Below are 54,667 nucleotides of genomic sequence, written 5' to 3'. Positions count from 1 at the left end.
AAGATCCGCTGCGATGCCTGCCCGGTCATGTGCTATATATCAGACGGCCGCACCGGCGCTTGTGATCGCTACGGCAATGTCGGCGGCAGGATCGTGCGGATGGATCCGCTGACCATCCTCGACCATGCGGCCGAGACCGGCGCTGTGGTTGTGCCTTTTGTCGCCGAGGGCGAAGAATGGGACGGCGAACTGGTCAACACCGGCCGCCGTTTCGTCACCGCGATCGGCGCCGGCACCACCTATCCCGACTACAAGCCTGCGCCTTTCATCGTCAGCCAGGAGGTCGAAGGCGTCGATCTCGTCACCGTCGTCACCGAGGGCATCTTCTCCTACTGCGGCGTCAAGGTGAAGATCGACACCGACCGCCACCTTGGTCCCGAGACTGCCACGGTCCGCGCGGCGGGTGAGGCAATCGGCCATGTCACGACAGGCGAATATGGCTCGCAGATGCTGTCGCTGGGCGGCGTGCATCATCTGACCGGCGGCTCCAAGGCCGAGGGTCGCGCCACCTGCGATGCGCTGCTTAATCTATGCAACCGCAAGCCGGTCGAGCTCACCATCGACGGCGGTGCCACGGTCATCGTCGAAGCCGGCAAGCCCCCGGTCATCGACGGCCAGCTCGAACATCGCATGCGGGTCGGCTGCGGCTCGGCCACCATCGGCATGTTCGCCACCCAGTGGCGCGACCTGGTCGACGAGGTGGTGGTGGTCGACGACCACATCACCGGCGTCGTGTCCGAGCATCAGGCAGGCAAGGTGCTCGGCTGGCAGGACACCGGAATCAAGATCATCGGCCGCCGTTCGACGCCGGGCCGCTATTTCAAGGTGTCCGAGCCCGGCCTCGGCTGGGGCGGCACCAGCATTTCCGACCCGCTGTCGATCCTCGGCGAATGGAACGCTAAGAAGGGCGCCCGCCCCGGCCTGTCGCTGCTGATGGTCTCGACCACCGGCGAGCAGTTCGCCTATTACGAGCTCGATGATGAATTGAAGCCGGTACAAAAGCCCTTCCCGGAGCGGCTGCAGAAATCCGTCGGCCTGATCGAGGACAATTGCGAGCCGGCGCTGTGCACCGTGCTGTTCGTCGGCGGTGCCGGCGGCTCGCTGCGCGCCGGTGTCACCGAGAACCCGGTCAATCTGACCCGCTCGGTGCAGGGCCTGACGACTTATGTCACCGTTGGCGGCGCGCCGGTCTATGTTTGGCCGGGCGGCGGCATCACGCTGATGGTCGATGTCACCCGGGTGCCGGAAGGTGCCTTCGGCTATGTGCCGACGCCGGCGCTGGTGGCGCCGATCGAGTTCACCCTGCGCCGCGACGACTATGTCAGGCTCGGTGGCTACGAAGCCGAGATCCGCAGCGTTGATGACATTCTCGCCAAAGGCGGCGAGTATCTCAACCCGCGCCGCGGCACAGGTGCGCCGGCCAGCAATCCATGGCCGCCACTGGCGCAGTTGCGGCGTGCCGCGAGCAACGGGTCCGGGTGATGAACGGCCCGCAGGCACATTGGCTTGAGGACGGCAGGCGGCTGCATCTCAATCATGGCCCGATCGACCTGATCATCGAGGCTTTTGGCGATGCGGACGAATGCCGCGCCGCCTACAGCCAGGCGGTGGCGCGGTTCCAGACAATCCTGCAGGAGATCGTCGACGACCTCCCAGAACTGCGCCGTCCGGCTTCGTCGCGGCCACGTGCTTTCGCTGGGCCGACGGCGCGGCGCATGGAAGCGGCGGTTGTTCCGTTAGCGAAACAATTCATCACGCCGATGGCTGCAGTCGCCGGTTCGGTAGCCGACGAAATGCTTGGCGCGTTGCTGGCCGGGCGCCGGCTCGATCGCGCCTATGTCAACAATGGCGGTGACAGCGCGATCCATCTCGGCAACGGCCGGTCCATGACCCTCGCCATTGCCGGGACAGGTCATGGACTGGCGGACCGTATCACGATCCGCGCCGAAGACGGGATCCGCGGCGTCGCGACGAGCGGCTGGCGCGGCCGTTCCTTTTCGCTGGGCATCGCCGACGCAGTCACCGTGCTGGCGCGGACGGGTGCTGAAGCCGATGCCGCCGCGACCTTGATCGCCAATGCCGTCGATCTGCCCGGTCATCCCGCCATCGAGCGCGTGCCGGCGCGCGATCTGGCGCCCGACAGTGACCTTGGCGATCGTCTGGTCACCCAGGGCGTCGGCGTGCTTTCATCAGGCGAAATAGCCGCTGCGCTGGACAGCGGGCTTGCTGTCGTCGCAGATTTTCGGCGACACGGCCTGATTGCCGCCTCAGCGCTTTTCCTTGCCGGTCAGGCACGGATCGCCGGTCCCATGCCCCTCGCTGCGCCCAATGAGAAATCAAGGAAGGAAATTGCCCATGCCTGAGTTTGCGATCCGCAAGGTTGCGGTGCTGACCGAAGAGATCTTTCACGAGGGCGGACCGGTGGCGAAGGTGCCGCGCCGCCGCGCCGCTGCGATGGCTGTGGTGAAGAACCCGTTCGCGGGCCGCTACGTGGAAGACCTGCAGAGCGCGATGGACGATCTGAAGCCGCTCGGCCTGCTGCTCGCCGACAAGCTCATCGCCGCATTGGGCGGCGACGTAAAGCAGATCGACGGCTATGGCAAAGGCGCCATCGTCGGTATCGCCGGCGAGCTCGAGCATGGCGCGCTGTGGCATGTGCCGGGTGGCTACGCCATGCGCGAGCGGCTCGGCGACGCCAAGGCGATCGTGCCATCGGCAAAGAAGGTCGGCGCCTTCGGTTCAAAGCTCGACGTGCCGCTCGGCCATATCAACGCCGCCTATGTGCGCAGCCATTTCGATGCCATGGAGGTCGGCATCAGCGACGGGCCTCGTCCCGACGAGATCCTGTTCTGCCTCGCCATGACCTGCGGCCCGCGCGTGCATGATCGCATGGGCGGCCTCGCGGCCAAGGACATCAAGGCATGGGACGGACTGCGGTGAGCGCCGAAGACATCAAGCTCAAGCTGGTCGAGGCGGAGGAGCCTGACGAAAACGATTACCGCCTGCAGGAGCAGGTCGGCTTCATCCTGCGCAAGGCGCACCAGCGCCATGTCTCGATCTTCGCGGCACATATCGCCGACCTGACACCGCCGCAATTTGCCGCCCTGGCCAAATTGCACGACGTCGGCGAGACCTCTCAGAACCAGCTTGGCAGCCTGATCGCCATGGATGCGGCGACGGTGAAAGGTGTCATCGACCGGCTCAAGGCGCGCGGCCTGGTCGAGCTTTCCAAGCATGAGGTCGACAAAAGGCGCCTGCTGGTCAATCTGACCGCTGAGGGCCGGGATGCCATCGAGCGGCTGATCCCGATCGCCCGCGATATCACGCAGGAAACGCTGGCGCCGCTTTCCGCCAAGGAGGCCGCCATTTTCATGAGGCTTTTGGCCAAGCTGGCCTGAGCGGTGCCCTCGCTGGCTCCCAGAGGCTGAGCGAACTTGGTCGGTCTACGCCGCCCCTCATTGTCCTGCCGGACATTTCTCCCCGTATAGTGACGGGGAGAAAGACGCCGTCATCGACGGTTTCGCCAATCAACAGCGTTGCAAAAAGGGTGCCGGGCGCCGCGGCCAGTTCCTTCTCCCCGTCGCTATACGGGAGAAGGTGCCGGCAGGCGGTTGAGGGGCAGAGCTATGCTATGTCCCTCAGGTCACTGTCTCCGGTGCCTCAGAGGCCGTTGTCCTTCAGGACCTGGGCGGCATTTTCCTTGGTGATCTTCTCCGTCGGCAAGGTGATGGTCTTTTCGACCTTTTCGCCGTTCAGGAACTTGATCGCCTGCCGCAGTCCCTCGGCGCCGGGCGTCACATAGGTGAAGGTCGCCGTCAGCTCGCCATTGTTGACCAGCGTCACGCCTTCATTGGGCAGGCCGTCGATGCCGATGAACTTGATGTCCTTCTCGCGTCCGGCATCCTTGGCGGCAAGATAGGCGCCGTACGCCATCGGGTCGTTGTGACCGTAGACGAGGTCGATCTTCTCGTTGTTGCGCAGCGCCGTGGCCATGATGTTGTAGGCCTGATCCTGTTTCCAGTCGCCCGACTGCTGGTCGAGTAGGTACTTGATGCCCGGCTCCTTGTCGGTGAATTCATGGAAGCCGTCATGGCGGTCATGTGCTGGCTGGGTGCCCATGCCGCCCCAGATCTCGACGACATTGCCTGATGCCTTGCCCTTGCCGCCGAGCAGCTCGACGGCGTACTCACCGGCAGCCCGGCCGATCAGCTTGTTGTCGCCGCCGACGAACTGCGTGTAGTCCTTGGTTTCGACATTGCGGTCGAGCACGAAGACCGGGATCTTGGCATCGATCGCCTGCTGCACGACGCCGGTCAAGCCGGCGGATTCCTTCGGTGACACCAGCAGCGCGTCGACTTCCTGACGGATCAGGTTCTCGACATCGGCGACCTGCTTTTCGGTTTTGTCCTCGCCGTCGGTGACGATCAGCTCGACTTCCGGATGTTTGGCGGCCTCGGCCAGGATGTCCTTGTTGAACTGGGCGCGCCACGGCTCGATGGTCGTCACCTGCGAGAAGCCGATCTTCCACTTCTTGTCCTGCGCGTAGGCGTTGCCGCTGGTCAAAAGGGCGGTCGTGGTCAGCAGTGCCGCGGTGACGGCGGCAAGCTTCAACATGTCACGTCGTTTCATTTCTTGTTTCCTCCAAGATTTAGAGACGGGGTCTCTTTTGACGGCCGCTTTGCTGCGGTCGTTTCCTTGTGCGCCGCTTTTCCACCAGGCAGGCGCAGATAGAAGAGAAGATCAAAGGCATTGCGCTCCTGCACGAGCACGGTGCCGATGATGATCATCCCCTTCAGCACGAGCTGAAGGTTCGAATTGATGTTGTGCAATTGCAGGATGTTCGAGAGCAGTCCGAAGATCAGCACGCCACAGAATGTGCCGATGAGGCTGCCGCGTCCGCCCATCAGGCTGGTGCCGCCGATGACCACTGCGGCGATGGCATCGAGCTCAAGTCCGGCACCGGCATCCGGCTTGCCTTGCCTGTATTGCGCAACGTAAAGCACTGCCGCCACGCCGGCCAGCAGCCCTGATACCGCGTAGGTGGCGATCTTGACGCGGCCGGCGGCGATGCCGGACAGCCGCGCCGCCTCTTCATTGCCGCCGATGGCATAGACATAGCGGCCGAACGGCGTGAAGCGCAGCACGGCGCCGTAGATCAGGATCGCTCCGAGGAAGAACAGGCCCGGCATCGGGATCACGCCGAAGACCAGCGAGCGCAGGATTTCGAAATCCGCGGTGGCGTTCGAGCCGGTGTAGACCGGCAGCACCGCATTGTTCTGCCCGGCAGTCAGCCGGGCGATGCCGAGCGCCGTCACCATCATCGCCAGCGTGACGATGAAAGGCTGCAGCCGCCCGGCAACGATGATGAAGCCGTTGAGCGCGCCGAACAGCAGCCCGACGCAAGGCGCCACCAGCAACACGCCGAGCACGCCGAATTTTGAGCCTGCCTGCGGCAGCAGGAACCACAGCACGAGACTGCAGAGGACCACCCCGACAATGCCGGGCGTGACCAGCCCACGAACGCTATCCAGCCTGATGTCGTGCGTGGCTTGCGAGCCGGCGCGGGATTTTTCGATGTTCAGGAAGATGAAACGGGTGACCAGGATGCCGAGGCAAAGGGCGATCACGGCAACTGTCGGCACCCCCAGCACCACCGCCGGCGTGACACCCGGAACCGTCAGCAGCATGGCGCAGACCACGGTGCAGATCGCCATCAGCGAGCCGACGGAAAGATCGATGCCGCCGGTGATGATCACCGCTGTCATGCCGGTGGCGATCAGGCCGGTGGTCGACACCTGGCGCAGCACATCGAGCAGATTGCCGTAGGACAGGAAGATGTTGTTGCCCTTGGAGCTGATCGGCGAGCCCAGCACGCCGATCAGGAAGATGGCGATCAGGCCCCAATAGAGCTTCGTCCGGGACAGGATGTTCAAGATGCTCATGCGGCAGGCCTCGTCATGGTCCGGCGCGGCGCCGCAAGCCGCATGATGGCCTCCTCGCTGGCTTGCGCGCGCGAGAGGATCCCCGTCTGGCGACCATCGGCCATGACCAGGATGCGGTCGGAAAGATGCAGCAGCTCCGGCAATTCCGAGCTGATGACGGCGATGGCGAGCCCGTCTCGCGCCAGCTTGAAGATGAGATCGTAGATCTCGCGCTTGGCGCCGACATCGATGCCGCGTGTCGGCTCGTCCAGCAACAGCACCCGCGGCCGCGTCGCCAGCCACTTGCCGATGACGACCTTCTGCTGGTTGCCGCCGGACAGCGTGCCGGCCGGCTGCTCGATGGTCCCGCAGCGAATGCCGAGCGCCTTGACGGCGTGCCGCGCTAGGCCTTGCTCGCCGGCTAGAGAGCGAAGGCCGAACCGCGCCAGCGCGCCGACCAGCGGCAGCGCGACATTGTCGGTGATCGACGCCTGAAGATGCAGGCCTTGCGTCTTGCGGTCCTCTGTCACCAGGGCGATGCCGAGCCGGCGGGCGTCGCGCGGCGAACGGATTTCCACCGGCATGCCGTCGAGCCGGATTTCGCCGCCGGCGCGTCCGCCGCTGGAACCGAAGATGGTCTCCAGGATTTCGGTGCGTCCCGAGCCCAGCAGCCCGCCTATCCCCAGAATTTCGCCTTCGGCAAGATCGAAGCCGACGCCGTCAAGCGCGGTCCGCCAGCCGTGGCGGTCGGGTTTCGACAGTGACAAGCCACTTACGGCGAGGACGACCTTGCCGCTGGGGCCGCGCTCCTCCTGGGAAGAGGCAAGCAGGCTTCGCCCGACCATCGCCGAAATGATGGTGTCTTCGTCGAGCCTTGCCATCGCCTCGGTCAGCACGTGGCGTCCATCGCGAAACACGGTGACCCGGCTGGCCAGATGCATAACCTCGTCGATGCGGTGCGAGATGTAGACGATCGCCACGCCGCTGTCGGCGAGCTGGCGGATGATCCGGAACAGCCTTTGGCATTCGGCCGGCGAAAGCGCTGATGTCGGCTCGTCCATGATCAGGATGCGCGCCGACATCGACAGCGCCTTGGCGATCTCGACCAGCTGCTGCTCGCCGACGCGCAAGCTGCCGACCCGCGCCTCCGGGTTGAGCTCGATGCCGAGCCTCTGCAGCAGCGCGCCGGCGGCGTGGCTGCTTGCCTTGCGGTCGACGATAAGTCCGGCGATCAGCTTTTCGCGCCCTAGGAAAATGTTGTCGGCAACGCTGAGCTCGGGGACGAGATTGAGTTCCTGGTGGATGATGGCGATGCCGGCGTGCTCGGCGTCGCGGACGCCGGCGAAACGGACCGGATGGGCATCGATATTCACCGTTCCGTCGTAATCCGTGTAGACGCCGGAAAGGATTTTCATCAGCGTCGACTTGCCGGCGCCGTTTTCCCCCATCAGCGCATGGACTTCGCCGCACCGCAGGTCGAAGCCGACATCGACAAGGGCGGCGATGCCACCAAACGTCTTGGAGATGTGCTCGGCGCTCAAAACCACGGCCGAGCGGCCGGCCGCAGCCGCATCATCTCCGGACGTGATGGAATTGCCATGCTCCATGACAGAACGGCCTCCCTTCCGCCGTCGTCGAACGTCTCAAACGCTAATCTAAACGTTTCGATCGTGTCAAGCTGATATCTGGTGAGGCCGGTGAACGAATTTCAATTCTTGCGCGGAACCGCAAGATTCCGTAGATATTGCAGCCAGAAGGCGGTGAAACGTTTCGAAAATGATGGCGTCAGGGCGAAAAAAGCAGCGGAAGTCCACGGCCCCGACCATGCTGCACGTGGCTCAAGTGGCGCGTGTTTCGGTCGCCACCGTCTCAGCGCTGATCAATGGCACCGCGACTGTCAGTCCCGAACTCAGCCAGCGCATCGAACAGGCGATCCGCGACATCGGCTATAAGCGCAACGCGATCGCCCGCAGCCTGAAAATGGGGACGACCCGCACCATCGGGCTTACCGTTCCCCATATTACCAATCCGTTCTTCACCGATGTCGTGTCGGTCATCCAGCAGGCATTCGACCGCGCCGGCTACGCGGTCATGCTGTGCTGCACGGACGAGGATCTCAACACGCAGGACGACCAGATCAGGCTGCTGCTCGACCGGATGGTCGACGGGCTGATCGTCGCGCGCGTCGGCGACGGCGCGATCCTGAAGAGAATTGTCGATGACGCCAACGTGCCGGTGGTGCTGCTCGACCGTGTCTGCGAAGGCGTCGATACCGACACCGTCGTCCTCGACAACCAGCGCGCGGTGTTCGACGCCATCACCTATCTGATCGATCTCGGCCACCGGCGGATCGGCTACATCTCAGGATCGTTCGACATCTCGCCCATGCATGACCGCATGACGGGATATCGCGAGGCCCTCCAGGCTGCCGGCCTGCCGGTCGAGAACGAGCTTATCCGCTTCGGCAATTTCCATGAAGTCGACGGCTACAACGCGACGATGCAGCTGCTTTCGCTGCACGACCGCCCGAGCGCGATCTTCTCGGCCAACAATCCGATGGTGATCGGCACCATGAAGGCGATCCGCGACATCGGGCTGTCCTGCCCGGAGGATATTTCGGTTGCCTGCTTCGACGATTTCCCATGGTCGGACGTGTTCCAGCCGCAACTGACCACGGTCGCCCAGCCGGTGCAGGCAATCGGCGAGCAGGCGGCCAATCTGCTGCTCGACCGGCTCGCCGGAAATAGGGACGCGCCGCCGCGCAAGCTGGCGCTCAAGGGACGCCTGATGATCCGCAATTCATGCCGGCCACTTGGGCCGCCCTTGGGCGCGATCGCACAAAGCGTCAGCGCCTGATGCATGTCGCCCAAAAGTGTGCAGCGGTTTTGGGATAACGACATGCATCAAATAAAAAGACCGTCAGGCCGCTTGTGACAGCGATTTGTGGGCTTCGGCCAGGATCTCGAAGGATCGCACCCGCGCCGCGTGATCGAAAATCTGGGCGGTGACCATCAGCTCGTCGGCGCCGGTGCGGCGGACGAACGCTTCTATGCCTTGCCTGACCGTTTCCGGGGCGCCGACGACGGCGCAGGACAGCGCCTGGCCAAGCATTGTTTTGGCCATTGCGTCGAGGTCGCGCTCATATCCCTCGACCGGCGGCGGCAATCGGCCGGGCCGGCCGGTGCGCAGATTGACGAAGGCCTGCTGCAGCGAGGTGAACAACAGCCGCGCCTCGGTGTCGGAGGGTGCAGCGAACACATTGAGACCGAGCATGACATAGGGCTTGTCGAGCTGTTCCGACGGCTGGAAGCGCGAGCGGTAGACTTCCAGCGCGTGGTCGAGCTCGGCCGGTGCGAAATGCGACGCGAAGGCGTAGGGCAGGCCGAGCATGGCGGCGAGCTGCGCGCCATAGAGGCTTGAGCCCAGGATCCAGATCGGCACCTGCTCGCCCTCGCCGGGCACGGCTCGGATACGCTGACCGTCCTCGGCCGGCTGGAAATAGCCCATCAGCTCGACGACATCCTGCGGGAAACTGTCGGCGCCGGCCTCGAGGTTGCGGCGTAGCGCGCGCGCCGTGCCCATGTCGGTGCCCGGCGCCCGGCCGAGGCCGAGGTCGATGCGCCCTGGATGCAATGCGTTAAGCGTGCCGAACTGCTCGGCGATGACCAGCGGCGAATGGTTGGGCAGCATGATGCCGCCGGCGCCGACGCGTATCGTCCTGGTGCCGCCGGCGACATGGGCAATGACGACGGAGGTGGCGGCGCTGGCGATGCCCGGCATGTTGTGATGCTCGGCCAGCCAGTAGCGCTTGTATCCCAGCCGCTCGGCATGACGGGCAAGATCGAGCGAATTGGCGAGTGATTGCGAAGCGTTGCTGCCTTCGATGATTGGCGACAGGCGGTCATGGCGACTTAAGCCTCCAGGATTTTCTTCTGTCGCGCCATGGCCTCGAAGGCTGCACGGTCGGGAATGGCGATTTCGAGCGGGCCTTCCAGCACGTCGGCGAGTTCGGCGGCTGTCGCTATCTCCATCTGCTCGGTACGGCCGCCGAGATGATGCGTCGACAGCCGGTTGTTGCGGAGCGCATAACGGCGGCCCGGCAAGGCTCGTGCGGCGATTACGGAGGAAAGGAAGTGCGAGGTTGGGTGGGTCGACAGGAAATGGTTGCTGACCGAATAGTCGACCTCATAGTTCTGCTGCATGTCGAAGCGGTAAACTGTCCGCCAGTCGCCGCCGACATTGGCCTGCAGCCGAAAATGATCGCCTGTCTCAACCATGCGGAATGTCTCATGTGGGGTCTTTTGCTCGAGACCCGGTCGAAGCAGGAGCGGCGCTGTCAGTGTCAGTCCGCCGAAGCCGACATCGGCAATGTAGGTTCGGCCGTCGAGTTCGACGCGCAGCAACATATGGCTCCGGGCGGTTATGGCTTCATCGGGCTGGCCCCAAAGAACGCGTGCGGCAAGGCCGCTGACGGCGAAGCCAAGCGCCTTCAGCACATGCATGAAAATGAGATTGTGCTCGAAGCAATAGCCGCCGCGACCCCGAGCGACGATCTTTTCCTGCAGCGAGGCGAGATCGAGACGAACCGGGTGGCCTAGAAACGGATCGAGATTTTCGAACGGGATCGCCTGCGGGTGTAAGAGATGGAGCGACTTCAGCGTTTTCAGCGAAGCGTCCCTCAAGCCGGTATATCCGATGCGGGCGAAATAGGCGTCGATGTCGAAGGAGATATCGGTCATGGAAGGGAGCCAGGCTTTGACCAGCTCGATATAGGCATTCAATCCGGGCGCCGCAAACGCCGCGTGCCGGTTTGCGCTGCAGCGCTGTTCGTCTCCTCGATGAGTTCTTCCTCAACCACCGCAGTATGCTGCGCCGCCAGGAAATTGCCGACATGGCTGAGGCTGTCGAAATGATCGCAGAACACCTTGATGACGACCAGCAGCGGCACCGCCATCAGCGCGCCGACGAAACCCCACAGCCAGGACCAGAAGGCAATAGCGATGAGGATCGCCACCGCATTGATCTCGAGGCGGCGGCCAACCACCGTCGGCGTCACGAACTGGCCCTCGACGGTATCGCACAACAGCACGAAGGCCGGCGCCAGCAGTGCGTAGGAGATGCTGTCGAAGCTGATCAGCGAGATGATCGTGACAAGCGTGATTGTAATCAGCGCCCCGATATAGGGCAGGAAATTGAGCAGAGCCGCTGCCGCGCCCCAGACCTGCGGGTTGGGCACGCCGAGTGCCCAGAGGCCGAGTCCGATGACCAACCCCAGGCATGTATTGATGACGGCGACGGTGAGCAGGTAGTGCGAGATTTCACGTTCGACGTCATAGACGACGCGCAGTGCCCGCTTCTTTTCGCTGAGACTAGGGAAGGATTCGACGATCTTCTCATAGAACATCGTGCCGGAGGCGAGCAGGAACAGCGACAGGACGAAGACGATGATGAGGCTGGTGCCTGCCGACAGCAAATTGCTGGCGGCTTGCGGGAGAAGGCCGGATTGCGCCATGGCTACCCTCTGAACGCCCGGCTCCTGGGATGTCTGCGTCAGCCCCTCTATCTGCCGCGAAATCTCCATGATCCTTTCGAAAGGGCGCCGCAGTTGCGCGAGCCGTTCGGTCAGCTGCTGGCCAATCACCGAGGTGTTGTTGATGAGATCAATGACTGGCCCGCTGAGTAGATATCCTGCGACGGCGACGACGCAGAACGACAGCAGCACCAGCAATGTCGCCGACATCACGTCGGGCAAGCCGTGTTTGCGCAGGAAGCGGACGATCGGCGTCAGCGTCAGCGCCAGCAGGAAAGCCAGAATGACCGGCATGAAGAAGGCACGAGCGAAGGAGAGCGCGTAGATCGCCATAAGGATGAAGATGCCGACGAGCAGCGAACGCATCAGATGCGTGTCCGCCCGCGCCTCGACGCGCGGATCCGGGCTTTCGGCAGCGCCTGCGCCCAAAGCGGCGGGGTCGGCTTTCATTCTGGCCCTCGGCGGCACACCGCGATTGGTGTACGCTGTTGGCGGAAACGCCTTTGCGGCTTCAAAGTTCCGTTAGAGCGACGTGCGTCCACTTGGACGCACAAAGCACGCTCTAACACTTTGAATCTACGCATCGTGCTTTCCGAAAATCGATTCCGATTTTCGGGCCGATGCGTTAGCCGGCGTTGATGGCAAGGCCGTACTGCGCCCTTGCCAGTGAATCAGGGCCGATGAATCAGGCGGCCGGCGCGGCCACGGCAGGGATGGTCTTCGCCGTTTCCTTGCGCACGATCGGCGCGACCTTGGTGCCGTAGAGCTCGATCGCCTTCATGATCTTGGCGTGCGGCATGGTGCCGATCGCCATCTGCAGCAGGAAGCGGTCGTTGCCGAAGATCCTGTGCTGGGCAACGATCTTTTCGGCCACCTGTTCGGGATTGCCGACGAACAGTGCGCCGTTCGGGCCACGCGACTGGTCGAAATGCGCCCTTGACGTTGGACCCCAGACACGCTCGCGGCCGATGCGGTTCATCACCTCGGCCTGTGGCCCATAAAAATCGTCGGCCGCTTGATCGGTGGTCTCAGCGATGAAGCCGTGGACGTTGAGGCTGGTGGCGAGATCAGCCGGATCGTTGCCGGCCCGTTTGGCCGCCTCCCTGTAAATGTCGAACAACGGCGCGAACCGTGCCGGCTCGCCGCCGATGATGGCCAGCGCCAGCGGCAGGCCGAGCGCACCGGCCCGCGCGGCCGATTGCGGCGTGCCGCCAATCGCGATCCAGATCGGCAATTTGTCCTGGAAAGGGCGGGGATAGACGCCGCGATCGTTGATCGGAGCGCGCAGCCTGCCCGACCAGGTCACCTTGACGCTATCGCGGATGGCAAGCAGCAGGTCGAGCTTTTCGGCGAAGAGTTCGTCATAGTCTTCGAGATTGTAGCCGAACAGCGGAAAGGATTCGATGAACGAGCCGCGCCCGGCCATGATCTCGGCGCGGCCACCGGAGAGAAGGTCGAGTGTCGCAAACTGCTGGAAGACGCGAACCGGATCGTCGGAGGAAAGCACGGTGACCGCGCTGGTCAGCTTTATGCGCCTGGTGCGTTCGGCGGCCGCGGCCAGGGCCACGACTGGCGCTGAAGCTGCATAATCGGGACGGTGATGCTCGCCCAGCCCAAACACGTCGAGGCCGACCTGGTCGGCCAGCTCGATCTCCTCGATCAGGTTGCGCAGCCGCTCATGCGCGCCAATGGCGCCGGGACCCGGTTCCGGGCTGACGTCGGCGAAGGTATAGAGACCGAGTTCCATCATGTGTCATCCTGGCGTTTTGTTTTTCGCGCTACAGGTAGCGACCAGTCCGCCGCGCCGCCAGAGGGGCGGATGGTGAACAGTGCATGTCCGTTTCAGCCGAATTCAGCCGAAAAGGCGTCTCCCGACTGCAACAGCTCAGAATTTCATGGCTGGCATACCGTTTTGGCGCTTGAACTCTGGGTTTTCACGCGTATGTAAGCCTCGCAAATTGACTCCAGGGAAGTGGACTTGGCTATCTATAGGGAAAAAGACGTTTTCGAGCGGCGCAATGCCGCAAACGAGGCAAAGAAGGCGCTTCTCGAGCGCTTCAAGGCAAAGCCGGCAGCAGACGATCCAGCAGTGCTGGCACGACAGGCCGAACGCAAGGCAATCCTCGAAGCTCGTGCGATACGCGAGGCCGAAAAGGCCAGGCTGAAGCAGGAAAAGCTGGCGCGCGAAGCGGCCGAGAAGGCCGAGCGCGAAGCGGCTGCCGAAGCAGCGCGTATCGCTGCCGAAGAAGCGGCGCAGGCGGAAGCGAAGATCCGGGAAGCCGAAGAGAACGAGCGCATCGCTCGTTTGCTCGCCGACGAGGCCGAGCGCAAGGCTAAGCGCGACGCGCGCTATGCGGCGCGCAAGCAGCGCACCGGCAGGACGCCCCCGGGCTTTTCGGCTCGCTAGCGCTCCTACAGCGCGATTTCACCAAGCAAATTCAGGGCCGCCTTGCAGCGGCCCTGAAGGCGTTTGTGTTGCAATCTTGCAGCCAAACTAGGCCGCGAGCTTCAGCCCCATGATGCCGCAGACGATGAGCGCGATGCAGGCCAGCCTGATCGCCGTCGCAGGCTCGCCGAGCAGCCAGATGCCAAGCAGCGCCGTGCCGACTGTGCCGATGCCGGTCCACACCGCATAGGCCGTGCCGACCGGCAGCGTCTTCAGCGCCAGTCCGAGCAAGGCGAGACTGACGACCATCGAGACAACCGTCAGGACCGTCGGCAGCGGTTTCGAAAAGCCATCGGTGTATTTGAGGCCGATCGCCCAGCCGATCTCGAACAGGCCAGCGAAGAAGAGAAGAATCCACGACATCGGAACGCTCCATTGAATTGCGGGTCGTCCCGGTCTTTTCGGAAAGCGCGAAGTCGTCTTCGCTGCATTGATATAGAAATTTCGGGTGCCCAATCAACAACAGCGCCGGCGGCATTTCAGGACCAATCGCTGACTGTCGATTGGTCCTGAAATGCCGCCGGTCATGGCCTTGCGCCGAAACGCCGAGACTTACCTGTCCTTGAGTTTGGTCGCCTTGACGGGCGGCGCCTTCAGGGTCGGGGCAGCGGCGGGGTTCTTCGCGTCCTTCTTCGGCTTGCGGGCTTCTTTGCCCGCCTTCATCGCACCTTTAGCCATGATTCGTCCTCCGATTGTGGCAAGCGAAATGAACCAAGAGAAACGCCCGACCGCAAGAGGCATAATCTGGCGCCTGTGCCGGCCGGCGGCCGCCAAGCGGTTTCTAATTCGCTCGTAAACCGCGTTGGTCCGTGCGATGATCTTTTTGCACTGCAGCAACAGCCCGTGCCTTCGCCGGGTGTTGATCCGGCAGGCCGGTCAGGACGACAATGCGAATCCACATCGGCTGCGAGATGAGCTTCGACTTTCCGCAGGAAGCGCCGCTGATCGCGATGCTCAACGTCCACTATTCCCGGGCGTCCGATCTCGAGCGACCGGATTTCCTGACCTCGAACCCACCGGTGCCGATCGAGAGCTACCGCGACAGTTTCGGCAATTGGTGCAACCGTCTTGTCGCCCCGCCCGGTCGCTTCACCTTCGGCACGGACGCCGTGATCCGCGACCCGGGAACCTTCGAGTTGGGCGAGCTGGTGGCGTGGCAGCACGAGGTGCGCGACCTGCCGTCGGAAACATTGCTGTTCCTGCTGCCCAGCCGCTATTGCGAGAGCGACGTGCTGGCGAGCGAGGCATGGCGGCTGTTCGGCCACACACCGCTCGGCATTCCACGCGTTCAGGCGGTCTGCGACTTCGTCCACAACCACATCATCTTCAATTACGGCAATGCGCGGCCGACGCGCACGGCAGCCGAGGCATATCGTGAGCAAAGCGGCGTCTGCCGCGATTTTGCCCATCTCGCCGTCGCCTTCTGCCGCGCCCTGAACATCCCGACCCGCTATTGCACCGGCTACATCAGCGACATCGGCCTGCCGAAACCGTGGTCGGACATGGATTTCGCTGCCTGGATGGAGGTCTATCTCGGCGGCCGCTGGCATGCCTTCGATCCGCGCAACAATGCGCCGCGCATAGGCCGCATCCTGATCGCCTCCGGCCGCGACGCAGCCGATGTGCCGCTGACTCATATTTTCGGGCCGGGCACGCTGGCCGGTTTCAAGGTCTGGACGAACGAGATCGTCGATTAGGCCGTGTGGACAGTTACCGCAACCACAAGACAATAGCCGCGAGAGTGACAACGGCGGTAATTGCGGGCGGTTTTCTCGAGCGGGTTGCGACCCAGCGGAACTGCTTGAGTTTGGAGGAGCAGCACTCGGCGAGATGATGCTGGGCATAGAGGTGCCCTGACAGTGGGACAGTTTCTAGAGAACCTAAAAAGCGGCGGGCTTGCTTCGGATGGTTAAGGCCAGGAGCGCCTCCGAAAGTCGTTTCTTCGCCCGCTCGACCCCGTTCTCGTCGATTGCCTCAACATCGAGGAACAAGTCGAGGCCAGTCGCGTGCTCGCTGATGACCTGAGGGCGCTGGGCCAGTTCACCCAGGAGGCCCTCGACTTCGTAGGGGACAACCTCCCGGCTGATCCCCTTCATGGCAATCGGTGCTAACGGACGCGCCCGGACAAGGTCGCGAACGAGCGCGTAAGTCTCATAGCTGAGGCAGATGCCGCCGGGCTCGGCAATCGACTGCAGACGGGCCGCCAAGTTCGCTTCGGCTCCGATGATCGTGTAGTCCATCCGATCATCGGAACCGAAGTTCCCAACATTGCAATAGCCCGTGTTGATGCCCATGCGAGCTCGGAAGGGCCGTTCAACTCCGCGGTCACGCCACACCCTGTTCAACTGCTCCAGCCGACGCTGCATGTCGACAGCCATGCGCAAGCAGGCTCTCGCGTCTTCCTCGATGCCTTGCGTCTCCGGGTCTCCGAAGAACACAAGAAGCGCGTCGCCGATGAACTTGTCGACGGTGGCGCCGTGTTTGAGCGCGATCCTCGACATCTCGGTGAAGTACTCGTTGAGGAGAACCGTCAGGTCCTCGGGCTGGAGCCGTTCCACGATCGCGGTGAAATCCTTGACGTCGGAGAAAAAGATCGTGAGCTTCTTGCGCTCGGTCGCGATGGTGACGTCCTTCTGGCCGCTGAAGATGCTTTTGTAAATTTGAGGCGAGAGGTATTTGGCGATCTTCAATGAAATCGCGGCCAGGAAGTCGTTTGCCTCGGAAAGCTCCTTGTTGATGCCCTGAACCAAGGCGGACTGCCGACGCTGCAGGAGAATGAACGTCAGGCCCGCCGCCGCCGCGAAGCCGAAATATAGGAGCAGATACTTGAAGGCGAGGACGTTCGCAGCGATAGGCTGATTGACCGATATCTCCTGGATCCCTCGGACATCCCCTACCTTCCAGTCCGTCTTGGGGCTGTCCGGGTGTGAGTTATGGCAGGTCACGCAGACTTGTCCCATTACAACGGGGGCCGCGGCGCGGACGTGCCGGTCAAACAGCGAACCCGAGACTTCGATGATCGGCTCCCTCGGGTTGGCACGCAAAGCAAAGATTGCATTCCGCTCGAATAGATCGAGCTGGTGGGGGTCGCGACCTTTAAAAGGTAGATCGGAGACGAACCGATATTTGACGGACCCGTCGTGAGCGCTGATGCGCTTGCCGAGTTCGATCGAGAGGGTTGCTGGAATAGGGATCGCACCTGGCACGTCCCGGTAGTTGTGCGTCGCGGTCACGGCGTCGTCTGCTTGCAGCACGCGTCCCACGACGTCGCTGCCGTAAAATCCGCGCATTTCGTCGATGATCCGGCTGATTTCGCTGGCTTGCGTGCGCAGCATCCGTTCCGATAGGTCTCGGAGGTCGAGCCAGGCTGCGACGGGCAGGCCTATAAGGCCGATGACCACTGCCGCCACCAGGAGCGGTCCCATGGTGCGCTGCTGACGCGCAATCTGTTCACCCAGTCCAGCCATTGTGCCAGCGCCCGGCAGTCACTAGTATCTGAACTATATCTCATTCCCGGCACGGTACCTAGCGTCAGTCTTGGCTCGATGAAAACACGCCAGCCCTGCAACGACGGACCGACCTTGGCGGTTGTGGCTAAGCCCCCACGTTCACAGCGGATTTCGCATACTGGCGCGCCCGGCCAACTGCGGACTGTTCTCACGCTTGGAGGAGGAATGCTCAAGTCCGATTGATGGCGCCCGAGCCGGTTGCCAACGAGGACCATTTGTCGGCGCCCGAGATCGAGACCTGCGTCGAACGCATCGAGGCACGGCTGAAGACCGAGATGCCCGAGGTCACGCGACTGTTCGTCCGCGGACCCTGAGCCCGCCGGCTCAAGGCCATAGAGGCCGCGTCGGGACAAGCGCCGGACTAGAGGCCTGCCGTTGCAAGGTTCGCCTGCCGCGCTGCCGCATCAACTCGAATGTCGGAGTCGATTTCGGAAAGCATGATGTGTAGATTCAAAGCATTACACCATACTATGTGTCCAAACGGGCGCACGTCGCTCAAGCATTGCCGAACGGATTTTGGGAGGAATGAAGATGAAAATCGACGGTGGGTGTCATTGCGGGGCCATCACCTACGAGGCGGAAGTCGATCCGGAAAAGACCAATATCTGCCACTGCATCGATTGCCAGCAACTGACTGGAACGGCGTTTCGGGTGACCGTGCCGGCGTCGGAGGATCATTACCGGATCACCAGGGGCACGCCGAAGATCTACATCAAGACCGGGTCGAGCGGCGCCAGGCGCGCCCAGGCTTTTTGCGGCGAGTGCGGTTCGCATCTCTATGCCACGTCGGTCGGTGACGGACCGAAAGTCTACGGCATCAGGGTAGGCACGGCGCGTCAGCGCGATGAACTGGTGCCGAGACGGCAGTTGTGGCATCGCTCGGCGCTACACTGGCTGCCGGACTTCGAAGGCACAACGATCGTCGAGGAGCAGTAGCTCTCAGTCGTCGCCTTCGACGACCCTAAGTCTCAGCTGACCGGTCTTGGAGTCGGCGACGCGCGCACCCGCTTCGACCTTCGCGCCGTGTGTGGTCTCGGCCGATCCGGCGTCGCCCTCCGTCGGCTGCGCGCCGAACTCCAGCGCCTCGATCTTCTGGCCGCGCTTGGTCACCTTCGACGTCGAGACGAGGATGTCGTCGATATCCTTGGCCGACTGGCCGAAATGGCTCTGCAGCTTGCGCACCCGCTCGTCGAGGCGCGAGACATCCTCCATCAGCCGGATCACCTCGCCCTGAATCAGATGCGCCTGCTCGCGCATGCGGGCGTCCTTGAGGATCGCCTGGATGACCTGGATCGACAACATCAGCAGCGACGGCGAGACGATGACGATGCGGGCGCGGTGCGCCTTGTGGACAATCCCCTCGAAATTCTCGTGGATCTCGGCAAACACCGATTCCGACGGCACGAACATGAAAGCGGTGTCCTGCGTCTCGCCCTGGATCAGGTATTTTTCTGATATATCGCGGACATGCACCTCGATATCGCGCCGAAACGCTTGTGCGGCGGCCTTCTGCAAATCGACGCCTTCGGCGGCACGGATGGCGTTCCAGGCTTCCAGCGGAAACTTGGCGTCTATGGCAAGCGCCGGCGCGCCGTTCGGCATCTTCACCAGGCAGTCGGGCCGGCTGCCGTTCGACAAGGTCGCCTGGAATTCGTAGGCGCCGTGCGGCAGGCCGTCGGCGACGATCGCCTCCATGCGCGACTGGCCGAAGGCGCCGCGCGTCTGCTTGTTGGAGAGGATCGCCTGAAGCTGAACGACCTGGCCGGCCAGCGACTGGATGTTGCCCTGCGCGATATCGATGACCGCCAGCCGTTCCTGCAGCTTGGCGAGGCTCTCATGCGTCGATTTCGTCTGCTCGGTCATGGTCTGGCCGAGGCGGCCGGTCATCGCGTCGAGGCGTTGGCCGATCGACTGTGTGAGTTCGGCCTGCCGCGCCCCGAACACTTCGGCGATGGCGCCCATGCGGCCCTGCATCTCGGCCTGGCTTTGCAGGATGCCGGCCATCCGCGCCTCGGCGTCGCGGGCGTGGTCGGCGGCTTCCGCAGCCGCCACTGCACGCGCCTTGGCCGACCGCCACAGCGCGACGACCAGCGCCACGAACAGGCCCAGAAACAGGATCGCGCCGAATGCCAATGCGTGGCCGAGCGTGATCGTGGTGGCGCCGAGCCGGGCGATTGGTTCGGACAGGATTGATGTCAGGTCGTTCATATGGACAGCATAGATGATTCTCCCTGACGGCACAGATCAAAACGTGAACGGCGCTTCAATTGCCCCGGTTGACGCTTTCCGTGCGACGTCTTAGGTGAGACGCCATGTCGATCAAGCCTCTCATCATTCTTCCCGATCCCGTCCTGCGCCAGGTTTCGAAACCGATCGAGCGCGTCGACGGCGCCTTGCGCAAGCTCGCCGACGACATGCTGGAGACCATGTACGATGCGCCGGGCATCGGCCTGGCGGCGATCCAGGTCGGCGAACCGTTGCGCATGCTGGTGATCGACCTCGCCAAGGAAGACGAGACGCCGGCGCCGCATGTCTTCATCAACCCCGAGGTTCTCGACAGCGCCGATCAGCGCTCGGTCTACGAGGAGGGTTGCCTGTCGATCCCGGATTACTATGCCGAGGTCGAGCGCCCCGCCGCCGTGCGTGTGAAATATCTCGATCGCGACGGCAAGCTGCAGGAGATCGAGGCCGAAGGGCTGATGGCGACCTGCCTGCAGCATGAGATAGATCATCTCAACGGCGTTCTGTTCATCGACCACATCTCGAAGCTGAAGCGCGACATGGTGGTCAAGAAGTTCAAGAAGCTCGCCAGGGACAAACCATCAGGCAGCAAGGCGCCGGGCAAGTTGGTGGGATAGGGCTCAAAAATGCCCCTGCGCGTCGTTTTCATGGGTACGCCCGAATTCTCGGTGCCGACGCTGCGGGCGATCGCGGAGGCCGGGCATGAGATAGAAGCCGTCTACACCCAGCCGCCGCGCGCCGCAGGTCGCCGCGGGCTGGAACTGACGCCATCGCCGGTGCAGCGCGAGGCGGAGCGGCTGGGCGTCGAGGTGCGGACGCCGGTGTCGCTGAAGAGCGAGGCCGAGCAGCAGGCGTTCCGCGCCTTGCGGGCCGACGTCGCCGTGGTCGTCGCCTATGGATTGCTGTTGCCCAAACCCATCCTCGAGGCGCCGCGGCTCGGTTGCCTCAATGGCCACGCGTCGCTGTTGCCGCGCTGGCGCGGCGCCGCACCCATCCAGCGCGCCGTCATGGCCGGCGATGCCGAGACAGGCATGATGGTGATGCGGATGGAGGAAGGTCTGGACACCGGTCCGGTGGCGATGATTGAAAAATGCGCCATCGGCCCCGATATGACGGCCGGCGACCTGCACGATCGGTTGATGCTCATTGGTGCCGCGCTGATGGCGGAAGCGCTGGCACGGCTGGAACGGGATGCCCTGACATTTACCACGCAGGCGACGGTGGGGGTGACCTACGCCAAAAAGATCGATAAAGCGGAGACGCGCGTGGACTGGACGCGGCCTGCTGGCGAAGTCCACGATCATATTCGCGGCCTGTCGCCCTTTCCCGGCGCATGGTGCGAGACCGAAATCGGCGGCCGCCTGGAACGGCTGAAACTGCTTCGCTCGACGCTTTCGCAAGGCGCCGGCGAGTCGGGAGGAATTCTCGATGACCGCCTGACGGTCGCCTGCGGGTCAGGCGCCATCAGGCTGGTCGAAGTTCAACGTGCGGGCGGAAGGCCCATTGCCGCGCAAGAGTTTCTGCGTGGGGCCAAGCTCGAAAAAGGAACGAAATTCTCATGAGCATGATGTCGATACGCGCGGCGACGCCGCGGGACCGCGAGGCGATCCGCCTCGTCGAGGAACACGCATTCGGCCAGCAGGCGGAGGCCGGACTGGTCGACGCGCTGGTCACCGGCGGCGATGCCGTCGTCGAGCTGGTGGCGGACGAAGATGGGCAGGTGGTCGGCCACATCCTGTTTTCCAGGCTTTTCGTGCAAAATGGCGGCAAGAGCTTCCCGGCGGTGGCGCTGGCGCCTTTGGCCGTCGAGCCGTCATTCCATGGCACCGGCATCGGCGGCGCGCTGGTCCGCGAGGCGCATATCCGCCTCAAGGACGCCGGCGAGGTGCTGGCGGTGGTGCTTGGCGATCCCGCCTATTATGGCCGCTTCGGCTACAGCCACGCACGCGCCGAAAAATTCGAGAGCGAATATCAGGGCGACGCGCTGCAGGCGCTGGCCTGGGGCGAGGCGCCTGAGACCGGCAAGCTGGTCTACGCTTCGGCCTTCGGCTCCGCGCTCGCCGCCTAACCTCATCCTGCTTTAGGAATGCCGCGTTTTCGCCTGGACATCGAATATGACGGCAGCCTCTATGCCGGCTGGCAGCGCCAGGCAGACCAGCCTTCGGTGCAGCAGGCGATCGAGCAGGCGATCGAGAAATTCTGCGGCGAGCAGGTCTCGCTGCGCGGCGCAGGCCGCACCGATGCCGGCGTCCATGCGACCGGCCAGGTGGCGCATGTCGATCTCGTCAAGGCGTGGCCTGATGACAAGGTGCGCGATGCGGTCAATGCCCATCTGCAAGCGGCCAAGGCGCGCATCGCCGTCCTCAAGGCGGCTGTCGTGCCTGATAGCTTCGACGCGCGTTTCTCGGCAATCGGCCGCCACTATCTCTACCGCATCGTCAACCGGCGCGCGCCGGCAGCGCTCGACAAGGGCAAGATCTGGTGGGTGCCGACGCGGCTCGACGCCGAGGCCATGCACGAGGCGGCAAAAGTGCTGCTGGGGCGGCATGATTTCACTACGTTCCGCTCGACCCAATGCCAGGCCGACAGCCCGATCCGGACGCTTGATCGGCTGGATGTCAGTCGGCTGGGTGACGTGATCGAAGTGCGAGCCTCGGCGCGCTCGTTCCTGCACAATCAGGTGCGCTCGATGGTCGGTTCGCTGAAGCGCGTCGGCGAAGGCGGCTGGACAATTGCCGACCTGAAGGCGGCGCTCGATGCGCGCGACCGTGCAGCCTGCGGCCAAGTTGCGCCGCCCGACGGACTTTTTCTCGTCGGTGTGGATTATCCGAAAGTCGATTAAGCGGGCGCACCGATGCCGAGCAGCGCCTGCAGGCCGAACAGAACGACCAGCGACGCCACGAACATGCCGGCGAAGACGGCGGTGCCGACAGCTGCGCCCCTGCCGATGGCGATGTTTGTCATCCGCCAGGTCAGGACCATCGACAGCGCAAACAAAAGCAGCGACGCCAGTACGGCGAACTCGTTGGTGGAAGGCAGGAAAAGCCTGATCAACGCCGACGGCAGCATCATCCAGGCGATGATCGCCGACGCCCAGTTGCTGGCGACGACATAGTGGACGAAGCGCCCGCCAATGCCGGCACGCGGCGCGATAAAGGCAAGGCCGACAAGCGGCAGTACCCAGGCGCCAATGTCGACCGTCGCCAGACGGATCAGCATGCTGAAGCGCCCCGCGAATGCATCCGGATCGCCGATCTCGTTGGCAAGGCCGACCCAACCGACGATCAGCGCCGGTGCCGCGACGATGATGGCGAAGAAGGAATTCCAGAAACCGTCGGCCGAAAGGTCGAGCAGGCGCAGCCCGTCGGCCTTGCCGAGCATCAGTCGCCAGGCGCCGGTCAGGGAAGCATAGGTTTCGTCCGACGAAAGCATGGTTACGATATGCCTCGCTCGAACCAGTCTTCGATGAAGCGCTGATAAATTTGCGTCAGCGTCTCGAGGTCGGCAAGCGCGACGCGTTCATCGACCATGTGCATGGTCTTGCCGACCAGCCCGAACTCGACCACCGGACAATAGTCCTTGATGAAGCGGGCGTCTGAGGTGCCGCCGGAGGTGGAAAGCGCCGGCTTCCTGCCGATCACCGCCTTGACCGAGCCGCTGAGCGTCTCGATCAGCCGGTCGTCGCGAGTGAGGAAGACGTGGCTCGGCCGATCGCGCCAGAGGAGCTCGTAATCGACCGGCGTCGTCTTGCCGGTCCGGTATTTCTTGCGCTTCGCCGCCTTGTCGAGACGGTTGTGGATTTCCGCCTGGATGGTCTCGGCGGTCCATGTGTCGTTGAAGCGGATGTTGAAGGTGGCGGTCGCCTTCGCCGGAATGACATTGGTGGCCGGATTGCCGACGTCGATCGAGGTCACCTCCAGATTGGTCGGCTGGAAATCCTTTGTGCCCTCGTCGAAGACGGGGTGCAGCAAGGCGTCGACCAGCGTCATCAGGCCGCGCACCGGGTTGTCGGCAAGCTGCGGATAGGCGGCGTGGCCCTGCCGGCCGTTGACGATGATGCTGCCGGACAGCGAACCGCGCCGGCCGATCTTGATCATGTCGCCCAGCGCATCTGGATTGGTCGGTTCGCCGACGATAGACGCATCCCACTTCTCGCCCTTGGCGGCTGCCCATTCGAGCAGCTTTGTCGTGCCGTTGATGGCCGGCCCTTCTTCATCGCCGGTGATCAGCAGCGAGACCGAGCCTTTCAAGCCGCCCTTCGACTCGATATGGCGCGCCACCGCGGCGATGAAACAGGCAATGCCGCCCTTCATGTCGACGGCGCCGCGGCCGAACATCTCGCCCTTGGCAATCTCGGCGGCGAAAGGCGGATGAGTCCATGAAGCTTCGTCGCCGACCGGCACCACGTCGGTATGCCCAGCGAACATCAGATGCGGACCGTTGCCGGAGCGCCGCGCATAGAGATTTTCGATATCGGGCGTGCCGCCTTCCGAAAACACCGGGCGCTCGACGGAAAAGCCGAGCGGCTTCAGCATTGTTTCGAGCGTGCTCAGTGCTCCGCCTTCAGCGGGCGTCACCGAGGCACAGCGGATAAGGGCGGCTAGATTTCTGGCGGGATCGGAAGGCAACGTCATGGGCAAAAGCGATAGTCGAAAGCGTAAGGCCTGTCACGGCCAGACATAAGGGCCAGCCATCCCGCCGACATTATGGTTTTCATGTCGTATAGTCGCAGGCCAAGGCAGCATCATCGGATGGCCAACGAGGACAAAAGGATCGTCATTGCCGGCGCCGGCAGCATCGGCTGCTATGCCGGCGGCTGTCTCGCGCTCGCCGGGCGACGGGTGATTCTGCTGGCGCGGCCGCGCATCGAAGAGGCCTTGCGGAAGGACGGGTTGCGGGCCACCGAGCTGGCGCGGCGCATGCTTGCGATCGATCCCGAGGCACGCTCGTCGATGTGGGACGATCTGCAGCGCGGCCGGCCGACCGAGATCGACGAGCTGCAAGGTGCGATCCTGCGCCTGGCTGACAGAGAGGGCACGCCGGCGCCGCTGATAAAGCGTGTCACGGCACTGGTTCGCAAGGCAGAGCAGGAAAATCATGGATCGCCCGGCCTGACACCGGAAGCGATCAGTGCCGGCCTTCGATCAGCGTGATCTTTTGCCAGATCTTCCGCGACAGGTTGGAGGCGAGAGTCTCGATGTCGTTGACGCCATCGACGACGACATTGTCGTTGACCGACTGGGCGAACAGCGCGGCGATTTTGCCGGTGATCGACAGCATTTCGGAGCAATAGTCGAGATAGCGGGCGAGATCGGCACGGTCGGTTATGCGTGCCGGTGAATGCGATGCCGGCTTGAAATCGGCTGAAAGCACTGCCGGATCCTTGGTCAGCTGATGCATGTCGATGACGTGGATCAGCGATCGCAAGCCGTGAAGCTTGCGAAACACCTGCTTGCGCTTGATACGCTCCTCGGTTCGGATCAAGGCCAGGAAGCCCAGCGCCGTCAGGATGATCACGTTGATCGAGGATTCTATGCCCTGCACCGACTGGATGGCATCGTGGTTTGCCGAGACACGGCCGAGCGGCAGGATGGTGCCGACGAACAGGAACATCAGCGCGCCAGCGGCAATGGCGGCGATGATGACGCCGCGCAGCCACCAGATCGGCGCTTCCAGCGCCTTCGCCGCCTTGGCCAGATCACGCGACAGCGACACAAGTTCAATGGCGACGCCACGCAAGCCTGCATCGGGAAAACGGTCGGCGACGCGTTTTTCCAGTTGCTCGGCGGTTTCGATGATCAGTTTCGAATCAAGCGTGCGGTAGCGCATGGCGAGAGACCCGATCGAAGTTCAGGATTCGGCCGGTGCATTGGTATGTTTGCCGTAGCGGTTGGGTCCGGGATCACTTTTGAAAAAGGCCAGAATGATAAGGAGAATGGCGCCGATGACGAGAGAGATCAATGCGTAGTAGGTAGGCTTGCCGAAATCATGGAACCGCTTCGCCGTTAGCGCAAAGGTCGACCATGTCGAGACGACCACAGCGATCCACCAGGCGAGCGCCCAGTACTGGCTTGCGGCAGTGCCGAGCGGCGTTCGCGAGAACTGGTAGAGCAGAAAAAGCTGAACGAGGAGCGGCAAAAGACCGGCCAGAACGTAGGCGCTGGGGTTCACTCGCCCGGAAAGGCTGAAGAAAAGCCAGAAAAATCGAGGTCTGTCGAGCAATCGGGTGCGTCCGTTTTTTTGCGAAGGATCAATCGCGAAGCAGTTCATTGATCGAGGTTTTGGACCGGGTCCTGGCATCGACCCGCTTGACGATGACGGCGCAGTAGAGGCTCGGAGCGGGCTCACCGCTGGGCAACGGCTTGCCGGGCAGCGAGCCGGCGACGACAACGGAATTGGCCGGCACTTCGCCGTAGAAGACCTCACCGGTGGCGCGGTCGACGATCTTGGTCGACTGGCCGATGAAGACGCCCATGCCGAGCACCGAGCCCTCGCGCACGATGCAGCCTTCGACCACTTCGGAGCGTGCGCCGATAAAGCAATTGTCCTCGATGATGGTGGGACCGGCCTGCATCGGCTCCAGCACGCCGCCGATGCCGACGCCGCCCGACAGATGCACGTTCTTGCCGATCTGGGCGCAGGAGCCGACCGAGGCCCAGGTGTCGACCATGGTGCCGCTGTCGACATAGGCGCCGACATTGACGAAGGACGGCATCAGCACGGCACCTGGCGCGACATAGGCGGAGCGCCGCACGATCGATGACGGCACGGCGCGAAAACCTGCCTTCTCGAAATCGATGGCGCTCCAGCCGTCGAATTTCGACGGCACCTTGTCCCACCACACGGCCTGGCCGGGGCCGCCCTTGATGATCTCCATCGGGTTGAGCCGGAAGGACAGCAGCACCGCTTTCTTCAGCCACTGGTTGACATGCCATTTGCCGTCGGCCTGGCGCTCGGCAACGCGGGCGACACCCCGGTCGAGCAGGTCGAGCGCCGACTGGATGGCGTCGCGCGTCGCGCCACGGGTTGCCGTCGAAATCGTGTCGCGTTCCTCGAAGGCTTCTTCGATGATCTTTTCGAGACTCGCCAGATCGGGCTTCGACATGAATTCGCTCCATTACCAAGCTGTTAAGGGGCCGCGCCTTAACCTGTTTTGAAAGTCGCCGGACCCTATGTGAAGGCTTGGTGAGGGTCAATCGCGGCTGCGCCACGGGACGGCGCAAGTGAATAATTGGACGGTAGGTAACATGACTCCTATGGAAAAGGCGGGGTGGACGCCGCTGCCGCATTCGGACGAGGATCTGGAGCGTTCGAAAAGCGTGCCGGATACGCCGCAGACGCGCGCCGAAACCTACCGGTTGGCCTGGAACGATCCCGACTTCATGACACGGCGCGAACTGCGCGCGGTCAGGCTACAGCTCGAACTGTTGAAGCCGGAGATGATCCTGGCCGAGCGCGGCATCCGCTCGACCGTCATCCTATTCGGTGGCGCGCGCATCCCCGAGCCGGGCGGAGAAGCCTGGGCGGCCAAGAACGAGACGCAGAAGAAGAACCTTGAGAAAAACAGCAAATATTATGAGGAAGCGCGAAAATTCGCCCGCCTCTGCTCGCAGCAGTCGGCCACCTCGTATTATCGCGAATTCGTCGTGGTGACCGGCGGCGGACCCGGCGTCATGGAAGCCGGCAACCGCGGCGCCGACGATGTCGGCGCACCGTCGATCGGCCTCAACATCGTGTTGCCGCACGAGCAGGCGCCGAATGCCTATGTGACGCCGGAGCTCTGTTTCAACTTCCACTATTTCGCGGTCCGCAAGATGCATTTCGTCATGCGCGCCAAGGCTGTCGCGGTGTTTCCGGGCGGCTTCGGCACGATGGACGAATTCTTCGAGACGCTGACCCTGATCCAGACCGGCCGCATGGAGCGCGTGCCGGTGATCCTGTTCGGCAAGGCTTTCTGGAAAAGGGCGATCGACCTCGATTTCCTCGCCGAGCAAGGCACGATCACCCCCGGCGACCAGGACATCATCGATTTCGTCGACACCGCCGACGAGGCCTGGGGGATTATCAGCCGTTTCTACAAGCTCTGAGACCCCGCTGCGCACCCACGGGTCAAGCCCGAGGGCATGCTTTTGGGCGACATGCACTAGAGCAATTCCAGGAAAAGTGCGGAGCGGTTTTCCGTTCGGAATTGCGTAAAAACAAATAATTAGAGCGGTTCGGCGTTTCCGTGAAACGATGAAGTGCTCTAGGCTGGGACTTCGACGATCGCAGTAAGGAATTCGGCAAGATCGTCGGTGACGAAATCCACGTCGTCCTCGTTGGCCGGGTCACGTTCCCAGATTTCCGAGAAGGTCGGCTCGAAGTTGCGCGGCACGACCAGCACCGTGGTCATGCCCAGCGATTTCGGCACGGACAGGTTGCGGGCCAAGTCCTCGAACATCACCGCATTGTGGCCGGTGACGGCGTGGAGTTCCGCAAACTTCTCGTAGGTCCGGCGCGCCGGCTTGGGGTTCAGTCCGGCGGCGACGATATCGAAGATGTCGTCGAAATGGTCGAGGATGCCGAGTTGGCGCGCGGTGCGTTCGGCATGCCTGCGGTCGCCATTGGTGAAGATGAACTTGCGGCCGGGAAGCTGGCGGATGGCGGCGCCGAGAACGGGATCGGGAACCAGCCAGGAATAGTCGATGTCGTGGACCTTCTCGAGAAAGTCGTCGGGATCGATGCCGTGGCGCGCCATCAGGCCGTTCAGCGTCGTGCCGTATTCCCTATAGAGTTCCTTCTGCAGCTTGCGGGCATCGTCGCGCGGCAGCGTCAGCAGCTCTCCGACATAGGCGGTCATCTTCACGTCGATCTGCGAGAACAGGTTCGAATGGTGCGGATAGAGCGTGTTGTCGAGGTCGAACACCCAGTCGGTGACATGGGCAAAGCGGGCGGGATCCGGGAGTGTGGTCATGCAATCCTTATGGCACGAAACATTGCTTTTGGCAGAGGCTTTATCCACAACTTATGCGGGTTGCGGGTGGCGAAAATGACGCCATGATTCAAATTTTAGGCATCGCAGAAAGATGGCATTCAGGGCTTGCTGGCACACAGACGGTCGAGGGGGAGCCAGCGATGAGCCGCATATTTCTGAAGTCTGCCGCCGTCGCTTTCGCCTCCCTCGCGGTCTCGCTTTTGCTGACGCTGATCGTCGTCCCGGCAATGGGCTTTCCGTTCAACCGCACGATGTGGCTGACGTGCACGGTCTGCCCGCTCGCGCTTGCCTGGATTGCTAGCGCTTATACATTCTGGCAGGGCGAGAGGCTGAAAGGCGCCCATCGCGATCTCGCCCGCGCTCATGCCCAACTCGCCGCCGCGCATCGGCGCCTGTCGGAAAAGGCGAGCCGCGACGACATGACCGGCATGCTCAACCGCGAGAGCTTCTTTGCGGCGCTCGACGCCTCCCGGCGGAAATCCGATCGCGGTGCGTTGCTGATCATCGATGCCGACCACTTCAAGATCATCAACGACAGCTACGGCCATCTGACCGGCGACGACGCGCTGCTCCTCATTGCAAGCGCGATCGAGCGCGGCGTGCGCAGCGGAGACGTGATCGGCCGCATCGGCGGCGAGGAATTCGGCGCGTTCCTGATCGGCGCCACCGAGCAGGAAGCCAAACGCGTCGCCGAGCGCATTCGCCGTGAAGTCGAGCTGATCCGCTTCCGTCCCGTTGATGAGCGGATCATACCCCTCACCGTCAGCATCGGTGGCGTCACCTGCGGCGAGGGCGCCGCCGTATCGGATCTGATGCGTGCCGCCGACCGGCGCCTTTACCAGGCCAAGCACCGCGGCCGCAATCTGACCATCCTGGACACGGACATTTCCGAGGCGGCTTGAGCGGTTTTCAATCAGCCTGGCCGTTTACACGGCTTAAGCAAGTGTGCGGCTAGGTTTGGCACGGAATTGGCTTCTCTTGGCGAGCATGTGCCGTTCTGGGAACGCCATGCGTGGATAAAGGCCCCATCGAGACGTGTCATGAGTTTCTTCACAAAGAAAATGTCGCGCCGCACGATCATGCAGGCGCTGATCGCATTGCCGGCCCTGTCGCTGTTCCGCAAGCTGCCCGATGCCGATCCGGACGCAATCGTCGAGGTCAATGGTTGGATCCTAAAAAGGAGCGACCTGGCGTGATCTTCGACAGCTACGAGGCATTTCGCGCGGTGAATTTCACCGCCAAGGTCTGCATTCTCGGCTCGGGGCCAGCCGGCACCACGATCGCCAGGAAGCTTGGCGTGGCCGGCATTCCGGTTGTGGTGCTGGAGGCCGGCTCCCGTGAGTTCAGCGATGATTCGCAGGATTTCTACCGCGGCGCCACGGTCGGCGATCCCTATTTCGATCTCGACATCACCCGGCTACGCTTCATGGGCGGCAGCTCCAATCACTGGGCCGGCTGGTGCCGCGTGCTCGACAGCCAAGATTTCGAGCCCAAGGCCTGGGCGCCGGATACCGGCTGGCCTATCAGCCGTGCCGACATCGAGCCCTACCTGCCTGAAGTCCACGATATCCTCGAACTTCCCGATTTCCGGCCGGATGTGCCGATCTCGGACGACATTCGCTGGGTGCAACTGATCAAAAGCCCGGCCGTGCGCTTCGGCGAGAAATTCGCCGACGACCTCGACAAGAGCAGGAACGTCGCCGTGGTGCTCAACACCTATGCCACCGAGCTTGCCGGCGATGGCAAACGAGTGACCGGCGCCAAATTGTGGTCGAACGGCCAGGACGCCGGTTCCTTCACCGCCGACTATTTCATCGTTTGTACCGGCGGCTTGGAAAACTCGCGGCTGCTTCTGTGGTCGAACCAGCGCTCGAATGGCGGCGTGGTGCCGAAGGCGACGGCACTCGGCAGCTACTGGATGGAGCATCCGACCTTCGAGGGCGGCAATGCCATCCTCGCCGACTATAGCGCGTTCGAGGTCGACGCCACCAACGAGGCCTTCTTCTCGCCGACGCTTGCCGCCATGGAGCGCCTTGAGATCATGAATTTCGGGATCAGGCTGATCGAGACGCCGTACCCCGGGGTCAAACGCGTCATCGCCGACCTCGCCTGCACGGCGCCCGAGATGGCCGAATGGGTGTCCTATCAGCTCAGCCAGGACCTGCGCTGCGCCGCCCAGCTCTATGTCACCTGGGAACAGGCGCCGCTGGCCTCGAACCGGATTCAGTTGTCGAAAGCCGATGTCGACCATGCTGGCGTGCCGCGCATCGAGCTGCACTGGAAAAAGTCGGAGCTGGAGCGCCGCACGCTTCTCGAGGGCTTGAGGCTGTTCGGGACGACGCTCGTCCAGAAGGATCTCGGCCGGGTGCGCATCGCCGACTGGCTCACCAATGGCGGGGACTATCCGACGAATGAGGAGCTGGCCGGCCACCACCATATGGGCGGCACCCGTATGGGCACGGATGTGATCAAGAGCGTGGTCGACGCCAACTCAAAGGTGCATGGCATGGACAATCTCTATGTCGGCGGCTCTTCGGTGTTCTGCACGTCCGGCGAATGCAACCCGACGACGACGATCGTCGCATTGGCCTGCCGGCTGGGCGATCACCTCAGCAAGGTTATCGGCGTATAGAAGGCCGGCTCAGCCGGCCGGCCGAGGGATCGCCATCGCAGTCCACCGCCAACAACGCCCGCGCCGGTCGGCTACGAGCGTCCGAGCCTGCCCAGCGTTTAAAGTTTCGCCGGGTCGAGCGCCGGTTTGCCCTTGTGGCGTCCGACAATCGCTGCCATCCCGGCGACATTCTGGAATCCATCGCGCAAAACGTCGAAGGATGGCAGCACGAAATAGGCGCGCTGGAACTTGTCGATCTCGTAGCTGGTGCGCATCACCGTTTCCAGATCGAAGGGGACATGGTGCGCGTCCTTGCTTTCAATCGCGAATTGAAGTTCCGCAAAGGACGACATCAGCCCGGCGCCGAAAGCCTTTAGCGGTTGGCCGGCTTCCTGTATCAGCCCGTATTCGACGGTGTACCAGTAAAGGCGGCTGATCATCTCGTCGCCGCCAAGCGCGATCAGGTCCTCCGCCTTCTCCCCATACATCTGCATGAAATCGGCAAAGACCGGCTGCGTCAGTGCCGGCACGTGGCCGAAGAAGTCGTGGAACATGTCCGGCTCGACGATGTAGTCGAGCTCTTGTTTCGTCCGCAGCCAGTTGGTCACCGGGAAGCGCCGGTGGGCGAGGTGGACGAAGAAGGCGGGGGCGGGAATGAGGCCCGGCACGGCGACGATTTCCCAACCGGTAAGCTTGCGCAGTTTTTCGCTGACCACACCGAAATCCGGAATCTTGTCTAGCAGGCCCAGCGTGGCGACGCCGTCGAGATAAGACCGGTGTGCCAGCTTTTTGGTCAACTTCGTCTGGCGGTCGCACAGTGTGCGCCACACCGCCTGCTCGTCGGCGGTGTAGTTGTAGCTCTGCTCGACGGTGAAATCGGAACGGCAGACCGAATAGTCGCCGCGAAGGCCTTGCGCCGCGCATTCGCGGGCGTAGTCGGCAACGTTGATCGTCATGGCTGTTCTCCCTGGAAATCACGACTAACATCATAAAAATCTAGCCGGATCCGGTGAGGCAAATCCGCTTTGATGATGGCTCGAATACGCGATTTGAGGTAAAAGCCACCACAGCAAAGCTGTAGGAGAGTGAAAGTGCCTCAGTTTGACGATTTTGAGATCAAGATGCTCGATATCTTGCAACGTGACGGACGCAAGCCTGTGTCCGAACTGGCCCAGGAGATCGGCCTGTCGACGACGCCATGCGCGCGCCGCTTCGAGGCTCTTCAGAGCGCCGGCATCATCAAGGGCTTTGCTGCTGTGCTCAGCCGCCGCGCCGTCGGCCTGCTGGTCGAGGTGTTCATTCAGGTGCGCCTCGTAACCCACAGCGACGGTTCGCCCGAAACCTTTATCGCTGCCGTGCAGCGCATGGACGAGGTGTCGTCGTGCTGGACGATGACCGGCGACTACGATTTCCTGCTGCATGTGATGGTGCCGTCGGTCGACGAGCTCAATGCCTTCGTCATGCACCGGCTGATGCGGCTCGACGGCGTGCGCGACGTCCACACGCAGCTTGTGCTGCAGAACATCAAGGGGCCGGGCCACGTGCCGCTCGGGCACCTCAGGCGATGAGCCTGTATCTCGGCAAATGCATTTCTGCGGAAAAGCTGCACGGAAACTGCTGAACCGGGCCAGCTGCAGGCCCAGATCGACGACCAGGATGACCGGACCGCCATTGCAAAAGGTCCTTCATGAAAATCGTCCTGATCAATCCGCCGCATACCGCCATCGGCAGCCGCGTGCCCGACGACCATTTGCCGCCGCTCGGCCTGCTCGCATTGGGCGGCCCGCTGATCGACGCTGGCCATGAGGTGCGGCTCGTCGATGCCGAGTTCGGGCCGATGCCGCTTGCCGCAGCCGTGCAAGACGCCTTGAGCGATCATCCCGATTGCATTCTGATCGGCCATTCCGGTTCGACATCGGCGCATCCGACAGCACTGGAGATCGCACGAATGGTCAAGCACATCGATCCGGCGACGATGGTGATCTATGGCGGCGTGTTCCCCACCTATCACTGGCGCGACATACTTGCCGAAACGGACGTCTTCGACTTCATCGTGCGCGGCGAAGGCGAGGCGACCATCGTCGCGTTGGTTGAGGCGCTGGAAAAGCGCCGGCCGCTGTCTGACGTGGCGGGCATCGCCTTTCGCGACGATTTGCGCCGTCCCTTTGCCACCAAGCCGGCAAGCACGATCGCCGACCTCGATGAATACCGCATCGGCTGGGACCTGATCGATATCAGTCGTTACAGTTATTGGGGCGGCAAGCGCGCGGTGGTCATGCAGTTTTCCCGAGGCTGCCCGCATCTGTGCAACTATTGCGGCCAACGCGGTTTCTGGACGCGATGGCGGCATCGCGACCCGGTGAAGTTCGCGCAAGAGATCGCCTGGCTGCACCGCGAGCATGGCGTCGAGCTGATCAACCTTGCCGACGAGAATCCGACCTCGTCCAAAAAAGCCTGGCGCGCCTTTCTCGATGCGATGATCGCCGAGAACGTGCCGGTCCTGATCGTCGGCTCAACCCGCGCAGATGACATTGTTCGTGATGCCGACAGCCTGCATCTCTACCGCAAGGCAGGCGTCATCCGTTGGCTGCTGGGCATGGAAAACACCGATGAGAAGACGCTTGCGTTGATCCGCAAGGGAGGCAGCACCTCGTCCGACCGCGAGGCGATCCGGTTGCTGCGCCTCAATGGCATACTGTCGATGGCGACCTGGGTCGCCGGTTTCGAGGATGAGCGCTTTCGCGATCTCTGGCGCGGCTTCCGCCAGCTCATCGCCTATGATCCGGACCAGATCCAGGCGCTCTATGTCACCCCGCACCGCTGGACGCCGTTCTTCAGGATGGCCAGGGACCGCAAGGTGATCCAGCTGGACGCCCGCCTGTGGGACTACAAGCATCAAGTGCTGCAGATGACCCGACTGAAGCCTTGGATGCTGTTCTTCAGCGTCAAGCTGATCGAACTGGCGGTGCAGTCGCGGCCGAAGGCATTGGCGCGCATCCTGTTCCACAAGGACCCGGAACAGCGCCATTCGATGCGCTGGTACACGCAGATGGGCCGCCGCGTCTGGTTCCGCGAGGTCTGGGGCTTTCTCGCCCGCGACCGCCGCCTGAAGGACGGTCCGACACTGGCCGAATTCTGGGGCGCGCCGCAGGACGAGGAAGAGGAATCGATGGTGTTCGGGCACCCGGCGCGCAAGCTGACACCGCCCGGGAGCGCGATTTCGCCGAGCGCCTGATCAGCTCTGGGCAATCTCCTAAAAACATACGCAACGTATGCGTATTGACATACGGGGCGTATGTACCCACTTCGGGGAGACGGGGGTATGTCACAACCGCCCGGAAACCGGAGCGCAGCGATCCAAAACCCTGCAGCCTTGCGAGCGGCTCTCGCCCTTCTCGGCGAAGCCACATCGCGATCGTCGGGAGGTCTGGCCTGCCTTGTCTAGATGGAGTGAAACAATGACCAAACGCGATGCGATCTTCCCTGCCGGTCGGCAGGCCCTCTACGAGATCAACCGCTATTCGGCGGCGATCCGCTCGGGCGACTTTCTGTTCGTCTCAGGCCAAGTCGGCAGCCGCGAGGACGGGTCGCCCGAGCCGGTCTTTGCAAAGCAGGTCCAGCTTGCCTTCGACAATCTCGCGGCAGTGTTGAAGGCCGCCGGCTGCACCTTCGACGACATCGTTGACGTCACCACATTCCACACCGACCCGGCCACACAGTGGGAGGCGATCAACGCCGTCCGGCTGAAGGCGATCGGAGAACCGCCCTACCCGAACTGGACCGCGGTGGGCGTGAACTGGCTGGCTGGCTTCGATTTTGAAATAAAAGTCATCGCGCGCCTTCCTCAGCCCAGCTAATCGACTGGCGGCGCGACCAAGGCCGCCGCTTATGGCACGATCAGCGTGCCGGCGCCGTGCTCGGTGAACAGCTCGAGCAGCACCGAATGCGGCGTCTTGCCGTTGAGGATGACGACGCCTTCGACGCCGCGCTCGATCGCCTCGATGCAGGTCTCGACCTTGGGGATCATGCCGCCCGACACCGTGCCGTCCTTGATCAAGGCCTTTGCCTCGGTCACGGTCAGCTCGTCGATCAGCTTCTTGTTCTTGTCGAGCACGCCGGGCACGTCGGTGAGGAACAAAAGGCGTGTCGCCTGGCAGGCGCCGGCAATCGCGCCGGCAAAGGTGTCGGCATTGATGTTGTAGGTGTGGCCGTCGCGGCCCGGTGCCACCGGCGCCAGCACCGGGATCATTTCGGACCGCGCCAGAAGGTCGAGCAGCGTGCGGTCGACCTCGACCGGCTCGCCGACGAAGCCGAGATCGAGCACGCGCTCGATGTTGGAGTCCGGGTCGATCATGGTCTTGCGCGCCTTTTCGGCGAAAACCATGTTGCCGTCCTTGCCGCACAGGCCGATCGCCCACTCGCCCTCGGCATTGATCAGCGCGACGATCTCCTTGTTGATCGAGCCGGCCAGCACCATCTCGACGATCTCGACCGTCTTCTGGTCGGTGACACGCAATCCGCCCTCGAACTTCGATTCGATGCCCATCTTGCTCAGCATGGCGCCGATCTGCGGCCCGCCGCCATGGACGACGATCGGATTGACTCCGGATTGCTTGAGCAGCGCGATGTCGCGGGCGAAGGCCTTGCCGAGCGCAATATCGCCCATGGCATGGCCGCCATATTTCACCACAACCGTCTTGTTCTCGTAGCGCTGCATGTAAGGCAGCGCCCTCGAAAGCAGCGCGGCCTGCATTTCGGCGGTGGCGGCGACGTCCGTCATCGGCATTGTTCCCAGCTTGAAATGATCGGCGGCGTCTTAGCGGGAATTGCGGCGGGCCGCAAACGGCTTTGCTGTCACATCAGGTGAAATCGGCCCGCTTCTATGCTGGCATTCGCAGCGGCGCCCGCCGCGCCTGCCATCCCGAAATCTTTTCCATTTGCGCGGCGAGGGACAGAAGCGTCTCTTCGTCGCCGGGCCGGCCGGCGGCCTGGATGCCGACCGGCAGGCCGGCATCGGTGACATGGACAGGCAGCGTGATCGACGGCTGACCGCTGACGTTCTGGATCGCCGGCCAGTGGGTGAACCACAGGCTCTTGTCCATCAACTGCCCAAACAGCGGCTTGAATATCAGCAGCCGGGCGAGGCGCAGCCTGTCGAGCACGTCCTCTATGAACGCATCTGCGCCTTTCGGGTCCATGGCGCCGCAGGCGAGCGGCGGATGGGCAATAACAGGCATCAGCAGGGCATCATATTGCGCGGTCTCGGTGATCAGGCGGCGCGATACGGCATGCAGCCGCTGCAGGCCGGCATAGATCTCGCCGGCCGAGACGATCTCGCCGAAGCGGCTCATCAGACGCGTGGCGCGCTCGACGTCGCCTGAGACGGAGCGTCCGACACGCAACGCTTCAGCGCGCATCGTACCGGCCACCGCCGCGGCGACAATCTTGCAGAAATCGGCCATGAAATCACGATCGATATAGGGCAGGTCGATCTCCTCGATCGTATGGCCGCCTTCGCGCGCCAACGCCACGGCCGTGTCCAGCGCGGTCAGCGTCTCGGCCGATATCGGCAGGCCGAGCGGCGATTTCCGATAGACGGCCAGCTTGAGCTTGCCGGGATCGCGCGCCGCCGCGGCGGCGAAAGCGCCTTTCGGCGGCGGCGCCGCATAGGGCGACAGCGGATCAGGGCCATGGGTCAGGTCGAGCAGCAAGGCCGAATCCCGGACCGAGCGGGCAAGCGCGTGATCGACGACCAGGCCGTACCAGCTCTCGGTGACGAGCGGCGACAGCGGCACGCGGCCGCGCGAGGTTTTCAGCCCAACCAGCCCGGTGCAGGCGGCGGGAACGCGGATCGAGCCGCCGCCGTCCGAAGCATGCGCCACCGGCACGACGCCGGCCGCGACAAGCGCTGCCGCCCCTCCAGACGAGCCGCCGCTGGTATGTGCCGTGTTCCACGGATTGCGGGTGATGCCAAAAGCGGTGGATTCGGTCATCAGCCTCAGCCCATGTTCGGGCGAGGTGCTGGTGGCGATCGGAACAAGGCCGGCGGCCAGATGGCGTTCGGTCATCACCGAGTCGAAATCGGCAACGAAAGCCGGAATGCGGCTGCCGCCATGCGTCGGCACGCCTTTCATGGCGATGCCGAGATCCTTCAGCGCAAAAGGCACGCCGGCCAGCGGCAGCTTGCGGTCGATGGTTTTCGCCCGCGTCCGCGCCGCCTCGTAAAGCGGCTCGGCGATGGCGTTGATGTCCGGGCGGGTGGCCTCGGCCCGCGCAATCGCCGCATCGACGAGCTCCTGCGGTGTGATCTCGCCCTTGCGCACCAGGCTGGCAAGCCCGGTTGCGTCGTGCTCCCACAAGACCTGTTCAACCGACATTGCCGCTCTCCCCGCTATGAGAAGGCTAGCGGTTGCGGATTTTCTTGGCAATCGAAGTCCACGACGCTCCCGGTGCACAAGAACGCTTCCGCCGTTGCAAATACATTGCAATTGCCTAATTTGGCAGCCGATGACGCCGCAGGACATCAGCAACCTGATCGTTCGGACTTCGATGAAGGACCGGGCTGCGTTCGATCTGCTCTACCGGCAGACCAGCGCGAAACTTTTCGGCGTCTGCCTTCGTGTATTGAAGGACCGGGGAGAGGCAGAAGAGGCGCTGCAGGAGGTCTTCGTCAAAATATGGACGAAGGCGGATCGTTTCGCCGTCTCGGATCTAAGCCCGATTTCCTGGCTGGTGGCCATTGCGCGCAATCATGCGATCGATCGTATCAGGGCGCGGCGAGAGCCTGCCGCCTATATCGATGCTACGCTCGAGGTGGCCGATCCGGCGCCGGGACCAGAGGCAGCGGCTGTTGCGGGCGGTGAATCCGAGCGCATCTATCGTTGTCTCGACGAATTGGAAAAGGACCGGGCGGCGGCCGTCCGGGGCGCCTATCTGGACGGCGAAAGCTATGCCGAACTGGCGGCACGCCACGACGTGCCGCTGAACACGATGCGGACCTGGCTGCGGCGCAGCCTGTTGAAGCTCAGAGAGTGTCTGGAAAGATGACGCTGGAAGAGGATAACGGACCGGAACCTGGGGGCGACGACCTGTTCGCCGCCGAATATGTTCTTGGCGTGCTGGCCGCGGACGAGCGCGAGATTGCGTCACGCCGCATCGACGCGGACGCCGCTTTCGCGCGCCTTGTCGATGCATGGGAGGCGCATCTTTCGCCTATCGCAGGCGCCTATCCGGAGACAGAGCCTCCGATCAGGGTCAAGGAGGCGATAGATCGCCAGCTGTTCGTAGCAGAGCCTCGCGCCGGCCTCTGGTCGAGCCTTGCCTTCTGGCGCGGTCTTGCCGCAGCTTCCGTCGTGGCGCTGGCGATCACCATCGCCATGCCTTACCTCAACCCGCCGGTCGAACAGCCGCGGCTTGTCGCCTCGCTGGCCGCTGACGGCAGCGACGTCAGATATCTTGCCGTCTATGACGCCGCCCATCGCGAGGTCGGCCTGTCGCATGTCTCGGGCGAGCGTGCCGCCGGCAAGGATTTCGAGCTGTGGATGATCGAGGGCAAGAATGCGCCGGTCTCGATGGGGGTCATCCCGGCCGGTCAGACCGCGCATATGACCATCTCGCCGGCCGTTCAGGAAAAGCTTGCGCAGGGCGCCGTGCTTGCGGTTAGCCTCGAGCCGACCGGCGGTTCGCCGACCGGTCAGCCGACCGGCCCCGTGGTCGCTGCGGGCGATTTGAAGAGCATCTGATCGCTCTGTCTTTTCGCTCTTGCGAGAAGATTTTAAATCTATCTCCTATCGTGGAGGGGGATCGGGAGCATACAATCTAGCCGGGTCCCGGCTCTGAATCGCAATTATAAAAAATCAGAATTTTTTCTGAACGACGAAACTCACGCATTTATCTCCCGTATCTCCTTGCGCCCCCAAAGAGGGGAAAGATAAACTGAGGAGATTGACATAATGCGTAAATTCGCCACCCTTTTGCTTGCCGGAACGGTCGCCGTCTCCGCGCTCGCCACCGCCGCCTATGCCCAGAATCCGATGGTCGGCGGCGCCGCCATGTATGCAACCAAGAACATCGTCGAGAACGCCGTCAATTCGAAAGATCACACGACACTGGTCGCGGCCGTCAAGGCCGGTGGTCTCGTCGAGACGCTGCAGAGTGCCGGTCCCTTCACCGTGTTCGCGCCAACCAACGAGGCGTTTGCCGCGCTTCCGGCCGGCACGGTCGACACGCTGCTCAAGCCCGAAAACAAAGACAAGCTGGTCAAGATCCTGACCTGCCATGTCATCGCTGCCAAGGCGCTGGCCGCCGACGTGACCAAGATGGTCATGGACGACGGCGGCGCGCACAAGGCCAAGACGGCCGGTGGTTGCGAGCTGACGCTCAAGGCCGATGGCGGCAAGGTCACGGTGACCGACGAGAACGGCAATGTCGCCAATGTGACGATCGCCGATGTCGAGCAGTCGAACGGCGTCATCCACGTCATCGACAAGGTTCTTCTGCCGAAGATGTAACGAAGGGCCTGCTGCCAGCGAAGATATGGGCGAGGCTCCATGCCGATAGCGCGGGTTGGGCTTGCGTGACCCGCGCTATCGACAAGCGTACACTCCGCGCCGTCCCCCGCCCTCCAAGCGTGGGGCCCGGTGCGGAGTATCCGTTTTCAGGAGCTAGCCGTCACCGGCCTTTGATTTCCGTATGACGGTCGAATTTGGCAGACGGATAACAGGAGAAATGATCATGAACCGTCGCGATCTTCTTTTGAGCGGTGCGGCTGCCATCGGGGTGGCTGCAGGTGCCGCAGTGCTGTTGCGCATGGGCAGGCCGCAGGATGCGGGGGCGGCCGAAACCTTCGAGGTCACCAAGACCGAGGCAGAGTGGCGCGCTGTGCTGTCTGACGCGGCTTTCAATGTGCTGCGCAAGGAAGGCACCGAATATCCGGGCACCAGCCCGCTGCTCAACGAGCACCGCAAGGGCATCTTCGTCTGTGCCGGCTGCGACCTGCCGCTCTATTCTTCCGAGACGAAGTTCGATTCCGGCACCGGCTGGCCAAGCTTCTGGCAGGAGATTCCCAATGCCGTCGGCAAGACCGTGGACAGGTCCCTGGGCATGACCCGCACCGAGGTCCACTGCCGCCGCTGCGGCGGCCATCTCGGCCATGTCTTCGACGATGGGCCGCCGCCGACCGGCTTGCGCCATTGCATCAACGGTGTCGCCCTGACCTTCAAGCCAGCCACGGCCTGACCGCTTGAATTCGAGCGCGACAGCCGTCAGCGTTCATCCAACCATCAGCGTTCATCCAGAATGGCGAGGGCCGCGAGCGTCAGCAGAATCGACGGAACCACCTTGACGAGGGGGCCGAGCGGATCGAGCCAAAGCACAGGTTCGGTGAACGTTGCGGCAAGCAGATAGACAAACGTCAGGAAAAGCATGCCGATCAGCGCGCGTCTTGCCCAGGCTCGGAAAAGAACCGCAAGCCCGAGCATGATGTCGGCGAGACATGTCGCGACCACCATGATGCCTGCAAGGCGATCGGGCAGAAAGGCGAGATGGCTTTGCGCCGCCTCGAATGTGAGGAACGGCGCGAGGCCGGAAGTCAGCCAGAAAAGCGCCAGGATCATAATGATTGGCGACTTCAGCAGATAGAGGCGGGCGAACCAGAGATCCTGGACGCCCGAAGGGACGGCGGCGAGCGTCTCGGCCGTCGACGACAGGCGCGGGCGGTGGTCCTGTGGTCGCCGGTTTTCAATGCCACCTGACATGACTGCCATGGCGGTAGAGCGGAGCGGCGAACGCCAACCAAGCCTGCCGGCCATGTCGGCGAACCATGTCACCGGCCGAGCGACCGCCGAGGGCATGGAAATCACCGGCGCGGCAGGAAGGCCGAGCCAGCTGCGATGCAATAGGACGAGTTCTCTGAGCGTGAGCCTTTCGTCGCTGCCAAGAGCGACGTCGGATCCGGCTGGCAGCGTGTCCTGGATGGCCGCGCTGACGGCGCTGGCGACATCGTCGAGTGCGACCGTCGTAACGAGGCTTTCAGCGTAAACCAGCGGAATGACCATGGGAAAGGCTGCGAGAGCCCTTAGCAATGCGGATCCGCCATGCGCGTTGCGGCCGAGCACAAGCGCCGGACGCAGAATGACATGGCGTACGCCACTTGCCACGAGCGCCGTGTCCGCTCGCCTTTTGGTGCTGAGAAAAGGAATGTCGCGGTCAGCGGTTTCCGTTTCCGCCGATATCTGAATGATCAGCAGCCTCTGGTCGCGCGCCGCCTCATAGAGGGCGAGCATCGCCCGTTCCTGGGTGGCACTCAGATCGTCCGAGAGCCCATCCTGAAGCGCGCCGGCGCAATTGACGACAACCTGCTGCTCATCCAGCACGTGCTGCCAGCTGACGCCCTGCGTCATGCCGGCGAGATCGGCCTTCAGCCAGCGAACGAACGGCATCTTCAACGAGGCACGCGCGATATCACGCCCAAGCCCCGTGACCTGATGGCCTTCGTCCGCGAGTTTCCTTGCGACGGCGGAACCGATGAAACCGGTCGCGCCGAGAATCAGGATATTCATCCCGGAACTTTAGCCCAAACCATCTAATGCATGTCGCCCAAAAGTGGCAGCGGTTTTGGGGGAACGACATGCAAAGACCTAAAGCCCGGCGCGTGGTTCCCATCACACGCGACGCGCCTACTGCCTTTTAAGATTTTGCGCATGACCCCGAAAATTGCTTTTCGGGGTCATGCGCGAGGATGCCGGGCGGGGGGGCCCGGCGCTCCTCAGTGTCCGCCACCACCGCCACCGGCCGCGGCAGGTTTGCGGATGAACAGGGTGAAGAGTCCCAGCGTGGCGAACAACACGGTCAGCATGAAGAACACGTCCATGAAAGACAGCAGCGACGCCTGCTGCTGGACCATGCCTGATAGTTTGGAGATCGCCGCCTTGGAGGCGTCAAGTCCGGCAGTCTGCTCGAAGTTGAGCGTCATGTTCTGCAGCTTTTCCTGTGCTGCGGCACTGCCCCATTGCACGTGCTCTGAGAGCCTTGCGTAGTGGAAGGCGTTGCGGTCGATCAGCACGGTGTTGATGACGGCCAGGCCGACGGCGCCACCGAGATTGCGGGTCAGGTTGAACAGGCCCGACGCGTTCTTCAACCGCTCGGGCGGCAAGGTTCCGAGCGCGATGTTGTTGATCGGCACCATGCACAGCATCATCGAACAGCCGCGCAGGATCTGCGGGATCAGCAGTTCATAAAAATCCCAGTCGGCGGTGAGATGCGTCATCCACCAGGTCCCCGTGGCGAAGCCGAAGAAGCCGATCATCATCATCAGACGCGGGTCCATCTTGTTCGACAGGATGCCGGAAATCGGGGCGGTGAAGAACATGGCCAGGCCGCTGACGAACAGCGCCTCGCCGATCATCAGGGAATCGTAGCCGCGGATGCGCCCGAGGAACACCGGATAAAGATAGGTCAGGCCGTAGAGGCCGATGCCGACGACGAAGGAGAACAGCGAGCCGAAAGCGAAGTTGACGTTGGTGAAGGCCTTCAGGTCGACAATCGGCTCCTCGGCTGTGAAAGCGCGCCAGAAGAACAGCACCGCGCCGACGGTCATGATGGTGGCGCAGATGAACACCGCCTGATCCTGCAGCCAGTCGTTGTTCGGACCTTCCTCCAGCACATATTCCATGCAGCCCAGGAAGGCCGCCATGCCGGCAAGGCCCCACCAGTCGAACTTGCTGAACAGCTTGAGATTGGGCTTGTCGAAGTCGATCAGCGACCATGCCGCGGCGGTGACCAGGATGCCGGGCACGACATTGATCAGGAACAGCCAGTGCCAGGACATGGCATGGCTTATATAGCCGCCGACAGTCGGGCCGATGGTCGGTGCCAGCGTCGCCACCAGACCGATCATTGGCGACACCATGGCGCGGCGCGACGGCGGAAAGATGGTGAAGGCAGCAGCGAAGACGCTTGGGATCATGCCGCCGCCGATGAAGCCCTGCACAGCGCGGTAGACGATCATCTGGTCGATATTGGTTGCGGTCGCCGCCAGCGCACTGGCGGCGGTGAAGCCAGCCGCGGAGACGGTGAACAGCACCCGCGTCGACAGCATCCGGCTGAGAAAACCCGACAGCGGGATCATGATGACTTCGGCGATCAGATAGGCGGTCTGCACCCACGGGATTTCGTCGGAGCTGGCGCTCAAGCCCGCCTGGATCTCGGCCAGCGAGGCCGAGACGATCTGGATGTCCAGGATCGCCATGAACATGCCGAACACCATCGCCAGGAAAGCGATGACGCGCCGTGTGGAAATGGTGTCAGGCGTAGCCGGCCTCGCCGGCGGCGATCCTGCCGTCACGGTTGCGGTTGCCATGGCATTGCTCCCAAGCGGCCGCTCAGTTCGACGCGGCCGGCGCTGTGCGGCTGTCGACGGCGACGACGACACTGAGGCCGGCGCGCAGCTTGCCTGTCTTCAGCACATCCGCCGGCACGTCGATGCGAACCGGGACACGCTGCACGACCTTGGTGAAATTGCCGGTGGCGTTTTCCGGCGGCAGCAGCGAGAACACCGCACCGGAGGCTGGTGCCAGCGAAGAGACCGTGCCTTCAAAGTCATGACCGTCGATGGCGTCGACCGAAATCCTGACCTTTTCGCCAGGCACCAGCCGGGCAAGCTGGGTTTCCTTGAAATTGGCGACGATATAGAGCTTGTCCATCGGCACGATGACGGCCAACTTCTGTCCGGGGCTGATCAGGTCGCCTTGCTCGACCGAGCGGTTGCCGACCACACCGTCATAGGGCGCGCGCAGCACGGTGAAGGACAGGTCCCGCGCGGCCTTGTCCCGGGCAAGCTGCAGCGACGCCAGTGTGCTTGCCGTCTCCGCGCGCTGCGCCTGAAGCACACCGATATTGGCCTGCGCCGCCGCGATCTGGGCGTCGGCGCCTACAAGGGCGGCATTGGCCTGCTCGACCGCGGTCTGGGCATCGTCCAGTTGAGCTTGGGTGCCGACACGTGTCTTGAGCAATTGGGCGGCGCGCACTTGAGCTCGCGCCGCATTGTCGGCCGCTGCCTGGTCGGCGGTCTTCTGCGCCTGCGCCTGCTCGAGCGACGCGCGCGCCGCCTCGGTCTGGGCGTCGATGCGGTCGAGCGTCTTGCTCAGGGTGGCGATCTGCGCCTCGGCTTGGGCGACCGCTATTTTGTAGTCGCCATTGTCGACGATCAGCAGCGGGTCGCCGGCCTTGACCCGCTGGTTCTCGGTCACCTTGACCTGATCGACATAGCCGGAAATTTTCGGCGAGATGAATGCCATGTCGGCCTGGACATAGGCATCGTCGGTTGAGATCATGAAACGCCCGTCGGTCCAGTAATCGTAGCCATACCAGGCGCCTGCGCCCAGCAATCCAAGCGCGATGATGGGCAACAGAAAGGAGCGTGCCGAACGTTTCTTTTTGGCCGGCGTCTCGGCCGGAGGACTTATTGCGGGCTCGGTCGGTGCGGTCGGCGCTTCGGTCGCTGGCGCAATCTTGGCGTTGGGGAAAGGACGGACTTCGGCGGTGGGGGTCGCGTTCGAGGACATGGAATCTCTCTGGGTCTCTGGAGACTGGGCATTCTCTCTGGAAAATCAGTCAGACTGAACCGTTCGGTTCGATGTGAACATTGACTTAGCGCGGAGAGAGGCCCATATCAAGGGTGATCGAACCGATCGGTTCGAATATTTTTCGAGGTGTGACGTTATGACCGAAGCCGACAAGGACCAGTGCGATCTGCTGGATGGCCTGCGTCGCGGCCGTCCGGCGGCAGGGCAAGACCCGGTCAAGCGCAGCCAGATCATCGAAGGCGCGCGCCGTGTCTTCATCGACAAGGGTTTTGAAGCGGCGTCGATGAACGACATCACCCGCGAGGCCGGCGTTTCCAAGGGCACGATCTATGTCTATTTCGCCAACAAGGAAGAGCTGTTCGAAGCGCTGATCGAAGAAGAACGCGGCACGATCTTCAAGAACATGTACGATCTGCTCGATCGCGCCGACGACCTTCGCGAGACGCTAGTGAAATTCGGCAAGGTGCTGTCCCTCAAGATCACCTCGGCCAAGGTCGTCCAGGCGCAGCGCACGGTAATCGGCGCATCCGACAGGATTCCCGAACTTGGCGCGCGTTTTTATGAACGCGGCCCGAAACGCGGCCACGACAAGGTCGTTGCTTTTCTCAATGCCGCCATCGAGCGCGGCCTGCTGCGGATCGACGATGTCGATCTTGCCGCCTATCAGTTCACTGAGCTGTGCCTTGCTGGCCTTTTCCGCCAGTGCATATTCGCCTACCGCACCAAAGCCCCGAGCCAGGAAGAAATCGACCACATCGTCAAGTCGGGCGTCGGCATGTTCCTGAAGGCTTACGGCACCGAAAGGCTTGCCACGGAAGAACGCACCCAGACGATTGCGCTAGAGGCAAAGTCCTAGCCGCCATTGGCTGCCAGCACGATCGCCGCGCGCAATTCCTCGAGGCCCTCGCTCTTTTCCGACGACGTGGCGAGAACGAACGGAAACGCGGCCGGCCGCTTCTTGATCTTCGCAAGTGTCTCTTCGATCAATCGCGGCACGCCGGCCGCTTTGATCTTGTCGGTCTTGGTCAGCACGATCTGGTAGGACACCGCCGCCTTGTCGAGCAGCGACAGCACTTCATCGTCCTTGGCCTTAATGCCGTGACGGGCGTCGATCAGCACGTAGACGCGCTTCAGCGTGACGCGGCCCTTGAGATAGTCGAATACGAGTTTCGTCCAGTCGTCGACTTTTTCCTTGGGCGCGGTGGCGTAGCCGTAGCCCGGCATGTCGACCAGCGCCATCGGCGGCAGATCGGCGCCTTCGCCGGAAAATCCACCCGGAACGAAATAGTTGAGTTCCTGCGTCCGCCCCGGCGTGTTGGATGTCCGCGCCAGCCCCTTCTGGTTGACCAGCGCGTTGATCAGCGACGATTTGCCGACATTCGAGCGGCCGGCAAAGGCGATCTCCGGCGGCCCTTCCGGCGGCAGGAATTTCATTGCCGGCACGCCGCGGATGAAGATCCACGGCCGCGTGAACAGTTCGATGCCGATCACGGTCTTGTTCAACGCGTTCAAACCGCTGCCTCCAGAAGAGAAATATCGGCGCCACGAATGGCATTGAGGTTGCGGCTGATCTTTTCCACCGGCCAGTCCCACCACGCCGCCGCCAAAAGCCGCCAGATGGTCCTGTCGTCGAAGCGCATCTTCACCACCTTGGCCGCATTGCCGGCGACGATCGCATAGGGTGGCACGTCATGCGTCACCACCGATTTTGCCGCGACGATGGCGCCATGGCCGATCGTCACGCCGGGCAGGATCACCGCTTCCATGCCGATCCATACATCATTGCCGAGCACTGTGTCGCCGCGCAATTCCTTCGACCAGGTCGCCGGGTCGAAACCCTCTTCCCAGCCATGACCGAAGATGTTGAACGGATAGGTCGAAAAGCCGGACATGGCATGGTTGGCGCCGTTCATGATGAAGCGGGCGCCCTCGGCGATGGCGCAGAACTTGCCGATGATCAGCCGGTCGCCGATGAACGGATAATGATGCAGCACGCATCGCTCGGCGAATTTGTCGGGCCCGTCCGGATCGTCATAATAAGTGAAGTCGCCGATCTCGATGTTCGGCGCCGTGACCAGTCCCTTCAGGAATCCGACGCGGGTATGCATCGGGATCGGGTGCTTGATGTTGGGGTTGGGTCCGATCATGGTCTGGCTCCATCGGCGAGATAAACGGGCAAGGTCAAAATAGCGCGATCCGCCCGGCAGCACCAACCGCGTGCGCAGCGGATCATCCTTACCTGTTCATCGAGGGAGCGCTCCTGAAACGAGAGCGACTTATAGGGATGTGTCGCGGCGGCGTCTACCGCCCGGCCGACTGGTTTCGCGTTCGGCAGCGGCTCGGCTTGTGCGAAAAAGCCCCGGAACCGGGGCTTTCCTTGATTCGCAAAAAAGGGGGGCGCCGGCTACTCCGCCGGCGACGGTTTCTTCCGGAAAAGCGCGACCAGATTGTCCCACAATTCGATCTTGGCGCCCTGCCGCTTCATGATCACGCCTTGCTGGATGATCGAAAGCAAATTGTTCCAGGCCCAGTAGATGACCAGGCCGGCCGGGAAGCCCGCCATCATGAAGGTGAAGATGACAGGCATCCAGGTGAAGATCATGGCCTGCGTCGGGTCCGGCGGCGTCGGGTTCATGCGCATCTGCAGGAACATGGTCACGCCCATGATCAGCGGCCAAACGCCGACCATCAACATATGCGGCAAGGTGATCGGGATGAGGCCGAACAGGTTGAAGATCGAGGTCGGATCGGGCGCCGCCAGATCCTGGATCCAGCCGAAGAACGGTGCGTGCCGCATCTCGATGGTGATGTAGAGCACCTTGTAGAGCGCGAAGAAGACCGGGATCTGCAGCGCCACCGGCCAACAGCCGGCGAGCGGATTGATCTTCTCGGTCTTGTAGAGCTCCATCATCGCCTGTTGCTGCTTCATCTTGTCGTCCGCGTATTTCTCGCGGATCTCAAGCATCTTTGGCTGCACCTTCTTCATGTTCGCCATCGACGCGTAGGATTTGTTGGCAAGCGGGTAGAAGACGGCCTTGACGACGACGGTGGTGGCGAGGATGGCCAGACCGAAATTGCCGAAGAATTTGTACATCGTGTCGATCAGGTAGAACATCGGCTTGGTGATCCAGATGAACCATCCCCAGTCGATCAAACGGTCGAACAGCCTGATGTGGCGATCTTGCGCATAGGCGTTGACCTTGGCGACTTCCTTGGCGCCGGCGAAGATCTCGGTCTCTACCGTCGCCGACTGGCCGGCATCAACATTGATCGGGTCGGTGAGGAAGTCGGCCTGGTAGCGGGGGCGGCCGTCCTCGAAATAGGCGTAGCGCGGCTGGAACGGCTGCTTCTCGGTCGGCACCAGCGTCACCGCCCAGTATTTGTCGGTGATGCCCAGCCAGCCATCGGTCGACTTGCCGGGCGTGAACTGCTTGTCCTCCTCGACGGCCGCGTATTTGTGTTCCTGCAGGCCTTCCGTGCCGGTGACGCCGATCAACCCCTCATGCAGCACATAGATGCTGGCAACGGCAGGTTTGTCGAAGCGGGTGACACGGCCGTAATTCGACAGGGTAACGGCGGTCGAACTCGAATTCTGCACCGTGTCCGAAACAGTGAACATGTAGTCGCTGTCGACGGAGAAGGTGCGCTTGAAGGTCAGGCCCTTGTCGTTGGTGAAGGTCAGCGCGACCGGTGTCGCCGGGGTCAGTGTCGCATTGCCGTCGACGGTCCACACCGTTTCCGGCCCCGGCACCGCGCCGGTCTTGTCGCTGCCGACAAAGCCGATCTCGGCATAGTAGCCGGTAGGCAGCGCCGCCGGGTTGAGCAACTCGATCTCGGGCGAGTTCTTGTCGACCGTCGTCGTGTAGTGCTTGAGCCTGAGGTCGTCGAGACGGGCGCCGGTGAGATTGATCGAGCCCTCCAGGCTCGGCGTGTCGATCTTGACGCGCTGGGTCGACGCCAGTGCCTGCTCGCGGCCGGCCGGCGTCGTGCCGTCGGTTCCCGGTGCGTTGGGGCCCGCTGCATTGGGAATGGCGCCTTGCGGCGGCACCGGCGTTTCGCTACCGCCCGGACTGGTGGCTTGGGCCGCCTTCTTCTGCTCCGCTACCCGCTGTTCTTCGATGCGGGCCTTCTCGCGCTGTGCCTCGCTCTGCGGCAGCACGTAAAAATACTGCCAAAGCGACAGGATCAGCACCGACAGCGCGATGGTGATGAAGAAGTTCCGGTTGTTTTCCATCGAAAGCCTTGGCCTATCGTGTTCCGCGCAATCGGCGGGAGAGTTCGGCCTTCAATTGGCCGAACGGAGTGGTAAGCACGTCTTCGCGCCCGACGATGACATAGTCATTGCCAGGCGCCATGTCACCCGCGGCATGCGTGCGCACGGCTTCCCTCAGCCGCCGCCGGATGCGGTTGCGCACGACTGCGTTGCCGACCTTCTTGGTGACCGTGTAGCCGACGCGAGGCGCCTCTGCGTCGCTGCGGTCCAGAACCTCGACGAGAAAAAGCCGCCCGCGGCGCTTCTCGCCACGCCGGACAGCCAGGAATTCCGCGCGTTTCAGAAGCCGCTTGGGATGTGCTCCCACTGGCTTGCCGGTTGCGGGCAACGATCTCGTCTTCCGTTCAGGCGCTGAGCCGCTTGCGACCGCGGTTGCGGCGGGCTGCGACGACGCCACGACCACCCTTGGTGGCCATGCGGGCACGAAAACCGTGCCGACGTTTGCGGACGAGTTTGGACGGTTGGTAGGTACGCTTCATTTGTTTTAATACCGCGGGGTGCGGCCCTTCTTGATTCTGTCACTCTGTAACAGGAGCTTTGCCGGGTCGGTTTTGGCGCGATCGAAACCGCGCCGGGACGAATGGCCCGAGCGTGAGCGGGCTTATAGAAAGAAGGGTTTTGGAAGTCAATCCGGCGCCGTCATGGCCGATGGCTGAAGTGATGGCCGAACTCTGGGCGGTCTTATCCCGTATTGGGACGAAGGATGAAATTGGCAAAAAAGCCGCAATGGCCTAATCTTGGCTGATCAAGTGATCGTGAAGAAAAAGCAGCATGAGTGAAATCCCATCCGCGGACGAAGGGACCGACCGGGCGACGGCCGCCGCCCGGACCGTGCCTTTGTCGCGTGGATTGTCGACAAAGCTCCTGCTGCTCACGATCGTCTTCGTGCTTCTGGCCGAGGTCCTTATCTTTCTGCCCTGGATCGCCAGCTACCGAATGAGTTGGCTGAAGGAAAGGCTGAGCACCGCCGCGGCGGTCTCGATCGTGCTGGTGCAGGGAGAGCCAGCCTCGCTGTCGCGCGCCGCGCAGAACGACGTGCTGACGGCGATCGGCGCCAAGGCGATCGCCGTGCGCGACGGCGGCGTCTCGCGCCTTCTGGTCGTCGCTGAAATGCCGCCGCACGTCGACGAGCATATTGACATCGCCAATGTCGGCCTGGTCCAGGGCATGACCAGTGCTTTGGACACGCTGTTTTTCGGTGGCGAGCGGATGCTGCGCGTTTTCGGGCCGGTCGGCGACAGCGACAAGGAATTCGAGCTGATCATGCCCGACTACAGCCTGCGCAATGCCATGCTCATATATTCGCGCAACGTCGCCTTCGTCTCGCTGCTGATCTCGCTGTTCACCGCCATGCTGGTCTATGCCGCCATCGACCTGATCATGATCGGCCCGATCCGGACGATGACGCGTTCGATGCTGGCCTTCTCCGAGGCGCCCGACGACCCCGGGCGGATCATCCACCCTGCCGCCCGCGCCGACGAGATCGGCGTTGCAGAGCGAGAGCTCTCGCAGATGCAGGAGCGGCTGCAGAAGATGCTCTCCGAGCAGAAGCATCTCGCCGATCTCGGTCTCGCCGTGTCGAAGATCAACCACGACATGCGCAACATCCTGGCGTCGGCGCAGCTGATGTCGGACCGTTTGCGTCAGGTCAAGGACCCGACCGTGCAGGCCTTCGCGCCGAAACTGCTGCGCGCGCTCGATCGTGCCGTATCCTACTCGGAAGGTGTGCTTTCTTATGGCCGCACCCAGGAGCCGCCGCCTTCGCGCCGCAGGCTCAGGCTGCGCCAACTGGTCGACGACGTCCATGGCCTGCTCGACACCGAAGGCGGCATCGAATTCGTCAACGCCGTCGATCTGGCTTTCGAGGTGGATGCCGATTCCGATCAGCTCTTTCGCGTGCTCACCAATCTTTGCCGCAACGCCGTGCAGGCAATGGCGGCGGACGCGGAAAGCGCGGTGGTGCGCCGGTTGGCGGTGTCGGCCGAGCGCGTCGGCAGCGTCAGCCGTATCACCGTCACCGACACCGGCCCCGGCCTGCCGCCGAAGGCGCGCGAGAACCTGTTCGCGGCGTTCCGCGGCTCGGCCCGCAGCGGCGGCACCGGCCTTGGCCTGGCGATCGCCTATGAATTGATCCGCGCTCACGGCGGCACGGTGGAGCTTGTCGAAAGTAGAGGCGGCCGCACCACATTCGCGGTCACCATCCCGGACGAGCCGGTCCGGCTCGACCAGGCCCGCAACGGCCTGCGCCGCCCGGCCTGATCCAGAGCAATTCCAGGAAAAGTGTGTGACGGTTTTCCGTCCGGAATTGCGCAGAACAAAGAGCCGGCCAGCACGAACAGCAAAACTTTTGCCGGATCGGCTTGCTTTTCGGAAATTCAGTCGCTAGGGAACACGTCACATCGCGGCCGGTCGTTAAGGATCGGATCGCGGGCTATGCAAAGCATGGCCTGTTGCGCGCCCGTAGCTCAGCTGGATAGAGCACCAGACTACGAATCTGGGGGTCAGGAGTTCGAATCTCTTCGGGCGCGCCAAATCTACGCTGCAGCACGCCGGACGCGCTTGTAGCCAGCGAAAGCCCTCCAACCTATGAGAGACGTTTTCGTGCGGGCGAGCCCCTGTGGCGCTTCGGCGCGGCCTGCTCCGCTATTCCCGGCATGTCGAAGAGCACGCCAGACCCATGTCATTGAGCCGAAAGCTGCCCAGCGGCAGGCGATGCTAAGGCAACCCTATCCGACGCCATCAATCAACGCGTGCGCTGCTAACTCCTCAGCAGTAGTTCGGCGTTAGGAACTTAGGGCATGCACGACGCTGGCGCTCAATCTCCCTTAACTTTTCGTAAGACAGATCATGGGTGCTAACGCCCATTTCAACCAAAACAGATATCCTGATGTTGTGCCATTGAACTCTTCTTGTCCCCGTAGACTCTGATCGAATGGTGCCTTTAGATAGTCGCGGTCGCTGAGCCGCATGGTCTCCGCCCAACGAGCCCCGCTCTCATTTTCCACGGTGGTTACGATCTTTCGAGCCTTTTGGATGTACGGTCCCGTAAATGTGTCCATGGCTTCAGTAGGCTCAAAATCGCACCCGACGAACTCCACAGTCAGCTCATTTCTCCCATTCCAATTCTCTCTTTTTTGCTCCCGGCATCTGCTGGAGGAGCTGTCCGGCGGGTTTTCAGAAATTAAATCTGCGAATCGCGCGCCTAGTTCGCCACCTTCTTCGACAGTATAGACATAACGAACATTGACACCCTTAACGGATCCGCGGCCATAATTCTTTGTGTAGGTAACTACTTGGAATATTTTTTGACCATGGTAGTCTTCCGTGTGGATTACTTGTGCTTGATTGAGGAAGCAGGCCTTGCCGGAGGCGACTTCGGCAACAACAGAAGTAACACCCATTCCAATCAGGACACTACCTATGACGCCAATCGTCCACTTAGCCAAGGCCGGCAGTGAAGAAAACCATTGGTTCATTTTGCCACCCTCCAGCAGCGACATAGCGAGCAGGCACGCCCCAGTGGACAGATCGGATTGTGAACATCTGCATGCTGGTGCGCCGCGAGCATAACAGCTGCGTAAAACTGGAGCTATCGCCAGGAACGCCGCCCATCGTAGCGGCTTTGGCGGGCTTCGGATTTTTCCGGCCGCTCCTGCCACGCAAAGCCGTCTAGGCCGGCTTCGCGTGGGCGCCAAGCCAAAGTGGACTTGCGCCGGCGGGAGCCACGCTGCCCGTTTCGTGGGCGGCCTCAGCCCGAATAGCGGAGCACATTGACAAGCAGAGCGAAAGCGGGGGACGTTTGGCGGCGGCTGGGATAGTAGAGGTGATATCCCGGCCAAGGCGGGGACCACTCATCGAGCACCCGCACAAGGCGACCGCTGTCAAGGTGGGCCTGCGCCACGTCCTCCGGCATATAGGCGAGGCCGAAGCCCTCCAACGCGGCTTCGAGAATCTCGACGGTGCCATTCAGGATGATCTGGCCGTCCACCCGCACCTTCAGCTCGCGACCGTCTCGCTCGAAATCCCAGGCCCACAGCCCGCCGTTGGAGGAAAAGCGCTGGTTGATGCAAATGTGACCAGTTAGCTCCTGCGGTGTCATTGGCGGCGGCCGCTTGGCGAAATATGATTTCGCCCCAACGACGGCGAAGCGGATGTCCGGCCCGACGCGCACAGCAATCATGTCTTTTGCGACGCTCTCTCCCATTCGCACGCCTGCGTCGAACCGTTCAGCTGCAATGTCTGTCAGTGCGTTGTCGAGGAACACCTCCACTGTGACGTCGGGATAGTCGGGAAGGAGCTTCGCCAACCTCGGCCAGATAACAGAATTAAATGCGTGATCGCTGGCGGTGAGGCGAATGGTGCCGGCAGGCTTTTCCCTCAATTCGCTCAACGCCTCGACCTCGACGTCGATCTCCTCGAAGCGCGGGCCGATGTTGCGCAGCAGCCGCGCGCCGGCCTCTGTAGGTGAAACGCTGCGGGTCGTGCGGGTCAGCAGCCGAATACCCAGTTGCTCTTCGAGTGCACGGACCGTGTGGCTCAGCGTGGACTGCGAAATTCCGAGCTGCGCCGCAGCCCGCGTGAAGCTGCCCTCCCGTGCGACGGCCAGAAAGGCCAGAAGCATATCAAGTCTTCCACGCCGCATTTATGGCGTATCCCCATAAGTCGATACTTATTATACAAGCCAGTGGGACGAGTTGCACCCGGGCCCGATCGAAATCGCCGAGAGCGTGCGTAGTTGATCCGTCGTGGTAAAACGCGCCGAAGCGACAAGGCCGCATCACCGTTCCTCCGGGGGCTTGAGATGCCGGAACTGCATCAGCAGCAACAGATCGTAGGTGATCTTCAGGGCGCCGCAAATGAGGAGGGGCCAAGCCCGGAACGAGGCCGCGAACAGCGCGCCGGCCAGCGCGGGACTGGCGGCGGCGGCCAGACTGCGCGGCACCGATGTGAAGCTCGCGGCCGCCGCCCGTTCCGCCTCCGTGACGACGGCCATCACGTAAGATGATCGCGTCGGCACGTCCATCTGCGAAAGTGCTGCGCGGATCAGCAGCAGGACGAGTGCCAGAGGCAGCGTGGGCGCCAACGCCGCCAGCATCAGGGCGATGCTCGACGGAATGTGGGTGAACACCATCGTGTTGATCAGTCCGATGCGCCGGGACAGCCAAGCTGAAACGGGGAAAGAGAACGCCGAAAGCACGCCGGACCAGAAGAAGAAAAATCCCGCTTCCGAAAGCGACAGATCGAACTTTTCGAAAAGCCAGAGGGCAAGCAGCGACTGGACTACAAAGCCTCCGGCAAAAGCGTCGAGGCTGAAAAGCGCCGCGAGCTTGAACACAATCTTGCGCGAGGGGCCGAGCGCGGACCCGCTGCTGGAGTCCGTCGCCGGACGGCGCTGCGGGATCTGCGCGTAAAGGAGGCCGCCGAGAAGACCCAGAAACGCATAGAGCACGAACATCGCCTTGATGCCGGCGAGTTGGTCGAGGCCGGCCGGAGCCAGAAGATCAGGTGTCGCCGAAACGAGCGCGCCAACCGCGCCTGCCAGCGCACCCACAAGGCTGTAACGCGCGAACATCCTGGTC

Annotated in this window: 57 protein-coding genes, 1 tRNA gene and 2 pseudogenes (1 of these 60 cut by a window edge); 28 read left to right on the top strand and 32 right to left on the bottom strand. The window is 62.7% G+C overall.

The genetic code is table 11. From position 1 onward, the window contains the following. The 4 genes in view from EOC93_RS09945 to EOC93_RS09930 are tightly spaced (each overlapping or abutting the next) and all read left to right on the top strand, a layout consistent with a single transcriptional unit that may run on beyond the window. Positions 1 to 1,482, top strand: partial view of a 6-hydroxynicotinate reductase gene (locus tag EOC93_RS09945; RefSeq protein WP_095484569.1) — the 3' portion only. Its footprint begins 60 nt before the window's first position; only the last 1,482 of its 1,542 coding nucleotides appear in the window; its start codon lies off the left edge, out of view; its stop codon occupies positions 1,480 to 1,482. Next, positions 1,482 to 2,363, top strand: a complete 882-nt coding sequence (locus EOC93_RS09940) for a UPF0280 family protein (protein WP_127204512.1) — start codon at positions 1,482 to 1,484, stop codon at positions 2,361 to 2,363. The genes EOC93_RS09945 and EOC93_RS09940 overlap by 1 nt, the downstream gene beginning before the upstream one ends. Next, positions 2,356 to 2,940, top strand: coding sequence for an amino acid synthesis family protein (locus EOC93_RS09935; protein WP_095484568.1), 585 nt, complete (start codon positions 2,356 to 2,358; stop codon positions 2,938 to 2,940). Before EOC93_RS09940 ends, EOC93_RS09935 begins: the two co-directional genes overlap by 8 nt. Further along, positions 2,937 to 3,398 (top strand): MarR family transcriptional regulator, encoded by a 462-nt coding sequence (locus EOC93_RS09930; protein ID WP_095484567.1) that lies wholly within the window; start codon positions 2,937 to 2,939, stop codon positions 3,396 to 3,398. Before EOC93_RS09935 ends, EOC93_RS09930 begins: the two co-directional genes overlap by 4 nt. 262 nt (positions 3,399 to 3,660) lie before the next feature. Here the strand turns inward: EOC93_RS09930 and EOC93_RS09920 are convergent, their stop codons facing one another. From EOC93_RS09920 to EOC93_RS09910, 3 genes are read right to left on the bottom strand one after another with little or no spacing between them, the layout of a single operon-like run. Beyond that, complete coding sequence (locus tag EOC93_RS09920) at positions 3,661 to 4,629, bottom strand: substrate-binding domain-containing protein (RefSeq protein ID WP_095484566.1); 969 nt, start codon at positions 4,627 to 4,629, stop codon at positions 3,661 to 3,663. Beyond that, entirely contained in the window at positions 4,626 to 5,942 is a 1,317-nt protein-coding gene (locus tag EOC93_RS09915; RefSeq protein ID WP_127204506.1) for an ABC transporter permease, read from the bottom strand. The genes EOC93_RS09920 and EOC93_RS09915 overlap by 4 nt, the downstream gene beginning before the upstream one ends. Next, positions 5,939 to 7,528, bottom strand: a complete 1,590-nt coding sequence (locus EOC93_RS09910; RefSeq protein ID WP_164759102.1) for a sugar ABC transporter ATP-binding protein — start codon at positions 7,526 to 7,528, stop codon at positions 5,939 to 5,941. Before EOC93_RS09910 ends, EOC93_RS09915 begins: the two co-directional genes overlap by 4 nt. 217 nt (positions 7,529 to 7,745) lie before the next feature. Here EOC93_RS09910 and EOC93_RS09905 point away from each other — a divergent pair, with 217 nt between their 5' ends. Next, positions 7,746 to 8,777, top strand: coding sequence for a LacI family DNA-binding transcriptional regulator (locus EOC93_RS09905; RefSeq protein ID WP_095485077.1), 1,032 nt, complete (start codon positions 7,746 to 7,748; stop codon positions 8,775 to 8,777). Between the two features lie 63 nt (positions 8,778 to 8,840). On the opposite strand, the gene EOC93_RS09900 is transcribed toward EOC93_RS09905, so the two are convergent. The 4 genes from EOC93_RS09900 to EOC93_RS09885 all read right to left on the bottom strand — a co-directional run bounded on the left by EOC93_RS09900 (position 8,841) and on the right by EOC93_RS09885 (position 13,198). Beyond that, positions 8,841 to 9,818 (bottom strand): LLM class flavin-dependent oxidoreductase, encoded by a 978-nt coding sequence (locus EOC93_RS09900; protein WP_127204505.1) that lies wholly within the window; start codon positions 9,816 to 9,818, stop codon positions 8,841 to 8,843. Positions 9,819 to 9,832: 14 nt separating this feature from the next. Beyond that, a complete protein-coding gene (locus EOC93_RS09895; RefSeq protein ID WP_127204504.1) occupies positions 9,833 to 10,660 on the bottom strand; it encodes an arylamine N-acetyltransferase in 828 nt (275 codons plus the stop codon). Positions 10,661 to 10,698: 38 nt separating this feature from the next. Further along, positions 10,699 to 11,901 carry an AI-2E family transporter gene (locus EOC93_RS09890; RefSeq protein WP_127204503.1) on the bottom strand — a complete coding sequence of 401 codons (1,203 nt, stop codon included), beginning with the start codon at positions 11,899 to 11,901 and terminating at the stop codon, positions 10,699 to 10,701. 235 nt (positions 11,902 to 12,136) lie between these two features. Then, entirely contained in the window at positions 12,137 to 13,198 is a 1,062-nt protein-coding gene (locus EOC93_RS09885) for an LLM class flavin-dependent oxidoreductase (RefSeq protein ID WP_127204511.1), read from the bottom strand. Between the two features lie 231 nt (positions 13,199 to 13,429). Between EOC93_RS09885 and EOC93_RS09880 the strand changes: the two genes are divergently transcribed. Next, positions 13,430 to 13,858 (top strand): DUF6481 family protein, encoded by a 429-nt coding sequence (locus EOC93_RS09880; RefSeq protein ID WP_023801556.1) that lies wholly within the window; start codon positions 13,430 to 13,432, stop codon positions 13,856 to 13,858. 87 nt (positions 13,859 to 13,945) lie between these two features. Here the strand turns inward: EOC93_RS09880 and sugE are convergent, their stop codons facing one another. Both sugE and EOC93_RS35340 read right to left on the bottom strand, forming a co-directional pair. Continuing rightward, a complete protein-coding gene (sugE, locus tag EOC93_RS09875; RefSeq protein ID WP_095484562.1) occupies positions 13,946 to 14,260 on the bottom strand; it encodes a quaternary ammonium compound efflux SMR transporter SugE in 315 nt (104 codons plus the stop codon). Between the two features lie 189 nt (positions 14,261 to 14,449). Continuing rightward, on the bottom strand, positions 14,450 to 14,575 hold the full coding sequence (locus EOC93_RS35340; protein ID WP_127204502.1) for a hypothetical protein: 126 nt from the start codon (positions 14,573 to 14,575) through the stop codon (positions 14,450 to 14,452). 209 nt (positions 14,576 to 14,784) lie between these two features. Here EOC93_RS35340 and EOC93_RS09865 point away from each other — a divergent pair, with 209 nt between their 5' ends. Further along, positions 14,785 to 15,594: a transglutaminase family protein gene (locus tag EOC93_RS09865; protein WP_095484561.1), complete on the top strand. Its 810-nt coding sequence runs from the start codon at positions 14,785 to 14,787 to the stop codon at positions 15,592 to 15,594. Positions 15,595 to 15,607: 13 nt separating this feature from the next. On the opposite strand, the pseudogene EOC93_RS09860 reads toward EOC93_RS09865, so the two are convergent. Together EOC93_RS09860 and EOC93_RS09855 are read right to left on the bottom strand one after the other, a co-directional pair. After that, positions 15,608 to 15,760, bottom strand: a pseudogene (locus tag EOC93_RS09860) (IS5/IS1182 family transposase); the annotation flags it as partial. A 17-nt stretch (positions 15,761 to 15,777) separates the two neighbouring features. Continuing rightward, complete coding sequence (locus tag EOC93_RS09855; protein ID WP_126104065.1) at positions 15,778 to 17,364, bottom strand: adenylate/guanylate cyclase domain-containing protein; 1,587 nt, start codon at positions 17,362 to 17,364, stop codon at positions 15,778 to 15,780. Between the two features lie 248 nt (positions 17,365 to 17,612). On the opposite strand from EOC93_RS09855, the pseudogene EOC93_RS09850 reads away from it, so the two are divergent. Together EOC93_RS09850 and EOC93_RS09845 are read left to right on the top strand one after the other, a co-directional pair. Beyond that, positions 17,613 to 17,720: pseudogene (locus EOC93_RS09850) on the top strand (cation transporter); the annotation flags it as partial. Positions 17,721 to 17,937: 217 nt separating this feature from the next. After that, entirely contained in the window at positions 17,938 to 18,342 is a 405-nt protein-coding gene (locus tag EOC93_RS09845) for a GFA family protein (protein WP_095485074.1), read from the top strand. Between the two features lie 3 nt (positions 18,343 to 18,345). Here EOC93_RS09845 and EOC93_RS09840 read toward each other — a convergent pair whose 3' ends face one another. After that, on the bottom strand, positions 18,346 to 19,614 hold the full coding sequence (locus EOC93_RS09840; RefSeq protein ID WP_127204501.1) for a DNA recombination protein RmuC: 1,269 nt from the start codon (positions 19,612 to 19,614) through the stop codon (positions 18,346 to 18,348). A 104-nt stretch (positions 19,615 to 19,718) separates the two neighbouring features. On the opposite strand from EOC93_RS09840, the gene def reads away from it, so the two are divergent. From def to truA, 4 genes are read left to right on the top strand one after another with little or no spacing between them, the layout of a single operon-like run. Beyond that, positions 19,719 to 20,264 (top strand): peptide deformylase, encoded by a 546-nt coding sequence (gene def, locus EOC93_RS09835; RefSeq protein ID WP_077374507.1) that lies wholly within the window; start codon positions 19,719 to 19,721, stop codon positions 20,262 to 20,264. Positions 20,265 to 20,273: 9 nt separating this feature from the next. After that, the gene (fmt, locus tag EOC93_RS09830) at positions 20,274 to 21,209 is read left to right on the top strand and encodes a methionyl-tRNA formyltransferase (RefSeq protein WP_126104063.1); all 936 of its coding nucleotides are present in this window, start codon (positions 20,274 to 20,276) and stop codon (positions 21,207 to 21,209) included. After that, entirely contained in the window at positions 21,206 to 21,715 is a 510-nt protein-coding gene (locus tag EOC93_RS09825) for an N-acetyltransferase (RefSeq protein ID WP_095484556.1), read from the top strand. The genes fmt and EOC93_RS09825 overlap by 4 nt, the downstream gene beginning before the upstream one ends. An 18-nt stretch (positions 21,716 to 21,733) precedes the next feature. Further along, complete coding sequence (gene truA, locus EOC93_RS09820; RefSeq protein ID WP_127204500.1) at positions 21,734 to 22,489, top strand: tRNA pseudouridine(38-40) synthase TruA; 756 nt, start codon at positions 21,734 to 21,736, stop codon at positions 22,487 to 22,489. On the opposite strand, the gene EOC93_RS09815 is transcribed toward truA, so the two are convergent. Beyond that, on the bottom strand, positions 22,486 to 23,079 hold the full coding sequence (locus EOC93_RS09815) for a transporter (protein ID WP_126104061.1): 594 nt from the start codon (positions 23,077 to 23,079) through the stop codon (positions 22,486 to 22,488). The genes truA and EOC93_RS09815 overlap by 4 nt on opposite strands. 2 nt (positions 23,080 to 23,081) lie before the next feature. Next, positions 23,082 to 24,281, bottom strand: coding sequence for a succinyl-diaminopimelate desuccinylase (dapE, locus tag EOC93_RS09810; RefSeq protein ID WP_127204499.1), 1,200 nt, complete (start codon positions 24,279 to 24,281; stop codon positions 23,082 to 23,084). Positions 24,282 to 24,398: 117 nt separating this feature from the next. Between dapE and EOC93_RS09805 the strand changes: the two genes are divergently transcribed. Then, positions 24,399 to 24,800 carry a ketopantoate reductase C-terminal domain-containing protein gene (locus EOC93_RS09805; protein WP_127204498.1) on the top strand — a complete coding sequence of 134 codons (402 nt, stop codon included), beginning with the start codon at positions 24,399 to 24,401 and terminating at the stop codon, positions 24,798 to 24,800. On the opposite strand, the gene EOC93_RS09800 is transcribed toward EOC93_RS09805, so the two are convergent. The 3 genes from EOC93_RS09800 to dapD are packed head-to-tail and all read right to left on the bottom strand — an operon-like array spanning position 24,775 to position 26,752. Further along, positions 24,775 to 25,476: a hypothetical protein gene (locus tag EOC93_RS09800; RefSeq protein WP_095484552.1), complete on the bottom strand. Its 702-nt coding sequence runs from the start codon at positions 25,474 to 25,476 to the stop codon at positions 24,775 to 24,777. The genes EOC93_RS09805 and EOC93_RS09800 overlap by 26 nt on opposite strands. Positions 25,477 to 25,497: 21 nt before the next feature. Next, positions 25,498 to 25,869, bottom strand: coding sequence for a DUF805 domain-containing protein (locus tag EOC93_RS09795; RefSeq protein WP_158302538.1), 372 nt, complete (start codon positions 25,867 to 25,869; stop codon positions 25,498 to 25,500). A 28-nt stretch (positions 25,870 to 25,897) separates the two neighbouring features. Continuing rightward, positions 25,898 to 26,752: a 2,3,4,5-tetrahydropyridine-2,6-dicarboxylate N-succinyltransferase gene (gene dapD / locus EOC93_RS09790; RefSeq protein WP_095484550.1), complete on the bottom strand. Its 855-nt coding sequence runs from the start codon at positions 26,750 to 26,752 to the stop codon at positions 25,898 to 25,900. A 142-nt stretch (positions 26,753 to 26,894) separates the two neighbouring features. On the opposite strand from dapD, the gene EOC93_RS09785 reads away from it, so the two are divergent. Beyond that, complete coding sequence (locus tag EOC93_RS09785) at positions 26,895 to 27,734, top strand: LOG family protein (protein WP_095484549.1); 840 nt, start codon at positions 26,895 to 26,897, stop codon at positions 27,732 to 27,734. A 158-nt stretch (positions 27,735 to 27,892) separates the two neighbouring features. Here EOC93_RS09785 and EOC93_RS09780 read toward each other — a convergent pair whose 3' ends face one another. Then, the gene (locus tag EOC93_RS09780) at positions 27,893 to 28,600 is read right to left on the bottom strand and encodes a pyrimidine 5'-nucleotidase (RefSeq protein ID WP_127204497.1); all 708 of its coding nucleotides are present in this window, start codon (positions 28,598 to 28,600) and stop codon (positions 27,893 to 27,895) included. Positions 28,601 to 28,761: 161 nt separating this feature from the next. Here EOC93_RS09780 and EOC93_RS09775 point away from each other — a divergent pair, with 161 nt between their 5' ends. The 3 genes from EOC93_RS09775 to EOC93_RS09765 all read left to right on the top strand — a co-directional run bounded on the left by EOC93_RS09775 (position 28,762) and on the right by EOC93_RS09765 (position 31,253). After that, entirely contained in the window at positions 28,762 to 29,523 is a 762-nt protein-coding gene (locus EOC93_RS09775; RefSeq protein WP_095485073.1) for a GGDEF domain-containing protein, read from the top strand. A 138-nt stretch (positions 29,524 to 29,661) separates the two neighbouring features. Further along, on the top strand, positions 29,662 to 29,817 hold the full coding sequence (locus EOC93_RS09770) for a hypothetical protein (RefSeq protein WP_126104055.1): 156 nt from the start codon (positions 29,662 to 29,664) through the stop codon (positions 29,815 to 29,817). Further along, a complete protein-coding gene (locus EOC93_RS09765) occupies positions 29,814 to 31,253 on the top strand; it encodes a GMC family oxidoreductase (RefSeq protein ID WP_127204496.1) in 1,440 nt (479 codons plus the stop codon). The genes EOC93_RS09770 and EOC93_RS09765 overlap by 4 nt, the downstream gene beginning before the upstream one ends. Positions 31,254 to 31,351: 98 nt before the next feature. Here EOC93_RS09765 and phhA read toward each other — a convergent pair whose 3' ends face one another. Next, positions 31,352 to 32,188, bottom strand: a complete 837-nt coding sequence (gene phhA / locus EOC93_RS09760) for a phenylalanine 4-monooxygenase (protein ID WP_127204495.1) — start codon at positions 32,186 to 32,188, stop codon at positions 31,352 to 31,354. Positions 32,189 to 32,323: 135 nt separating this feature from the next. Here phhA and EOC93_RS09755 point away from each other — a divergent pair, with 135 nt between their 5' ends. The 3 genes from EOC93_RS09755 (at position 32,324) to EOC93_RS09745 (ending at position 35,089) form a co-directional block, all read left to right on the top strand. Further along, a complete protein-coding gene (locus EOC93_RS09755) occupies positions 32,324 to 32,800 on the top strand; it encodes an Lrp/AsnC family transcriptional regulator (protein WP_095485072.1) in 477 nt (158 codons plus the stop codon). A gap of 119 nt (positions 32,801 to 32,919) precedes the next feature. Continuing rightward, positions 32,920 to 34,467: a magnesium-protoporphyrin IX monomethyl ester anaerobic oxidative cyclase gene (gene bchE, locus EOC93_RS09750; RefSeq protein ID WP_127204494.1), complete on the top strand. Its 1,548-nt coding sequence runs from the start codon at positions 32,920 to 32,922 to the stop codon at positions 34,465 to 34,467. Positions 34,468 to 34,690: 223 nt separating this feature from the next. Next, the gene (locus EOC93_RS09745) at positions 34,691 to 35,089 is read left to right on the top strand and encodes a RidA family protein (protein ID WP_126104051.1); all 399 of its coding nucleotides are present in this window, start codon (positions 34,691 to 34,693) and stop codon (positions 35,087 to 35,089) included. A 29-nt stretch (positions 35,090 to 35,118) separates the two neighbouring features. Here the strand turns inward: EOC93_RS09745 and argB are convergent, their stop codons facing one another. Together argB and EOC93_RS09735 are read right to left on the bottom strand one after the other, a co-directional pair. Continuing rightward, positions 35,119 to 36,012 carry an acetylglutamate kinase gene (argB, locus tag EOC93_RS09740; protein WP_095485071.1) on the bottom strand — a complete coding sequence of 298 codons (894 nt, stop codon included), beginning with the start codon at positions 36,010 to 36,012 and terminating at the stop codon, positions 35,119 to 35,121. Between the two features lie 100 nt (positions 36,013 to 36,112). Further along, complete coding sequence (locus EOC93_RS09735; RefSeq protein WP_127204493.1) at positions 36,113 to 37,609, bottom strand: amidase; 1,497 nt, start codon at positions 37,607 to 37,609, stop codon at positions 36,113 to 36,115. 130 nt (positions 37,610 to 37,739) lie between these two features. On the opposite strand from EOC93_RS09735, the gene EOC93_RS09730 reads away from it, so the two are divergent. From EOC93_RS09730 to msrB, 4 genes are all read left to right on the top strand, one after another. After that, positions 37,740 to 38,279 (top strand): sigma-70 family RNA polymerase sigma factor, encoded by a 540-nt coding sequence (locus EOC93_RS09730; RefSeq protein ID WP_126104048.1) that lies wholly within the window; start codon positions 37,740 to 37,742, stop codon positions 38,277 to 38,279. Continuing rightward, positions 38,276 to 38,974: an anti-sigma factor gene (locus EOC93_RS09725; protein WP_127204510.1), complete on the top strand. Its 699-nt coding sequence runs from the start codon at positions 38,276 to 38,278 to the stop codon at positions 38,972 to 38,974. The genes EOC93_RS09730 and EOC93_RS09725 overlap by 4 nt, the downstream gene beginning before the upstream one ends. Positions 38,975 to 39,184: 210 nt before the next feature. Continuing rightward, positions 39,185 to 39,742, top strand: coding sequence for a fasciclin domain-containing protein (locus tag EOC93_RS09720; protein WP_095484538.1), 558 nt, complete (start codon positions 39,185 to 39,187; stop codon positions 39,740 to 39,742). A 223-nt stretch (positions 39,743 to 39,965) separates the two neighbouring features. Further along, complete coding sequence (msrB, locus tag EOC93_RS09715) at positions 39,966 to 40,469, top strand: peptide-methionine (R)-S-oxide reductase MsrB (RefSeq protein WP_127204492.1); 504 nt, start codon at positions 39,966 to 39,968, stop codon at positions 40,467 to 40,469. 44 nt (positions 40,470 to 40,513) lie between these two features. Here msrB and EOC93_RS09710 read toward each other — a convergent pair whose 3' ends face one another. From EOC93_RS09710 to EOC93_RS09700, 3 genes are all read right to left on the bottom strand, one after another. After that, on the bottom strand, positions 40,514 to 41,791 hold the full coding sequence (locus EOC93_RS09710; protein ID WP_127204491.1) for an SDR family oxidoreductase: 1,278 nt from the start codon (positions 41,789 to 41,791) through the stop codon (positions 40,514 to 40,516). Positions 41,792 to 41,997: 206 nt separating this feature from the next. After that, positions 41,998 to 43,590 carry a DHA2 family efflux MFS transporter permease subunit gene (locus EOC93_RS09705; RefSeq protein ID WP_127204490.1) on the bottom strand — a complete coding sequence of 531 codons (1,593 nt, stop codon included), beginning with the start codon at positions 43,588 to 43,590 and terminating at the stop codon, positions 41,998 to 42,000. A gap of 22 nt (positions 43,591 to 43,612) precedes the next feature. After that, positions 43,613 to 44,794, bottom strand: coding sequence for an HlyD family secretion protein (locus EOC93_RS09700; protein WP_127204489.1), 1,182 nt, complete (start codon positions 44,792 to 44,794; stop codon positions 43,613 to 43,615). 157 nt (positions 44,795 to 44,951) lie between these two features. Between EOC93_RS09700 and EOC93_RS09695 the strand changes: the two genes are divergently transcribed. Then, entirely contained in the window at positions 44,952 to 45,671 is a 720-nt protein-coding gene (locus EOC93_RS09695) for a TetR/AcrR family transcriptional regulator (RefSeq protein WP_095484534.1), read from the top strand. On the opposite strand, the gene yihA is transcribed toward EOC93_RS09695, so the two are convergent. The 5 genes from yihA to rpmH all read right to left on the bottom strand — a co-directional run bounded on the left by yihA (position 45,668) and on the right by rpmH (position 49,567). Next, positions 45,668 to 46,327, bottom strand: coding sequence for a ribosome biogenesis GTP-binding protein YihA/YsxC (gene yihA, locus EOC93_RS09690; protein WP_095484533.1), 660 nt, complete (start codon positions 46,325 to 46,327; stop codon positions 45,668 to 45,670). The genes EOC93_RS09695 and yihA overlap by 4 nt on opposite strands. Beyond that, the gene (locus EOC93_RS09685; protein WP_095484532.1) at positions 46,324 to 46,962 is read right to left on the bottom strand and encodes a CatB-related O-acetyltransferase; all 639 of its coding nucleotides are present in this window, start codon (positions 46,960 to 46,962) and stop codon (positions 46,324 to 46,326) included. The genes yihA and EOC93_RS09685 overlap by 4 nt, the downstream gene beginning before the upstream one ends. 257 nt (positions 46,963 to 47,219) lie before the next feature. Next, on the bottom strand, positions 47,220 to 49,049 hold the full coding sequence (yidC, locus tag EOC93_RS09680) for a membrane protein insertase YidC (RefSeq protein ID WP_095484531.1): 1,830 nt from the start codon (positions 49,047 to 49,049) through the stop codon (positions 47,220 to 47,222). Between the two features lie 13 nt (positions 49,050 to 49,062). Then, positions 49,063 to 49,416 (bottom strand): ribonuclease P protein component, encoded by a 354-nt coding sequence (gene rnpA, locus EOC93_RS09675; RefSeq protein ID WP_095484530.1) that lies wholly within the window; start codon positions 49,414 to 49,416, stop codon positions 49,063 to 49,065. Between the two features lie 16 nt (positions 49,417 to 49,432). Next, a complete protein-coding gene (rpmH, locus tag EOC93_RS09670) occupies positions 49,433 to 49,567 on the bottom strand; it encodes a 50S ribosomal protein L34 (RefSeq protein ID WP_008833937.1) in 135 nt (44 codons plus the stop codon). 292 nt (positions 49,568 to 49,859) lie between these two features. Here rpmH and EOC93_RS09660 point away from each other — a divergent pair, with 292 nt between their 5' ends. Further along, complete coding sequence (locus EOC93_RS09660; protein WP_126104040.1) at positions 49,860 to 51,347, top strand: HAMP domain-containing sensor histidine kinase; 1,488 nt, start codon at positions 49,860 to 49,862, stop codon at positions 51,345 to 51,347. A 195-nt stretch (positions 51,348 to 51,542) separates the two neighbouring features. Further along, positions 51,543 to 51,619, top strand: a tRNA-Arg gene (locus EOC93_RS09655). 294 nt (positions 51,620 to 51,913) lie between these two features. On the opposite strand, the gene EOC93_RS09650 is transcribed toward EOC93_RS09655, so the two are convergent. The 3 genes from EOC93_RS09650 to EOC93_RS09640 all read right to left on the bottom strand — a co-directional run. Next, positions 51,914 to 52,564 (bottom strand): hypothetical protein, encoded by a 651-nt coding sequence (locus EOC93_RS09650; protein ID WP_127204488.1) that lies wholly within the window; start codon positions 52,562 to 52,564, stop codon positions 51,914 to 51,916. Between the two features lie 272 nt (positions 52,565 to 52,836). Then, positions 52,837 to 53,730, bottom strand: a complete 894-nt coding sequence (locus EOC93_RS09645; protein ID WP_127204487.1) for a LysR family transcriptional regulator — start codon at positions 53,728 to 53,730, stop codon at positions 52,837 to 52,839. A 135-nt stretch (positions 53,731 to 53,865) separates the two neighbouring features. After that, the coding region (locus tag EOC93_RS09640) for an MFS transporter (RefSeq protein ID WP_127204486.1) at positions 53,866 to 54,667 on the bottom strand (802 nt) is incomplete at its 5' end.

The sequence above is a fragment of the Mesorhizobium sp. M6A.T.Ce.TU.002.03.1.1 genome (genome assembly GCF_003997275.1).
Classification (GTDB): Bacteria; Pseudomonadota; Alphaproteobacteria; order Rhizobiales; family Rhizobiaceae; genus Mesorhizobium; species Mesorhizobium mediterraneum.
Note: the sequence above shows the minus strand (reverse complement) of the source record. Positions and strands in the feature narration are given on the sequence as shown.

Bases quoted from the DNA above. Each gene is read 5' to 3' on its own strand.
- EOC93_RS09745 (WP_126104051.1), top strand. From the start codon at position 34,691: ATGACCAAACGCGATGCGATCTTCCCTGCCGGTCGGCAGGCCCTCTAC.
- sugE (WP_095484562.1), bottom strand. From the start codon at position 14,260: ATGTCGTGGATTCTTCTCTTCTTCGCTGGCCTGTTCGAGATCGGCTGG.
- EOC93_RS09845 (WP_095485074.1), top strand. From the start codon at position 17,938: ATGAAAATCGACGGTGGGTGTCATTGCGGGGCCATCACCTACGAGGCG.
- phhA (WP_127204495.1), bottom strand. From the start codon at position 32,188: ATGACGATCAACGTTGCCGACTACGCCCGCGAATGCGCGGCGCAAGGC.
- EOC93_RS09695 (WP_095484534.1), top strand. From the start codon at position 44,952: ATGACCGAAGCCGACAAGGACCAGTGCGATCTGCTGGATGGCCTGCGT.
- EOC93_RS09825 (WP_095484556.1), top strand. From the start codon at position 21,206: ATGAGCATGATGTCGATACGCGCGGCGACGCCGCGGGACCGCGAGGCG.
- EOC93_RS09700 (WP_127204489.1), bottom strand. From the start codon at position 44,794: ATGTCCTCGAACGCGACCCCCACCGCCGAAGTCCGTCCTTTCCCCAAC.
- rpmH (WP_008833937.1), bottom strand. From the start codon at position 49,567: ATGAAGCGTACCTACCAACCGTCCAAACTCGTCCGCAAACGTCGGCAC.
- EOC93_RS09865 (WP_095484561.1), top strand. From the start codon at position 14,785: ATGCGAATCCACATCGGCTGCGAGATGAGCTTCGACTTTCCGCAGGAA.
- dapE (WP_127204499.1), bottom strand. From the start codon at position 24,281: ATGACGTTGCCTTCCGATCCCGCCAGAAATCTAGCCGCCCTTATCCGC.
- def (WP_077374507.1), top strand. From the start codon at position 19,719: ATGTCGATCAAGCCTCTCATCATTCTTCCCGATCCCGTCCTGCGCCAG.
- EOC93_RS09940 (WP_127204512.1), top strand. From the start codon at position 1,482: ATGAACGGCCCGCAGGCACATTGGCTTGAGGACGGCAGGCGGCTGCAT.
- dapD (WP_095484550.1), bottom strand. From the start codon at position 26,752: ATGTCGAAGCCCGATCTGGCGAGTCTCGAAAAGATCATCGAAGAAGCC.
- yidC (WP_095484531.1), bottom strand. From the start codon at position 49,049: ATGGAAAACAACCGGAACTTCTTCATCACCATCGCGCTGTCGGTGCTG.
- EOC93_RS09905 (WP_095485077.1), top strand. From the start codon at position 7,746: ATGCTGCACGTGGCTCAAGTGGCGCGTGTTTCGGTCGCCACCGTCTCA.
- EOC93_RS09910 (WP_164759102.1), bottom strand. From the start codon at position 7,528: ATGGAGCATGGCAATTCCATCACGTCCGGAGATGATGCGGCTGCGGCC.
- EOC93_RS09645 (WP_127204487.1), bottom strand. From the start codon at position 53,730: ATGCGGCGTGGAAGACTTGATATGCTTCTGGCCTTTCTGGCCGTCGCA.
- msrB (WP_127204492.1), top strand. From the start codon at position 39,966: ATGAACCGTCGCGATCTTCTTTTGAGCGGTGCGGCTGCCATCGGGGTG.
- EOC93_RS35340 (WP_127204502.1), bottom strand. From the start codon at position 14,575: ATGGCTAAAGGTGCGATGAAGGCGGGCAAAGAAGCCCGCAAGCCGAAG.
- EOC93_RS09660 (WP_126104040.1), top strand. From the start codon at position 49,860: ATGAGTGAAATCCCATCCGCGGACGAAGGGACCGACCGGGCGACGGCC.
- EOC93_RS09805 (WP_127204498.1), top strand. From the start codon at position 24,399: ATGGCCAACGAGGACAAAAGGATCGTCATTGCCGGCGCCGGCAGCATC.
- EOC93_RS09840 (WP_127204501.1), bottom strand. From the start codon at position 19,614: ATGAACGACCTGACATCAATCCTGTCCGAACCAATCGCCCGGCTCGGC.
- EOC93_RS09650 (WP_127204488.1), bottom strand. From the start codon at position 52,564: ATGAACCAATGGTTTTCTTCACTGCCGGCCTTGGCTAAGTGGACGATT.
- EOC93_RS09725 (WP_127204510.1), top strand. From the start codon at position 38,276: ATGACGCTGGAAGAGGATAACGGACCGGAACCTGGGGGCGACGACCTG.
- EOC93_RS09720 (WP_095484538.1), top strand. From the start codon at position 39,185: ATGCGTAAATTCGCCACCCTTTTGCTTGCCGGAACGGTCGCCGTCTCC.
- EOC93_RS09885 (WP_127204511.1), bottom strand. From the start codon at position 13,198: ATGGAACTCGGTCTCTATACCTTCGCCGACGTCAGCCCGGAACCGGGT.
- truA (WP_127204500.1), top strand. From the start codon at position 21,734: ATGCCGCGTTTTCGCCTGGACATCGAATATGACGGCAGCCTCTATGCC.
- EOC93_RS09815 (WP_126104061.1), bottom strand. From the start codon at position 23,079: ATGCTTTCGTCGGACGAAACCTATGCTTCCCTGACCGGCGCCTGGCGA.
- EOC93_RS09935 (WP_095484568.1), top strand. From the start codon at position 2,356: ATGCCTGAGTTTGCGATCCGCAAGGTTGCGGTGCTGACCGAAGAGATC.
- EOC93_RS09920 (WP_095484566.1), bottom strand. From the start codon at position 4,629: ATGAAACGACGTGACATGTTGAAGCTTGCCGCCGTCACCGCGGCACTG.
- EOC93_RS09730 (WP_126104048.1), top strand. From the start codon at position 37,740: ATGACGCCGCAGGACATCAGCAACCTGATCGTTCGGACTTCGATGAAG.
- argB (WP_095485071.1), bottom strand. From the start codon at position 36,012: ATGACGGACGTCGCCGCCACCGCCGAAATGCAGGCCGCGCTGCTTTCG.
- EOC93_RS09800 (WP_095484552.1), bottom strand. From the start codon at position 25,476: ATGCGCTACCGCACGCTTGATTCGAAACTGATCATCGAAACCGCCGAG.
- EOC93_RS09915 (WP_127204506.1), bottom strand. From the start codon at position 5,942: ATGAGCATCTTGAACATCCTGTCCCGGACGAAGCTCTATTGGGGCCTG.
- EOC93_RS09775 (WP_095485073.1), top strand. From the start codon at position 28,762: ATGAGCCGCATATTTCTGAAGTCTGCCGCCGTCGCTTTCGCCTCCCTC.
- EOC93_RS09780 (WP_127204497.1), bottom strand. From the start codon at position 28,600: ATGACCACACTCCCGGATCCCGCCCGCTTTGCCCATGTCACCGACTGG.
- EOC93_RS09735 (WP_127204493.1), bottom strand. From the start codon at position 37,609: ATGTCGGTTGAACAGGTCTTGTGGGAGCACGACGCAACCGGGCTTGCC.
- EOC93_RS09770 (WP_126104055.1), top strand. From the start codon at position 29,662: ATGAGTTTCTTCACAAAGAAAATGTCGCGCCGCACGATCATGCAGGCG.
- bchE (WP_127204494.1), top strand. From the start codon at position 32,920: ATGAAAATCGTCCTGATCAATCCGCCGCATACCGCCATCGGCAGCCGC.
- EOC93_RS09785 (WP_095484549.1), top strand. From the start codon at position 26,895: ATGACTCCTATGGAAAAGGCGGGGTGGACGCCGCTGCCGCATTCGGAC.
- fmt (WP_126104063.1), top strand. From the start codon at position 20,274: ATGCCCCTGCGCGTCGTTTTCATGGGTACGCCCGAATTCTCGGTGCCG.
- EOC93_RS09855 (WP_126104065.1), bottom strand. From the start codon at position 17,364: ATGGCTGGACTGGGTGAACAGATTGCGCGTCAGCAGCGCACCATGGGA.
- EOC93_RS09710 (WP_127204491.1), bottom strand. From the start codon at position 41,791: ATGAATATCCTGATTCTCGGCGCGACCGGTTTCATCGGTTCCGCCGTC.
- EOC93_RS09895 (WP_127204504.1), bottom strand. From the start codon at position 10,660: ATGACCGATATCTCCTTCGACATCGACGCCTATTTCGCCCGCATCGGA.
- EOC93_RS09705 (WP_127204490.1), bottom strand. From the start codon at position 43,590: ATGGCAACCGCAACCGTGACGGCAGGATCGCCGCCGGCGAGGCCGGCT.
- EOC93_RS09890 (WP_127204503.1), bottom strand. From the start codon at position 11,901: ATGAAAGCCGACCCCGCCGCTTTGGGCGCAGGCGCTGCCGAAAGCCCG.
- EOC93_RS09685 (WP_095484532.1), bottom strand. From the start codon at position 46,962: ATGATCGGACCCAACCCCAACATCAAGCACCCGATCCCGATGCATACC.